The organism is Blautia acetigignens (assembly GCF_025566865.1).
Classification (GTDB): domain Bacteria; phylum Bacillota; class Clostridia; order Lachnospirales; family Lachnospiraceae; genus Blautia_A; species Blautia_A acetigignens.
Map to the genome: position 1 here is coordinate 1 of NZ_JAOQJM010000002.1, position 57,671 is coordinate 57,671.

Annotated in this window: 46 protein-coding genes, 5 tRNA genes and 3 pseudogenes (1 of these 54 running past the window's edge); 12 read left to right on the top strand and 42 right to left on the bottom strand. The window is 46.9% G+C overall.

Translation table 11 applies throughout. The features are described 5' to 3' along the window. Positions 1-206: 206 nt before the first annotated feature. The 6 genes and pseudogenes from OCV70_RS02825 to OCV70_RS20295 form a co-directional block, all read right to left on the bottom strand. A tRNA-Ser gene (locus tag OCV70_RS02825) sits at positions 207-296 on the bottom strand. Positions 297-426: 130 nt separating this feature from the next. After that, positions 427-512: transfer RNA gene (locus tag OCV70_RS02830), tRNA-Ser, on the bottom strand. Between the two features lie 138 nt (positions 513-650). Next, on the bottom strand, positions 651-1,346 hold the full coding sequence (gene ispD / locus OCV70_RS02835) for a 2-C-methyl-D-erythritol 4-phosphate cytidylyltransferase (RefSeq protein WP_117852656.1): 696 nt from the start codon (positions 1,344-1,346) through the stop codon (positions 651-653). Next, positions 1,346-2,365: a tRNA (adenosine(37)-N6)-threonylcarbamoyltransferase complex transferase subunit TsaD gene (gene tsaD / locus OCV70_RS02840; RefSeq protein ID WP_021925664.1), complete on the bottom strand. Its 1,020-nt coding sequence runs from the start codon at positions 2,363-2,365 to the stop codon at positions 1,346-1,348. Before tsaD ends, ispD begins: the two co-directional genes overlap by 1 nt. A 3-nt stretch (positions 2,366-2,368) precedes the next feature. Then, positions 2,369-3,280 carry a ribonuclease Z gene (locus tag OCV70_RS02845; RefSeq protein WP_021925663.1) on the bottom strand — a complete coding sequence of 304 codons (912 nt, stop codon included), beginning with the start codon at positions 3,278-3,280 and terminating at the stop codon, positions 2,369-2,371. A gap of 207 nt (positions 3,281-3,487) precedes the next feature. Next, positions 3,488-3,604 (bottom strand): annotated as a pseudogene (locus tag OCV70_RS20295) (DUF6783 domain-containing protein); the annotation flags it as partial. Between OCV70_RS20295 and OCV70_RS20300 the strand changes: the two are divergent. Then, positions 3,581-3,631: pseudogene (locus tag OCV70_RS20300) on the top strand (hypothetical protein); the annotation flags it as partial. The pseudogenes OCV70_RS20295 and OCV70_RS20300 sit on opposite strands and share 24 nt — an antisense overlap. 64 nt (positions 3,632-3,695) lie before the next feature. Further along, entirely contained in the window at positions 3,696-6,257 is a 2,562-nt protein-coding gene (locus OCV70_RS02850) for a YfhO family protein (RefSeq protein WP_173767638.1), read from the top strand. Here OCV70_RS02850 and rimI read toward each other — a convergent pair. The 3 genes from rimI to tsaE form a co-directional block, all read right to left on the bottom strand. After that, positions 6,216-6,668 (bottom strand): ribosomal protein S18-alanine N-acetyltransferase, encoded by a 453-nt coding sequence (gene rimI / locus OCV70_RS02855; RefSeq protein WP_021925661.1) that lies wholly within the window; start codon positions 6,666-6,668, stop codon positions 6,216-6,218. The two genes, OCV70_RS02850 and rimI, sit on opposite strands and share 42 nt — an antisense overlap. Next, positions 6,665-7,411: a tRNA (adenosine(37)-N6)-threonylcarbamoyltransferase complex dimerization subunit type 1 TsaB gene (gene tsaB, locus OCV70_RS02860; protein WP_021925660.1), complete on the bottom strand. Its 747-nt coding sequence runs from the start codon at positions 7,409-7,411 to the stop codon at positions 6,665-6,667. The genes rimI and tsaB overlap by 4 nt, the downstream gene beginning before the upstream one ends. A gap of 66 nt (positions 7,412-7,477) precedes the next feature. Next, complete coding sequence (tsaE, locus tag OCV70_RS02865; protein ID WP_021925659.1) at positions 7,478-7,909, bottom strand: tRNA (adenosine(37)-N6)-threonylcarbamoyltransferase complex ATPase subunit type 1 TsaE; 432 nt, start codon at positions 7,907-7,909, stop codon at positions 7,478-7,480. A gap of 109 nt (positions 7,910-8,018) precedes the next feature. Here tsaE and OCV70_RS02870 point away from each other — a divergent pair, with 109 nt between their 5' ends. Further along, the gene (locus tag OCV70_RS02870) at positions 8,019-8,537 is read left to right on the top strand and encodes a peptidylprolyl isomerase (protein ID WP_173767640.1); all 519 of its coding nucleotides are present in this window, start codon (positions 8,019-8,021) and stop codon (positions 8,535-8,537) included. Positions 8,538-8,612: 75 nt separating this feature from the next. On the opposite strand, the gene OCV70_RS02875 is transcribed toward OCV70_RS02870, so the two are convergent. Next, positions 8,613-9,269, bottom strand: coding sequence for a YigZ family protein (locus OCV70_RS02875; protein ID WP_262579333.1), 657 nt, complete (start codon positions 9,267-9,269; stop codon positions 8,613-8,615). 286 nt (positions 9,270-9,555) lie between these two features. Between OCV70_RS02875 and OCV70_RS02880 the strand changes: the two genes are divergently transcribed. Next, the gene (locus OCV70_RS02880) at positions 9,556-12,123 is read left to right on the top strand and encodes a transglycosylase domain-containing protein (RefSeq protein ID WP_173767642.1); all 2,568 of its coding nucleotides are present in this window, start codon (positions 9,556-9,558) and stop codon (positions 12,121-12,123) included. A gap of 167 nt (positions 12,124-12,290) precedes the next feature. On the opposite strand, the gene OCV70_RS02885 is transcribed toward OCV70_RS02880, so the two are convergent. The 4 genes from OCV70_RS02885 to ftsH all read right to left on the bottom strand — a co-directional run bounded on the left by OCV70_RS02885 (position 12,291) and on the right by ftsH (position 18,448). Beyond that, the gene (locus OCV70_RS02885) at positions 12,291-13,232 is read right to left on the bottom strand and encodes an ROK family glucokinase (RefSeq protein WP_021925654.1); all 942 of its coding nucleotides are present in this window, start codon (positions 13,230-13,232) and stop codon (positions 12,291-12,293) included. A 103-nt stretch (positions 13,233-13,335) separates the two neighbouring features. Next, positions 13,336-14,268 carry an HPr(Ser) kinase/phosphatase gene (hprK, locus tag OCV70_RS02890; protein ID WP_021925653.1) on the bottom strand — a complete coding sequence of 311 codons (933 nt, stop codon included), beginning with the start codon at positions 14,266-14,268 and terminating at the stop codon, positions 13,336-13,338. Between the two features lie 77 nt (positions 14,269-14,345). Continuing rightward, positions 14,346-16,199, bottom strand: a complete 1,854-nt coding sequence (uvrC, locus tag OCV70_RS02895; RefSeq protein ID WP_021925652.1) for an excinuclease ABC subunit UvrC — start codon at positions 16,197-16,199, stop codon at positions 14,346-14,348. Between the two features lie 86 nt (positions 16,200-16,285). Further along, positions 16,286-18,448, bottom strand: a complete 2,163-nt coding sequence (gene ftsH, locus OCV70_RS02900) for an ATP-dependent zinc metalloprotease FtsH (protein WP_173767644.1) — start codon at positions 18,446-18,448, stop codon at positions 16,286-16,288. Between the two features lie 277 nt (positions 18,449-18,725). Here ftsH and OCV70_RS02905 point away from each other — a divergent pair, with 277 nt between their 5' ends. Next, positions 18,726-20,207 (top strand): DUF1846 domain-containing protein, encoded by a 1,482-nt coding sequence (locus tag OCV70_RS02905; protein WP_173767646.1) that lies wholly within the window; start codon positions 18,726-18,728, stop codon positions 20,205-20,207. A gap of 141 nt (positions 20,208-20,348) precedes the next feature. Here the strand turns inward: OCV70_RS02905 and aroE are convergent, their stop codons facing one another. From aroE to rhaD, 24 genes are all read right to left on the bottom strand, one after another. Then, positions 20,349-21,194, bottom strand: a complete 846-nt coding sequence (gene aroE / locus OCV70_RS02910; protein WP_173767648.1) for a shikimate dehydrogenase — start codon at positions 21,192-21,194, stop codon at positions 20,349-20,351. 119 nt (positions 21,195-21,313) lie between these two features. Next, on the bottom strand, positions 21,314-23,014 hold the full coding sequence (locus OCV70_RS02915) for an ABC1 kinase family protein (RefSeq protein WP_262579185.1): 1,701 nt from the start codon (positions 23,012-23,014) through the stop codon (positions 21,314-21,316). 100 nt (positions 23,015-23,114) lie between these two features. Beyond that, positions 23,115-23,504 (bottom strand): phasin family protein, encoded by a 390-nt coding sequence (locus tag OCV70_RS02920; RefSeq protein WP_021925647.1) that lies wholly within the window; start codon positions 23,502-23,504, stop codon positions 23,115-23,117. A gap of 96 nt (positions 23,505-23,600) precedes the next feature. After that, the gene (locus OCV70_RS02925) at positions 23,601-23,981 is read right to left on the bottom strand and encodes a diacylglycerol kinase family protein (protein ID WP_021925646.1); all 381 of its coding nucleotides are present in this window, start codon (positions 23,979-23,981) and stop codon (positions 23,601-23,603) included. A 68-nt stretch (positions 23,982-24,049) separates the two neighbouring features. Next, positions 24,050-25,837: an ASKHA domain-containing protein gene (locus tag OCV70_RS02930; protein ID WP_021925645.1), complete on the bottom strand. Its 1,788-nt coding sequence runs from the start codon at positions 25,835-25,837 to the stop codon at positions 24,050-24,052. A 131-nt stretch (positions 25,838-25,968) separates the two neighbouring features. Then, positions 25,969-28,371: a leucine--tRNA ligase gene (leuS, locus tag OCV70_RS02935; protein WP_117852629.1), complete on the bottom strand. Its 2,403-nt coding sequence runs from the start codon at positions 28,369-28,371 to the stop codon at positions 25,969-25,971. Positions 28,372-28,426: 55 nt separating this feature from the next. Beyond that, entirely contained in the window at positions 28,427-29,611 is a 1,185-nt protein-coding gene (locus OCV70_RS02940) for a S41 family peptidase (RefSeq protein WP_173767652.1), read from the bottom strand. A gap of 187 nt (positions 29,612-29,798) precedes the next feature. Further along, positions 29,799-30,707 carry a permease-like cell division protein FtsX gene (ftsX, locus tag OCV70_RS02945; protein ID WP_021924287.1) on the bottom strand — a complete coding sequence of 303 codons (909 nt, stop codon included), beginning with the start codon at positions 30,705-30,707 and terminating at the stop codon, positions 29,799-29,801. Further along, on the bottom strand, positions 30,697-31,380 hold the full coding sequence (gene ftsE / locus OCV70_RS02950; RefSeq protein ID WP_021924288.1) for a cell division ATP-binding protein FtsE: 684 nt from the start codon (positions 31,378-31,380) through the stop codon (positions 30,697-30,699). The genes ftsX and ftsE overlap by 11 nt, the downstream gene beginning before the upstream one ends. Positions 31,381-31,999: 619 nt before the next feature. Further along, on the bottom strand, positions 32,000-33,088 hold the full coding sequence (locus tag OCV70_RS02955) for a PucR family transcriptional regulator (RefSeq protein ID WP_117852624.1): 1,089 nt from the start codon (positions 33,086-33,088) through the stop codon (positions 32,000-32,002). Positions 33,089-33,273: 185 nt separating this feature from the next. Then, complete coding sequence (locus OCV70_RS02960) at positions 33,274-34,143, bottom strand: YitT family protein (RefSeq protein WP_021924816.1); 870 nt, start codon at positions 34,141-34,143, stop codon at positions 33,274-33,276. Between the two features lie 52 nt (positions 34,144-34,195). Beyond that, positions 34,196-36,169 (bottom strand): vWA domain-containing protein, encoded by a 1,974-nt coding sequence (locus OCV70_RS02965; RefSeq protein WP_243280722.1) that lies wholly within the window; start codon positions 36,167-36,169, stop codon positions 34,196-34,198. Beyond that, complete coding sequence (locus OCV70_RS02970) at positions 36,159-37,079, bottom strand: AAA family ATPase (protein WP_021924814.1); 921 nt, start codon at positions 37,077-37,079, stop codon at positions 36,159-36,161. The genes OCV70_RS02965 and OCV70_RS02970 overlap by 11 nt, the downstream gene beginning before the upstream one ends. 82 nt (positions 37,080-37,161) lie before the next feature. Beyond that, positions 37,162-39,276, bottom strand: a complete 2,115-nt coding sequence (locus OCV70_RS02975) for a glutamine synthetase III family protein (protein ID WP_173767654.1) — start codon at positions 39,274-39,276, stop codon at positions 37,162-37,164. A gap of 88 nt (positions 39,277-39,364) precedes the next feature. Next, complete coding sequence (locus OCV70_RS02980) at positions 39,365-40,264, bottom strand: diacylglycerol/lipid kinase family protein (RefSeq protein WP_470255506.1); 900 nt, start codon at positions 40,262-40,264, stop codon at positions 39,365-39,367. A gap of 154 nt (positions 40,265-40,418) precedes the next feature. Beyond that, positions 40,419-41,198 carry a tryptophan synthase subunit alpha gene (gene trpA, locus OCV70_RS02985; protein ID WP_021924811.1) on the bottom strand — a complete coding sequence of 260 codons (780 nt, stop codon included), beginning with the start codon at positions 41,196-41,198 and terminating at the stop codon, positions 40,419-40,421. Then, positions 41,191-42,375: a tryptophan synthase subunit beta gene (trpB, locus tag OCV70_RS02990; RefSeq protein ID WP_021924810.1), complete on the bottom strand. Its 1,185-nt coding sequence runs from the start codon at positions 42,373-42,375 to the stop codon at positions 41,191-41,193. Before trpB ends, trpA begins: the two co-directional genes overlap by 8 nt. Positions 42,376-42,399: 24 nt before the next feature. Continuing rightward, complete coding sequence (locus tag OCV70_RS02995) at positions 42,400-43,047, bottom strand: phosphoribosylanthranilate isomerase (protein WP_021924809.1); 648 nt, start codon at positions 43,045-43,047, stop codon at positions 42,400-42,402. Between the two features lie 23 nt (positions 43,048-43,070). Further along, positions 43,071-43,868 (bottom strand): indole-3-glycerol phosphate synthase TrpC, encoded by a 798-nt coding sequence (gene trpC / locus OCV70_RS03000; protein WP_021924808.1) that lies wholly within the window; start codon positions 43,866-43,868, stop codon positions 43,071-43,073. Positions 43,869-43,927: 59 nt separating this feature from the next. After that, complete coding sequence (gene trpD / locus OCV70_RS03005) at positions 43,928-44,941, bottom strand: anthranilate phosphoribosyltransferase (protein WP_262579186.1); 1,014 nt, start codon at positions 44,939-44,941, stop codon at positions 43,928-43,930. Next, positions 44,938-45,513, bottom strand: coding sequence for an anthranilate synthase component II (locus OCV70_RS03010; RefSeq protein WP_021924806.1), 576 nt, complete (start codon positions 45,511-45,513; stop codon positions 44,938-44,940). The genes trpD and OCV70_RS03010 overlap by 4 nt, the downstream gene beginning before the upstream one ends. Next, entirely contained in the window at positions 45,510-47,021 is a 1,512-nt protein-coding gene (gene trpE / locus OCV70_RS03015; protein WP_262579187.1) for an anthranilate synthase component I, read from the bottom strand. Before trpE ends, OCV70_RS03010 begins: the two co-directional genes overlap by 4 nt. A gap of 191 nt (positions 47,022-47,212) precedes the next feature. After that, entirely contained in the window at positions 47,213-47,368 is a 156-nt protein-coding gene (locus OCV70_RS03020; RefSeq protein WP_021924804.1) for a hypothetical protein, read from the bottom strand. Between the two features lie 165 nt (positions 47,369-47,533). After that, complete coding sequence (gene rhaD, locus OCV70_RS03025; protein ID WP_262579188.1) at positions 47,534-48,367, bottom strand: rhamnulose-1-phosphate aldolase; 834 nt, start codon at positions 48,365-48,367, stop codon at positions 47,534-47,536. 337 nt (positions 48,368-48,704) lie between these two features. On the opposite strand from rhaD, the gene OCV70_RS03030 reads away from it, so the two are divergent. The 4 genes from OCV70_RS03030 (at position 48,705) to OCV70_RS03045 (ending at position 49,818) form a co-directional block, all read left to right on the top strand. Beyond that, a tRNA-Val gene (locus OCV70_RS03030) sits at positions 48,705-48,777 on the top strand. An 18-nt stretch (positions 48,778-48,795) separates the two neighbouring features. After that, a tRNA-Met gene (locus tag OCV70_RS03035) sits at positions 48,796-48,869 on the top strand. A 59-nt stretch (positions 48,870-48,928) separates the two neighbouring features. After that, a tRNA-Met gene (locus OCV70_RS03040) sits at positions 48,929-49,002 on the top strand. A gap of 123 nt (positions 49,003-49,125) precedes the next feature. Then, the gene (locus OCV70_RS03045; protein ID WP_262579189.1) at positions 49,126-49,818 is read left to right on the top strand and encodes a hypothetical protein; all 693 of its coding nucleotides are present in this window, start codon (positions 49,126-49,128) and stop codon (positions 49,816-49,818) included. Between the two features lie 69 nt (positions 49,819-49,887). Here OCV70_RS03045 and OCV70_RS03050 read toward each other — a convergent pair whose 3' ends face one another. The 3 genes and pseudogenes from OCV70_RS03050 to OCV70_RS19575 form a co-directional block, all read right to left on the bottom strand. Next, positions 49,888-51,000, bottom strand: coding sequence for a hypothetical protein (locus tag OCV70_RS03050; RefSeq protein ID WP_262579191.1), 1,113 nt, complete (start codon positions 50,998-51,000; stop codon positions 49,888-49,890). Continuing rightward, positions 50,993-51,502 carry an RNA polymerase sigma factor gene (locus OCV70_RS03055; protein WP_021924471.1) on the bottom strand — a complete coding sequence of 170 codons (510 nt, stop codon included), beginning with the start codon at positions 51,500-51,502 and terminating at the stop codon, positions 50,993-50,995. The genes OCV70_RS03050 and OCV70_RS03055 overlap by 8 nt, the downstream gene beginning before the upstream one ends. 557 nt (positions 51,503-52,059) lie before the next feature. Next, a pseudogene (locus tag OCV70_RS19575) lies at positions 52,060-52,167 on the bottom strand (DUF6783 domain-containing protein); the annotation flags it as partial. Here OCV70_RS19575 and OCV70_RS19580 point away from each other — a divergent pair. Beyond that, positions 52,135-52,221, top strand: coding sequence for a hypothetical protein (locus OCV70_RS19580; RefSeq protein WP_317259447.1), 87 nt, complete (start codon positions 52,135-52,137; stop codon positions 52,219-52,221). The pseudogene OCV70_RS19575 and the gene OCV70_RS19580 overlap by 33 nt on opposite strands. Positions 52,222-52,467: 246 nt before the next feature. Here the strand turns inward: OCV70_RS19580 and OCV70_RS03060 are convergent, their stop codons facing one another. Then, positions 52,468-56,265: a phosphoribosylformylglycinamidine synthase gene (locus tag OCV70_RS03060; protein WP_173767663.1), complete on the bottom strand. Its 3,798-nt coding sequence runs from the start codon at positions 56,263-56,265 to the stop codon at positions 52,468-52,470. Positions 56,266-56,469: 204 nt separating this feature from the next. Here OCV70_RS03060 and OCV70_RS03065 point away from each other — a divergent pair, with 204 nt between their 5' ends. Together OCV70_RS03065 and OCV70_RS03070 are read left to right on the top strand one after the other, a co-directional pair. Further along, on the top strand, positions 56,470-57,366 hold the full coding sequence (locus OCV70_RS03065) for a LysR family transcriptional regulator (RefSeq protein WP_117852592.1): 897 nt from the start codon (positions 56,470-56,472) through the stop codon (positions 57,364-57,366). Between the two features lie 164 nt (positions 57,367-57,530). Continuing rightward, positions 57,531-57,671, top strand: partial view of a class II aldolase/adducin family protein gene (locus OCV70_RS03070; RefSeq protein ID WP_262579193.1) — the 5' portion only. 948 nt of this gene lie beyond the right edge of the window; the window shows 141 of its 1,089 coding nt (coding positions 1-141); its start codon is at positions 57,531-57,533; the stop codon falls past the right edge of the window.

Below are 57,671 nucleotides of genomic sequence, written 5' to 3' on the forward strand. Positions count from 1 at the left end.
CTTAGTTATCTCTCGTCATTACTGTTCTAAAAAGTTCATTCTCTTCGAATGATGTTTGTAAAAGAAATTTTCGAGAATCGTATGTGTTTCACTGTTTAGTTATCAAGGTTATTTGCTGTTGTTTTCAAAACAGCTTGTTCATATTATCATATGTTCAAATGTTTGTCAACAACTTTTTTAAATTTCTTTTTCAAAGAAATTTAAAGCGGAGAAGGAGGGATTTGAACCCTCGCGCCGCTATTAACGACCTACTCCCTTTCCAGGGGAGCCCCTTCGGCCAGCTTGGGTACTTCTCCAAATTGTCCTACTTACTAAGTAGTTCTCTGTGTTGTTGTTTGCTCTCTTACGAAAGCTTGTTTAGTATAACCGATGTTTCTTAATTTGTCAAGAACTTTTTTTAATTATTTTTTCAAAGTTCTTAACAAGCGGAGAGAGTGGGATTCGAACCCACGCGCCCTTGCGGACAAACGGTTTTCAAGACCGCCTCGTTATGACCACTTCGATATCTCTCCATAAATGATCAAATAAAACCGTTTCGCACATCAGGAGTTGTCCTTCACTCAAGAGGTTGTCTCTGTCAGTGCAAAACGTATTTTATCATCAAATCCTTTTGGTGTCAACAAGATTTTTTATTTTTTTCAAAAATTCGTTCAATATCGCAAAAAAGCCTCCGCAACCGCCAGATCTTCCGGGGTTGTGATCTTAATATTCTGATAAGATCCCTCCACCAGAAGGATCTTCGTTCCCGTCTCCTGCTCTACTACCATGGCGTCATCTGTCACATTACTCATGTCTTTCTTACGGATGCTTTCATAGGCTCCGCGAATCAGATCATAAGAAAATATCTGAGGAGTCTGAATATTCCATACAATTTTGCGGTCCGGGGTCTCTTTAATATAGCCTGACGGATCTGCAAGCTTCACGGTATCCTTGGATGGCATGCCCATAACGCACGCATTTGTCCTTTTCACAGCCTCATAGCCTCTCTGGATCATCTCCTCTGTGACAAAGGGTCTGGCTCCATCATGAATATACACATAATCGGTATCCTGACAGCACAAAAGTCCCGCATACACGGAATCATAGCGCTCTTTTCCGCCTGCAGTCACTTTGCAAACCTTGGTAAAGCCATATTTCTCCACAATTTCACTCTGGCAATAGGAAATCATATCTTCTCCCGTCACCAGAATTATATCCTGGATCAGCGGGCTCTTCTGAAAACACTCCATAGAATAATACAGAATGGGTTTCCCTCCTATTTCCAGAAACTGTTTCTGTATTTTGCTGTGCATTCTTTTGCCCTGTCCTGCTGCCAGAACAATGGCTGTACATCTGCCCTGCTCCATTATCTTTCTCCCAGCTTCAGATTTGGAACCGCATTCAGATCCCAGCCGTGACGGGTTCCTTTTATATACTCATAGTAAGCCGCAACGCCGATCATTGCCGCATTGTCTGTACAGAAGATCGGGGACGGACGGTAGAATTTGTATCCTCTTTTTTCACATGCTCTGGTCATAGCCTCACGAAGGGCACCGTTGGATGCAACGCCGCCTGCAATGGCAATTTTATCCATATGATAGTCCTTGGCTGCAAGCATGGTATGCTCCACCAGTACGTCTACCACAGATTTCTGGAAGGAAGCGGCAAGATCTGCGCGGTTGATCTCCTCCCCTTTCATCTGGGCATTGTTGATATAGTTCAAAACTGCAGACTTCACGCCGCTGAAGCTGAAATCGTATGGGCAGTCCCCCAGCTTTCCTTTTGGGAAAACAATGGCATCCGGATTTCCCTCACGGGCCAGTTTATCCACCTTAGGTCCTCCCGGATAACCAAGTCCAATGGCACGGGCAACCTTGTCAAAGGCCTCTCCCGCTGCATCATCCCTGGTGCGTCCCAGAATCTCAAACTCGCCGTAGTCCTTTACGATTACAAGATGGGTATGTCCGCCAGATACGATCAGGCACAGAAACGGCGGTTCCAGGTCAGGATGCTCAATATAGTTGGCGGAAACGTGTCCCTCGATGTGATGAACGCCTACAAGGGGAAGCTTCTTTGCATATGCAATTGCCTTGGCCTCTGCTACGCCTACAAGAAGGGCACCTACAAGTCCGGGACCGTAGGTAACACCGATTGCATCCAGATCATCCAGGGTGACACCCGCCTCTTTCAGTGCCTCCTTGATCACCTGGTTTATTTTCTCAATATGCTTGCGTGACGCGATTTCCGGCACAACGCCTCCATATAAGGTATGAAGTGCGATCTGGGAAGAGATCACGTTTGATAAAATGGTCCTGCCGTTTTTTACTACGGAAGCTGCAGTTTCGTCACAGGAGCTCTCTATTGCAAGAATTAATGTATCTTTCATTCTTTAATCCTCTTCAAAATTTAATTCCATTGTTTTTCCATCTTTGCCTGGATAAGCATTGGGGAAAATTCCTCTTACCATATCCATATATTCATCCGGGCGGATCAGTGACGGGCTGTAATGGGTCAGCCACATTTCCTTCACTCCGGCGTCTCTTGCAAGGGCGGCAGCCTCGCGGAAGGTCATATGCTTATAACCCTTTGCCTTCTCCAGCTTGTCATCCTCCCCGTACATTCCCTCGCAGATAAAAAGATCAGAACCCGGGGCATGCTTCACAATGGATTCTGTTGGGCGGGTATCTGTGGTGTAAGTAACCTTCAGGCCTTTTCTAGCAGGTCCTAACACCATATCCGGTGTGTATGTCACGCCGTCTGCCTCGATTACATTTCCCTTCTGCAGCGGATTCCAGTATTCCAGAGGAATTCCCTGCTCACGGGCACGCTCCGGGGAAAATTTCCCCTGACGAAGAATCTCCAGAGTATATCCGTAGCAAAGTACATTGTGGTTTACGCGAAATGCCGTGATCCGGTAGCCATTAATCTCAAAAACCTGTTCCGGACCGTTGATCTCAATAAATTTCAGTTCAAAAGGAAGCTCAGGCGCGATCACCCGAAGAGCATTTACCACTCTCTCAAGGCCTTTCGGGCCAATCAAAGTCAATGGCTCTGTGCGCTCCGCATTTCCCATTGTAAGAAGAAGTCCCGGAAGGCCGCTGATGTGGTCGCCGTGAAAATGGGTGAAGCAGATCACGTCAATGGGCTTGAAGCTCCAGCCTTTTTCCTTAATGGCAACCTGGGTTCCCTCACCGCAGTCAATGAGAAGACTGCTTCCTTTATACCGGGTCATCAGGGCAGTCAGCCACCTTCTTGGAAGTGGCATCATTCCTCCGGTTCCAACCAGACAAACATCTAACATATATTAAAATATCCTCTTTTCATTTAACATTCTCTGGGAAAGTTTAACACAAGCGGTTTGCTAAAACAAGTGGCTGGACTTGTGAATCGGGAAAATATTCAGAAATTCTTCAGATTTTCCCGCCTTTTCTCTTAAGCTTTTCCCTGTAAAATCAGGCACTGTAACTTGACAAACGGCATACAATGTGTTTTGATATCAAAATTACAGTTAACAACCTGCCACAACAGCTTTAGAGCGTATTTGAAAAAGGCTTTCTGCAAGATGTGCGTCACAATTTGTGGGAGATTTTGCCCGGATGAGGGCGTCGTAGCGGGCTACGTAGGCCGAATTCGGGTGAAATATACCGCAAAGTGGGGCGTGCAGATTGCAGGAATGATTTTTCAAACACGCTCTAGGACTCAAGAAAGGACTTACTATGATTTTCTGCAGCAGACCTCAAAAATTCACCCGGAGAAATTTTGTTATTTTATTGCTTCTTCTATCTGCGGGAAGCTTTCTCATCTGGAGACTGATTCCGGAGGGATCCTGGTTTGGTTCCCAGACAGACTGGTACTCCCAGCATATGACCATTGCGGATTATATGAGAAAAAATTTCTATGCTACCGGACAGCTTTTTCCAGATTTCACAGGGCTCGGCGGAGGAACCAACTTCTTTTCCCTGTCCTATTACGGTTTCATGCGGCCGGATGTGCTGATTTCCTACCTTTTCCCAGGTATTGCAATGGCCTATTTCATTCAGGGATACGCCATACTGGAAATTCTTTTGGGCGGAGGACTTATTTATTACTGGCTTCACAGAAAGGGATTTTCTGATTTTACCAGCTTTGCATGCGGATTTTTTTATCTCACTGCAAACTGCTTTTTCCAGGCGCACAGACAGATCATGTTTGTAAATTATATGCCATTTCTGATCCTGGCCTTTTTGTTTCTGGATCAGATCCTGGATGTGCGAAAAGCCGCAAAATACCGTTTTCGTCCCCATGTAGGGCTGGTGATTTCCCTGTTTTTCTGCATTTTGCACAGCTTTTATTTTTTCCCGTCCTGCTTTACGGCGTGCATTCTTTACATATTTCATCTGCTGCCGGATTTCCTCCAGAATGCAGAGGAAACCATCCGTAAAAAAATAAAGCATAAAATCTGGTGGAACTATATTCTCGACGTGTCCATTGCGGTATCCATGAACATGTTTCTCCTTCTGCCAACCGGACTTGCTATTTTGGGGAACAAAAAAGACACTGGAAACAGCACCTCCCTTTTAAAGATCCTGGGTGTGAACCCAACCCTTGACAGCATCCTTTACAGTCCTTACGGCTGCGGCCTTACGGTAATCTGCCTCTATGCCCTGTTTCTCTGTATCCGGGAAAAAAGGACCCGCAAGCTTGCCATTGCTATTTTTGCACTGCTGTTTTTTGACATTTTTTACTGGATCTTAAATGCAACTTTATACGTGCGGCCCAAAAGCCTGATTCCTTTCCTTCCCCTGATCCTGTATCTCACAGCCCAGGCGCTGGAAGGCCTTCATTTGAAAAAAATACGCCACAGCCTGCCCCTGACGCTGCTTTGTGCCATTCCGGTGATCGTGCAGCTTGTTTTCCTGCTTCGCAATGACCAGGTGCGTCACCTTACTATGGCTGACCTGATTTTGCTTCTTTTGGTGGTGACGATTTCCCTTTTCCTGGAAAAGAAGGAGTTTTCTCTTCCATGCAGGCCGCTTTTTGCAAACATCTGCGGACTGGTTCTTCTTTGCGCGGTCCCGGCTATGCTTTATCTTGCCAAGGGTCAGGAAGAACGGTACGCCTCCCGCTCTGATGAATCCAGGGATTATTTTTCCCAGGAGGATCTGGAAGGTTACTGTGAAAATACGCAGTCACGTTTTGACATTATTGAGCATCCTTCCAACAATACCAATTATGTGATCACCGGAGATCAGAACAAGAGTACCCTGTATTCTTCTATTACCAACAGTACCTACAACAATCTGATTTATGACATTCTGAAAATGCCCATCAGCATCCGCAACCGTGTGGCAATGACTGCCGATGAAAATCCTTTCCAGGAATACCTGATGGGCGTGCGCTACATTCAGACCAAGGCAGATAAGGTTCCTGCCGGATACACGGTGCTTCAGGAAAAAGCGGGACATGTGCTTGCGGAAAATGAAAATGTTCTGCCCTTTGCCTATGGAAGCACGGCGCTGATGACAGAGGACGATTACGACCAGCTTTCCTACCCGGAAAACCTGGATACCCTTGCAAACCGTACGATTGTTTCTGGTGCCAGTGATGATACGGCATTAAAATCCACGCCCTATGTTTCCCAGATGAAGAACTACACGCTTCCCGGAGATTTCTTCTCCAGGGAAACTTCCAAAAAGAACATCACAGTGGAGAAAAAGCTGCCCGAAACGCTGACAGCTTCCACTATTTTGCTGATTTCCTTTGATGTAGAATACGACGGGGAACGGGACGTTTCTATTATTATTGATGGCGTCCGCAACCGGCTTTCCGGTTCCCTGGCTCCTTATCCAAACAACAATCATACCTTCAGATATATGTTATCCAGTGACCAGGATCGGGATTCCCTGGAAATCACATTTTCCAAGGGGGATTATGAAATAAAAAATGTTTCCGCTTACACCATTCCTTTGTCTGCCCTTTCCCATCCGGGAGTGGTAACGGTTCAGGAACATGACACCGCCGGAAAACAGATTGTAAACAGCACCATTACCATGCCGGAGGATGGCTATTTCGTTACCTCCTATACCTATTCTAATGGCTATAAAGCTTATGTGGACGGCACTGAAGTGACCCCGGTTCAGGTTAACAAAGCCTTCGTTGGATTTCCTTTACAAAAAGGGGCACATGAAATCGTACTTGAATTCCATGCGCCCGGTAAGTCCCTTGGTCTTATATTCAGCTGTCTTGCAGCCTTGTTCTTAATTTTGTGGAACCTTCTGTGCCTGCCTCGTCATAAGTAAAGCATCTTCCACGGGATCCGTATAATATTTTTTGCGGATCCCGTCTCTTGTAAATCCTATTCTTTCGTAAAGACGGATTGCCGTCCTGTTTCCAACACGAACCTCAAGATGGATGGTGGTAATCCCCTGCTGTTCCGCAAGGCGGATCAGGCTGTCCATGAGAAAATGCCCAATTCCCTCTCTCTGTCTGTCCGGACGCACTGCCACATTGGTAATGTCCCCTTCATCCAGAACCATAAGAAGCCCGCAGTAAGCCAGGATTTCCCCTTTCTCTTCCACAACCAGGAACATGGCGTCCTTACGTGTGAGATAGGTAAAAAATCCCTCCTTGGTCCAGGGCGGTGAAAAAAGCTCTATCTCGATCTTCATTACCTGTTCCAGGTCATCCACCAGCATTTCCCGAAGGATCATGGCTGCACCTCGTTCTTTGCAGCCTCGCCTGCTGCTTCCTGCTCCTTCAGCTTCTGCGCACGTTCCCGTTCAGCCTGGGAAACCCTTAAATATTCCGGCACATGCTCCATGGCCGTTACCACCTTGCCCTCTTTCGCGTAGAGTGCGCCAAGAGCTGCGACTGCTGCGGCTCTCTGCTTGTTCACATGTGCAGGTGCGAAGGAATAGGGCACCTTCAGATTCTCCTGGATCATTTTCGCAAAAACAGGAACACCGTCTCCAAGGAAGATTACCTCTTCCCCTCTCTCATTCAGCTTGTCGATCATTTCCATCATAGGCACTGCCATCTGTGCTTCCACCGTCACCAGCTTATGGTCCTCAAAACGGTAGATTCCCGTATAAACCTGGCTTCTTCTTGCATCCATGATCGGGCAGATCAAAGCCTTCGCATCATATAAATTGTACGCCAGAGCGTCCACTGTGGGGATCTCCACAAGAGGCTTCTTCAACGCAAGACCAAGTCCCTTGGCTGTGGCAGATCCGATACGAAGTCCGGTGAAGGAGCCCGGTCCTGCTGCCACTGCGATAGCATCAATGGTGTCCATGTCCAGTTCTGTCATCTTCGCCAGCTCATCCAGCATGGGAAGAAGTGTCTGGGAATGTGTCTTTTTGTAATTCACTGTATATTCGGCGATCAGGTTGTCCTCCTCCACTATGGCTACGGAAGCGACGATTCCTGAGCTGTCTAATCCTAAAATCTTCATATTTTCTCCTTGTCTGCCCCGCTTTTGGCTTTTTTCTCTGAAGCCGGAAGTCTTGTCCGGGGACTTTTATTCCGGAAGTCCGGTTACCGTGATCTTACGGTAGTCGAAACCTCTCTCCAGATTTTTCTCAATGGTGATCTCAATGATGTGTTCCGGCAGGATCTCCTCGATCAGGTTCGCCCACTCGATGAGGCAGATTCCGTTTCCGTAGAAGTAATCATCGTAGCCGATTTCCTCCATCTCTTCAATGTCCCCGATCCGGTATACATCAAAGTGGTAAAAGGGCATGCGCCCTGTCTCATATTCCTGAATAATGGTAAAGGTAGGACTGTTCACAGGCTCTGTGATGCCAAGCCCTGCTGCCACTCCCTGGGTGAAAACCGTCTTGCCTACCCCTAAATCTCCAACCAGGGTATATACCTGACCGGGAAGGGCATTTTCCCCGATCCATTTTCCAAATGAAAAGGTCTCCTCGGGGCTGAATGTTTCTTTTATCATAGCTTTGTAAAGCTCCTTTTTAACCGTTTTTCCTTGCAGAATTGTTCTTTGCATATTATAATAGAACGAATAACGAAATACAATACTTTTTGAAAAAGGAGATTAAACTATGGCAAATCCAGTTGTTACCATCACCATGGAGAATGGCGATGTGATGAAAGCAGAATTATATCCGGAAATCGCACCGAATACTGTAAATAACTTTATCAGCCTTGTGAAGAGGGGCTTTTATGACGGACTGATCTTCCACCGCGTTATCTGCGGATTTATGATCCAGGGTGGATGCCCGGACGGAACCGGAATGGGCGGCCCGGGATACAGCATTAAGGGTGAGTTCGCACAGAACGGCGTGAAGAATGACTTAAGACATACTGAGGGCGTTCTTTCCATGGCAAGAGCCATGCATCCGGATTCAGCAGGAAGCCAGTTCTTCATCATGCACAAGAATGCTCCGCATCTTGACGGCGCATACGCTGCTTTCGGCAAAGTGATCGAGGGAATGGATGTTGTGAACAAGATTGCCGAGACCGATACCGACTACAGCGACAGACCTCTTGACGAACAGAAGATCAAATCCATGACAGTGGATACCTTCGACGTAGATTATCCGGAACCAGAGAAATGCTGATCATAAATCACATATGAGTGCACAAATGCTCAGGGAAATTCGCAGCTGCCGAATATTCCCTGAGCATTTTTATTTTTAATGGTCAAATACTATAATCTCGCCGTCCACATCCGCAAAATACAGCTCTTTTTCCTTCTCCATCTTCACTCTTCCGCTGGTGGCTTCTGTGATGGTTTTCTCAATTCTTCCTGCCTGGTCATTTGGCACAAGAAGGTGCATAATCACTCTGTCCGTATATTCTGTGTCAAGAATGGGCAGCTGATTTTCCCCGGCAATGTACTGCAGCTTGCCGATGGCTGTATAATCCGCTGTAAGCGCCAGGGAAATGCCGTGATGCTTCTCAATTACCTTGCTTGCCCCAAGGCCTGCCTGCACGGCTCCGGAATAAGCCCTCACAAGGCCGCCTGTGCCAAGAAGCACGTCTCCGAAGTATCTGGTGACAACCACGGCTACATTGTAGATGTCCTCTCCGAGAATCACATCCAGCATAGGCCTGCCTGCAGTTCCTGAGGGCTCGCCGTCATCGCTACATCTTGTAAATTCCCGGTGTTCCCCGATGGAATAGGCGTAACAGTTATGTCTGGCGTCCCAGTATTTCTTCTTCATTTCTTCTATAAAAGCAAGAGCGTCCTCTTCTTTTTCTACCAGACGGACAGTGGCAATAAAACGGGATTTCTTCTCTGTGATCTCTCCCTCACCGCTAGCATAGATGGTCTTATAATTTTCCAGCATACCGGAACCTCCAAGCTTGTTTCTCCACAGATGTCCATTTCCTGCCTGGACATCCATTTTCCTATAGTTTAACATGAATTCTCCCTGGTTTCCACCCCAGGAAAATGCATTTTTCGAAAGAGCAGCCCACCATCTGCTATAATAAAGCATAGAAATTCTTTTTTCTGGAAAAAATGCCTTAAGATGGGAACGGATTTGGTAAAGAGTTCACAGAAATATTCGATTTTAGGGTTTATTTACGAATTGAGATTTGATATAATAGAACGGATTATAAAGGAGGTTTATCATGAACTACGGAAAAAAATCGGCCTCTAAGAAGCGGAATTCTCTTATTTCCCGCTCGTCCATGATGGGGAAAAGAGCTCATGTTTCGTTTATCAGAGTCCTTTTCATCGGTCTGATTGCCCTTTGCGTCGGGGTATCCAGTCTTGGAATCGGTTCCATCCGCGGAATCCTTGCCAATACACCGGATGTAGATGAAGTGGACATCATGCCCCTTGGCTATGCTACTTTCCTCTACGACTGCAATGGAAACCAGATCCGTAAGCTGGCAGCACCTAATGCCAACCGTCTTCCGGTATCCATCGACCAGATTCCCGAGGATCTGCAGCATGCAGTCGTTGCCATTGAGGATGAGCGTTTTTACGAGCATAACGGAATCGATGTGAGAGGTATTCTCCGTGCCGGTGTGAAAGCACTTACCAGCGGAGGCTTTTCAGAGGGTGCAAGTACCATTACCCAGCAGCTTCTGAAGAACAATGTCTTCACCAACTGGACCAACGAGTCCACCCAAGTTGAAAGATTTACGCGTAAGCTTCAGGAGCAGTACCTTGCCATTGAGATTGAGAAGAAGATCAATGATAAAAATGTAATCCTTGAGAATTACCTGAATACCATCAACCTTGGTGCAGGCGCTTACGGTGTGCAGGCAGCAGCCCGCCAGTATTTCAATAAGGATGTATGGGATCTGAACCTTTCTGAGTGTGCTACCATCGCAGGTATCACCCAGGCTCCTACCAAATACAATCCCATTGAGAACCCGAAAGAGAATGCCAAGAGACGTAAGGAAGTTCTGGATCACATGCTGGATCAGGGATATATCACCCAGGAGCAGTATGACGAAGCCATTAATGATGATGTCTATACCCGCATTCAGGAAGCACAGGCTTACAATACACAGTCTCAAAGCAAGACTTACTCCTATTTCGAGGATGAGCTTACCCAGCAGGTTGTCAATGACCTGATGAATATCAAGGGATATACCAAGACCCAGGCACAGAACCTTCTGTACAGCGGCGGTCTGAAGATCATGACCACCCAGGATCCTGACATTCAGAATATTCTGGATGAAGAATACGCAGATCCGTCCAACTATCCGGATTATGTGCAGTATTCCCTGGAATATGCCCTTACTGTGAAGAAGCCTGACGGCACAGAGGTCAACTACAGCAAGGAAATGCTGAAGCTCTACTTCCAGAACGAGGATTCATCCTTTGACCTTTTGTTTGACTCTCAGGATGAGGCACAGACCTATGTAGACCGTTACAAAGCGGATATCCTTTCTGACGGAAGCACAGTTGTGGCAGAGCGTGTGAATTTCATACCTCAGCCGCAGTCAGCAATGACTGTCATTGACCAGCATACCGGATATGTGAAAGCGATCATCGGAGGACGCGGTGAGAAGACAGCCAGCCTGACGCTGAACCGTGCTACAGACAGTACCCGTCAGCCTGGATCTACTTTCAAGATCGTATCCACTTATGCACCTGCTCTGAATGAGAAGGGCATGACTCTGGCTACCACTTATGAGGATGAGCCTATCACTTATGAAAATGGCGCTCCGGTCAACAACGCCAGCGGTTCCTTCAATGGTACCACTACCATTCGCACCGCGATCCGTAATTCTGTCAATACCGTTGCAGTCCAGTGTTTCGAGGATGTTACCCCGGAGCTTGGTCTGAAATATCTGGATAACTTTGGTTTCACCACTCTTGCCCATGGCACAGAGGCTGACACAGATGCCAACGGCAATGTGTTTACAGATGCCAACCTTCCTACAGCACTTGGCGGTCTGACCTACGGTGTTACCAACGTAGAGCTTTGTGCAGCATATGCAGCCATTGCAAATAACGGCAATTATATCAAGCCGGTTTACTACACCAAGATCCTTGACCACAATGGAAACGTACTCATTGAGAACAATTCAGCAGGACGTTCCGTAATCAAGGAGACCACTGCTTATCTTCTTACCAGTGCTATGGAGGACGTTGTACAGAACGGTACCGGTACTGCATGCCAGCTTGACAATATGGCAATTGCAGGTAAGACAGGTACTACAGAGGATTACAATGACCTTTGGTTCGTAGGCTACACCCCATATTACACCTGTGCAGTATGGTCCGGTTACGACGGCAACCAGAAGATGCCGGAAGGTGATGCCCGCAACTTCCACAAGACCCTGTGGCGCAAGGTTATGAACCGTATCCATCAGGGAATGGAATACAAGGAATTCGAACAGCCAGCCGGTATTGAGCAGATCAGCATCTGTTCTGAGACAGGACTTCTTCCAAGAGCCGGCTGCCCGGTTACAGAGGAATATTTCGATGTGGGAACCATGCCAACCGATTACTGTGATCAGCACTTCTATGATTATGATGAAGATGAAGAAGAAATGGAGATTTTTGACGAACAGCTCACTCCAACTCCTGATCCGGAGAACCCGGACGGTACCACTGAGAATCCGGATGACGGAGTAATCGATGTTCCGGATGACGGAAGCGGCGACGGCGGTGATAACGGCGGTGAAGATGCCGGAGCTGATAACGGTGATGATAATATTTACTATTACGATTAAGCAGAATGTCAGATCAAAACTTTTATATTTGAAATCTTAAATGCAAAATAAAATGCCCAGCGAGGAAATGTTCAGATGAACAGATCTTCGCCGGGCGTTTTTTATGTATTACATGTACAGTTAAAAGTGAGCAGCCAAATGCTTCGCACCTGCTGATTTTTGGAGCATCAGTCCTTGATCACCATACGTGCTGCACCGTAGATACCAGCATCATTTCCAAGGCTTGCAAGAATGATCGGTGTGCTCTTGCAGGACGGGAATGCATATTTCTGATAGTATTTCTGGATGCAGTCTGTAAGAGCTTTACCAGCCTTGGATACACCGCCGCCGATTACGATGGCCTCCGGGTCCGTTACGCAGGCAAACATAGCAAGTGTGCTTCCCAGAATATCTCCAACCTTCTCCATTGTCTTAACAGCCAGTGCATCTCCTTCTTTGTAGAAGTCAAGCACGTTCTTTGCGGAAAGCTTCTCCACATGACGCATTTTGCTGTCTTCCTGGCTCTCCTCCAGAATGTCATTGGCTACGCGTACAATACCGGTAGCGGACGCATACTGCTCCAGACATCCGTGATTGCCGCAGTTGCATGGACGAACCTCGTTATGATTTACACATGCATGTCCAATCTCACCGCCGGCACCATGATGGCCTGCAATAATCTTGCTGTCAATGATGATACCGCCTCCAACACCGGTTCCAAGAGTTACCATGATCACATTCTTAGAGCCTTCTGCAGCACCCTTCCATGCCTCTCCAAGAGCTGCAATATTAGCGTCATTAGCTGCCTTTGCAGGAAGTCCTGTCAGTGCGCTTAATTCGCTTGCAACGGCCTTAAAGCCCCAGTGAAGGTTTACTGCCATAGGAACCTCTCCATTCTCATTGACAGGTCCTGGAATGCCGATACCTACACCATCTACATTATCCTTGGTAATTCCTCGCTCATCCAGCTTTACCTTAATTGCGTCTGCAACATCCGGAAGAATCGAAGAACCGTTATTCTCCAATCTGGTAGGGATCTCCCACTGCTCAACCAGAGTTCCATTGGTCAGGAATAATCCGCATTTTACGGAAGTTCCGCCCACATCAATTCCAAAACAATACATACCCATTGTAAATTTCCATCCTTTCTAACTCTATGCAATTAACTGCCCGAAAAAAGCGCCGCAGGCTTCCTGGTTCCCTCTCCCTGCCGGGAAAGTCCCTGTATAAAGCTTACTCCTCACGCTTTCTGGCAATATTTGCCTGAACACGCTTGTACAGCTCCTCAGCTGCATTGTAGCCCATCTTCTTCTGTCTGTGGTTGACTGCCGCAGACTCAACGATAACCGCCAGATTACGTCCCGGACGAATAGGAAGGGAATGACACACGATCTTATTTCCAAGATACTCTGTATATTCCTCGTGAAGTCCCAGACGGTCATATTCCTTGTCGCGGTCCCACTCCTCAAGCTTGATGACCAGGTCAACAGACTGGGTATCCTTAACGCTCTCAACACCGAACAGGGTCTTCACATCAATGATGCCGATACCGCGAAGCTCAATAAAATGACGAGTGATATCCGGTGCGGAACCAACCAGTGTTACATCGCTTACCTTGCGCAGCTCTACCACGTCATCACTTACAAGACGGTGACCACGCTTGATCAGCTCAAGGGCTGCCTCGCTCTTGCCGATTCCGCTCTCGCCTGTAATAAGGACACCCTCACCATAAACATCCACAAGCACACCGTGAATGGAAATGCAGGGAGCCAGCTGAACGCCAAGCCAACGGATGATCTCCGCCATAAGGCTGGATGTGGTTCTCTCTGTAACGAAGGTCGGTACATTGTACTTATAGGCAAGATCGATCATATCCTGGGACGGTCTTGTCATGGTGCTGAAGATTACGCAGGGAATCTTGCTGGAGATAAAACGCTCGTACTTAAATGCCCGCTCCTCATCACTTAACTGCATCAGATAAGTATACTCTACATATCCGATGATCTGAACACGCTCGTTTGCAAAATGCTCCAGGTATCCTGTAAGCTGCAAAGCCGGACGATTTATTTCTGCTGTCTTCACATAAATTTCTGTAAGGTCAATATCAGGCGTCAGGTTGGTCAGATTCAGTTCCTGCGCCAGCTTGGTAAGCTGTACACCTTTCATGCTTTTATCTCCTTTTTATTTGATGTTTTGACGGAAAACCGCACTCTTTTTTATTATACACAATTCTTCTTATAACTTCAATGTTGAATCTTGTGAAAAAATGTATATACAGATTCTGCACTTTGCATATTCATGGATTCTGTCTGGCTTAATTCTTCCACGGAAGCATCCCGGATATTCTCAATAGAGCGGAACCTGCGCATCAGGGCCTTGCGCCTTGTTTCCCCGATTCCAGGGATATCATCCAGAACAGAGTGCACCTGCTCCTTGCTTCTGAGGGAGCGGTGATATTCGATGGCAAAACGATGAGCTTCATCCTGAATCCTTGTGACCAGATGAAAGCCCTCACTGGATGTGTCGATGGGAATCTCCACATTGTTGAAATACACCCCTCTTGTGCGGTGGTTGTCATCCTTTACCATGCCGCATACCGGAATGTCAATTCCAAGCTCGCCAAGAACCTTCAGGGCAATGTTTACCTGGCCCCGGCCTCCATCCATCAGGATCAGGTCCGGAAATCTGGAAAAGCTGTCGAATTCCCCCTTGGATTCATGGGTAAAACGCCTTGTAAGCACCTCTTCCATGCTTGCGTAATCATTTGGTCCCTGCACCCATTTGATCTTGAATTTGCGGTAATCACTGCGCTTGGGCTTGCCTTTTTCATAAACCACCATGGAGCCTACTGATTCAAATCCGCTGATATTGGAAATGTCGTAGGCTTCCATACGCACAAGGTTCTTCAGTCCAAGCCATCCCTCAATTTCCTTAACTGCACCGATGGTACGGCCTTCCTCTCTTTTGATCCGCTCTCTGTCCTTGGAAAGAACCATCCAGGCATTTTCTTTGGCCAGCTCTACCAGCTTCTCCTTGGTGCCTTTCTTTGGCACCCGGATATGAACACGCTGCTTTCTTCGGGAGGACAGCCAGTCCTCAATAATATCCGCATCTTCGATTTCTTTCTGCAGCATGATTTCCGCAGGAATAAATGGGGTACCCGCATAAAACTGCTTCAGGAAACTGGACAGCACCTGTTCCTTGGTATCTCCTCTTGCAACCCGCAAAAAGAAATGGTCTCTTCCGATCAGCTTGCCGCCGCGCATGAAAAATACCTGCACCACTGCGTCCTGCTCCCGCAGATCCTCGCTTTCGTCCATGGCCACTGCAATAATGTCCCTGTCCTCTTCCCCGTAGGTGGTGATCTTCTGCCGCTCTCCAATCCGTTTGATGCTGTTGATCAGGTCACGGTATCCAGCTGCGTCCTCAAAGCGCATATCCTCTGAGGCTGCCATCATTTTCTCCGTCAGCTGGTCAATGGTTTCCTGGAAATTTCCGTTGAGAAAGTGGAGCACCTGAGCAATGTTTTTCTTATATTCTTCCTCGCTTACATTTCCCTGGCAGGGGGCTGTGCACTGCTTCATGTGATAATACAGGCAGGGGCGGTCTTTGCCGCAGTCTCTTGGCAGCGTGCGGTTGCAGGAACGGACCATGTAAATCTTCCGCACCAGCTCAATGACATCTTTGACTGCGGTGGAACTTGTGTAGGGACCGAAATATTTCGCCTTGTCCTTTTTCATAGTTCTGGAAAAAAGAACTCTGGGGTAGGGTTCATTTACAGTTACTTTGATAAAGGGGTAGGTTTTGTCATCCTTTAGCATGGTATTGTATTTTGGACGGTGCTCCTTGATCAGGTTGCACTCCAGCACCAGTGCTTCTAACTCGGAATCGGTGACAATATATTCAAACCTTGTGATGTGGGTGACCATCTGCTCAATTTTGGCACCTTTGTTGCGGCTGCTCTGGAAATACTGGCGGACGCGGTTCTTCAGGCTGACAGCCTTGCCTACATAAATAATCTCGTCCTTCTCCCCGTGCATAATGTAAACTCCCGGCTTACCGGGAAGCTTTTTTAATTCTTCTTCGATCAGGAACATACTATTTCTCCTTCTGAAAAGAACCGGGAATGCTCCCGGTTCTTATTCTGTCCTATATTGTCATCTGTATGTGAAAATTCTGAAATTTACAGATTCTGGGGGTCGGCTGAGTCTGCCGGGTTCTCGGAAGAAGCTGTAGCTTCCGCTGTATCCACTGTGGCAGCAGTCTCAGAAACAGCTTTTGCTTCATTGCTCTCTGACTCTGCACTGCCTTTCTGCTCCGCCTGACCGTCTTCGCCAGACATCTTTGCATCTGTATTGTTTTCAGCCTGCTCTTTTTTCTCTGTCAGTGCCTTCACAGCCTCATCCAGAGCCTTCAGCCCTTCTTTATCCAGCTCGTCAGAAACCTCCAGACCATGTTCTACAGCGCGGAAAATGATCATAAACTCTTTGCCGGTGATGGTCTCCTTGCGGATCAGATATGCAGCGATCTTGTCAAGAGCTTCTCTGTGGCTGCTAATCAGGCGCTTGGCTTCCTCATAAGAAACCCGAAGCAGTTCCATTACCTCATGGTCAACCTCTGTGGCTGTATCGTCGCCGCAGTTCAGCACTGCGCGGCCATTGAGGTACTGGTTCTCCTGAGTGGCAAGTCCCATAAGGCCGAATTTCTTGGACATACCATACTGGGTGATCATGGCACGGGCAACCTTGGTCGCCTGCTCAATATCATTGGACGCACCTGTGGTCACACTGTCGAATACGATTTCCTCTGCAGCGCGGCCGCCCAGATAGCCTACCAGCATGGCTTCCAGCTCCTTCTGGGTATTCAGGTACTTCTCTTCCTCCGGAACCTGCATTACGTAGCCAAGTGCGCCCATAGTACGGGGCACAATGGTAATCTTCTGAACCGGCTCTGCGTCCTTCTGAAGAGCGCTTACTAACGCATGTCCAACCTCATGATAAGAAACAATGCGGCGCTCCTGTGCGCTCAGAATGCGGTCTTTCTTCTCTTTACCAACAAGCACCACCTCTACAGACTCCTGCAGGTCCTTCTGGGAAACTGCATGCCTGCCATTCTTAACTGCCAGGATGGCTGCTTCATTAACCATATTTGCAAGGTCAGAACCAACAGCACCGGATGTGGCAAGGGCAATGGCCTCGAAATCAACGGTATCGTCAAGACGCACGTTCTTGGCGTGAACCTTCAGAATATCAATACGGCCTCTCAGATCCGGACGGTCAACGATCACACGGCGGTCAAAACGGCCTGGACGAAGAAGTGCCGGGTCCAGAACCTCCGGACGGTTGGTTGCAGCCAGGATCAGAAGACCCTTGGAAGTATCAAATCCATCCATCTCTGCAAGCAGCTGGTTCAGAGTCTGCTCACGCTCATCATTCCCGCCGCCGTAATGAGAATCACGGCTTTTACCGATGGCATCAATCTCGTCAATAAACACAATACAAGGAGCATTCTTCTTGGCTTCCTCGAAAAGATCACGGACACGGGATGCACCTACACCTACGAACATCTCCACAAATTCAGATCCTGAAAGGGAGAAGAACGGGACATGTGCTTCCCCTGCAACTGCCTTGGCAAGAAGGGTCTTACCGGTACCTGGAGGTCCTACAAGCAGAGCTCCCTTGGGAAGCTTGGCTCCGATTTCCACGTATTTGCCTGGATTATGGAGAAACTCCACAACCTCCTGCAGGGATTCCTTGGCCTCGTCCTGACCTGCCACATCCTTGAATGTGATTCCGGTCTCCTTCTGGACATAAGCCTTGGCGCGGCTTTTCCCAACGCCCATGACGCCACCGCCGCCTTTGTTCATGCGGCGCATGAAGAACATCAGAAGCACAAACAGCAGCACAGACGGCAGAAGCACGCTGAGCATCATTGCCATAAATTCGCCGAATGCATCCGGCGGCTCGGATTTGAAAATGATTCCGGTACCTTCCAGACGCTTGGTAAGTGCAGTCTCATCTTCTGTCAGATTGGTGTAATAGCTGATCTCCTGATAAGGGCTTACCTGCTTCTTCGGCACGATGGTCAGGGTATCAGACTGAAGTGTAACGGATTTCACTTCATCATTGTTCACCATGTCAATAAACTTATCATACGTAATCTCACTGGAATTATCCTGCAGCATATTGGTAAACAGGCTGAAACACACCAGAGTAACCAAAAGACATATCAGAAAAGCCAGAATGGACTGATGATTTTTCTTATTGCGGTTCGGATCCTGATTTCTTCTCGGATCCCCTTTATCAGGGCGGCGTCCGCCTTGATTGTTATCCAGATTATTATCCATTTCGTTCCTCCTTATTATCCTTTTTATTATAAAGAGAAAACCCGGATAAATCAACTGCGATATTGTGAAAACCCTCTGAATTTTTGAGAAAAAAGATGCAAAAAAATTTACATTTCCAAATCAAATAGATACTTTTTTTAACGGGAAAACTGTAGTATACTAGGAACGTGGTTTTTTTGACTTATATCACACCGCAAACTGTCTGCTTTTTGCAGGCATCATTTTATTTTAAATACAATGGATGAGGAACCAGAGAAAGAGAGAGAGGAAAAGCAGAATGAAAAAAATTGGATTCGATAATGACAAGTATCTGAAAATGCAGTCCGAACACATTCGTGAGCGTATCAGCAAATTTGACAACAAACTTTATCTGGAATTCGGAGGCAAATTATTTGACGACTATCACGCATCCCGTGTTCTTCCGGGATTTGAGCCGGACAGCAAACTGCGTATGCTTATGCAGCTTTCCGACCAGGCAGAGATCGTAATCGTCATCAGTGCGCCTGATATTGAGAAAAATAAGGTCCGCGGCGATCTTGGCATCACCTATGATGAGGATGTGCTCCGCCTGATGCATGAATTTACCAGCAGAGGCCTTTATGTAGGAAGCGTATGCATCACACGCTATTCCGGACAGGAAGGGGCAGATGCATTTAAGAAGCGTCTGGAGAAGCTTGGCATTAAGGTTTATGTTCTTTATAATATTCCGGGATATCCAAGCAATACTTCCCTGATCGTAAGCGATGAAGGATACGGAAAGAACGACTATATCGAAACCACCCGCCCCCTCGTTGTGATCACAGCACCAGGACCTGGAAGCGGAAAAATGGCCACCTGTCTTTCCCAGCTTTATCATGAATATAAGAGAGGCGTCAGCGCAGGCTACGCCAAATTCGAGACTTTCCCAATCTGGAATATCCCGCTGAAGCATCCGGTGAACCTTGCTTATGAGGCTGCTACAGCTGACTTAAATGACGTAAATATGATCGATCCTTTCCATCTGGATGCCTATGGCGTTACCACAGTTAACTATAACCGTGATGTTGAGATTTTCCCGGTTGTACAGGCTATGTTTGAGAAAATTATGGGTGAGTGCCCGTACAAATCACCTACAGATATGGGTGTAAATATGGCAGGAAACTGCATTATAGACGATGAAGTCTGCCAGGAGGCATCCCGTCAGGAAATTATCCGCAGATATTACAAAGGCATGGATGCTCTGATTGCAGGCACCGGCACTGAGGAGGAGGTTTACAAGATTGAGCTTCTTCTGAAGCAGGCTCATGCTGCATTGGAAGACCGCAAGGTTGTTCCGGCTTCGCTTGAACTGGAGAAGGCTGCTGGTGCTCCGGCTGCTGCTATGGAGCTTGATGACGGAAGAGTGATCACAGGAAAGACTTCTGATCTTCTTGGCGCATCTTCTGCTCTTCTTCTGAATGTTCTGAAGGAGCTTGCAGGAATCGACCATGCAGTGCATGTAATCTCTCCGGATGCCATTCATCCGATCCAGGAGCTGAAGACAAACTACCTTGGAAGCAAGAACCCTAGACTGCATATGGATGAGACTATGATCGCCCTTTCCATCAGCGCAGCTACCAACCCGGATGCCCGCCTTGCCCTCGAGCAGATTCCGAAGCTGAAAGGCTGCCAGGCACATACCTCCGTTATGCTTTCCTCCGTGGATATCCTCTCCTTCCGCAAGCTTGGCATCGAACTCACCTGCGAACCGAAATTCGAGCAGGGGAAGAAACTGCAGTAAGGCAGAGCCGCTGGCTGAGTGTAATATAGAATCAGCTTTAGAATTTTTCTTATAGAATAGTTCGTAAAAATAGAACCAGGAAACAACAGTTTTGGACTGTCATTTTCTGGTTCTATTTTTGATCGCCTTTTTATAATCTTCTCAAAATTCTTTCCTCAGCGCCTCTTCCATAACTTCCACCGGAGCTTCCTCTCCGGTCCAGAGGGTGAAGTTGAGGGCGGCTTGCTGCACCAGCATGCCAAGGCCGTTTACGGTTTTGGCGCCGTTCTTTTGGGCTGCCTTAAGGAACAGGGTATCACATGGGTTGAAAATTACATCGCATACGCACATGTTGGGGCGAATGGATGTATAATCAACATCTGGTTTCTCGGTTACATTCGGTGAAAAACCGATGGAAGTACCATTGATTAAAATGTCCGTATCTTCCGGGATTACTATATTTCTGGTCCAGGGAATATAGGCGGAATCACTTTTGGTTCTGCTCCTGATCAGGGCGGCAAGCTCCATTCCTTTTTCCTGGCTTCTGTTGATAATATGAATCTGTCTTGCCCCATTTAACGCACACTCTACCGCAATTGCTCTGGCTGCGCCTCCGGCTCCCAGTATGGTGACCGTCTTATTCTCAAGCGTTTCTCCGAATGCTTTGAGTGCTGTTACAAAACCCTTGCCGTCTGTATTTTCTCCATATAATCTGCCGTCCTTCTGAATGACAGTATTTACAGCACCAATAATCTCAGCTGCGGGACTCAGCTCGTCCAGATAGGGAATCACCTTAATCTTGTGAGGCATTGTAAGGTTAATTCCTCTCATATCAAAAATACGGACACTGTTCATTGCCGTCTCAAGGTCTTCCGGCCGCACCTTAATAGTCAGATATCTGTAATTCAGGTTCTTTGCCGCAAAAGCAGCTTCTTCCACTACGCCAGTTGGGTTGTCATCCACAGGATCACCAAATACGCCAGTCAGTTCCGCTCTGTAATTTTTCATTTTCCCAATCCCTCGATTCTTTTGAACTTTCCCGTATACTATGATGTTAGGGTCAAAAATTCTTTTGCCCCTAACATGATATCCACGAATTGCTCCGCTGCAAAGCAGCTCCCGCAATTCTACTTCTTCATAAAATGTTTGATAAACAAATACATCAAAATCACAAGTGCTCCAAAATATCCCAACACGCCCAGCGCCGGAATTCCAAACATCTTCGGCATCATATCCGTAGTACAGATAATACTGGAACTGATCAGCAGCGCCATAACCCAAAGCCCCAGCACAATATTCCGGATCAGCCGGCGCATCAGCCATGCCAGATCATCGGAGGCATGCAGATCCAGATTGATCTTCGTCTCCCCCTTCATACAGCCCTGGAGAAAATCTGCCGCAAGTGTGGGAATATCAATCGCCCGAAGCACAGAACGATACAGCTTCTTGCCAGTCCCCTTCAGCTGCTTCTTCCAGTTTTCTTTCTCCAGAAGATTTCCTTTCATACGCGCAGCTGCAATCTGCACCATATTGATCTCAGGACTGATGTCGGCAAGTACACCCTCCATATGAGTCAGTCCCCTGGCAAGCATGGTAAGACCGTGGGGCATAACAATTTTGTTTTCCTTCATCACATCCATTAGGTCTGTAAAAATTTCCACAATGTCAATCTGACCCAGATCAGCGGTACCGTATTTTGCCATAAGATCCCGGATATCCGTGTAAAGACGGCTCTGATCCGGCTTGCCCTTAAACTCCCCAAGCGCCAGCACTGCATCCTGGATTTTCCCGATGTCATTCAGCGCCACGCCTTCAATTGCCTCCCCGATCAGTTCCCGGTCGCGGTCACTCAGCCGTCCCATCATTCCCATATCGATCCACACAATCTTGCCGCCCTGGATCATCACATTTCCAGGATGGGGATCTGCATGGAAAAATCCATCGTCCATTACCTGCTTAATAAAATTATCAACAAATTTGCTTCCGATCTCGTCCAGATCATAGCCTCCTGCCAGCAAAGTCTCCTTGTCGTCAATGGGAATGCCGTCAATGTATTCCATCACAAGCACGCTGGCAGTGGTGTATTCCCGATAAAGGATAGGCGTTTTCACAAATGCAACGTTCTTGTTTTTCCTGGAAAATTCCTCCATGTTGGCAGCTTCGGTAAGGAAATTCATCTCCTCCTGGGTAACCCGCCACAGCTCTTCCAGAACCAGATTCAGATCCACGGCCTCCTTAATACTCACTGGCGGCAGCAGCTTCACCGCCTTTTTCATAAGACCGATATCACGGGCCATGACCTCATAGATGCCCTTTCGCTGAACCTTCACCACCACTTCTTCCCCTGTTTTCAGGACGGCGCGGTGCACCTGGGCGATGGAGGCTGAGCCAAGGGGCTTCCTCTGGATTTCCTGAAATTCTTCCTGCCACGGACAGCCGAAAGCTTCCTGCAGCACTTCTTCCACCTCGGAAAAAGGCATGGGCTCTACATCTGAGCACAGCTTCATCAGTTCGTCGCAGTAGCGTTTGGGCAAAATATCAGAACGCATGGACATGACCTGTCCCAACTTGATAAACGTAGGGCCAAGATCTGTAAGGATCAGACGCAGTTTCTCCGGGGAAACGCCTCTTGTGATGGCATGCTTGTGAAGAACCGCTGTAATCTCTTTCAGCCGTTCCTTGTAGCCGTTTTTGTCTTTGTCTGATGAATTTTTTCCAGATTCAAGAACAATTTTCTCTTTCGGGGCAGTCCCGGCTTCTTTTCCGGTATTTTCTTTGTTGTGTGTCAGCTTCTCATTGGCTGTGTTTTTTGCCTCTGTCGGTTCCATATCTGTCCACCTGCTTCAAGGGCAGGACTTGGAAGATGCTGCACCGCTTTCCAACGGGCTGCAGCAAAACGCCTGGTCCTGCCCTTATTGTTTCCTTTACTTAGTTTTCTTCTGGCTCTTCTGCAGGAGCTTCTTCTGCCTCAGCTTCCTTCGCTTCTTCCGGCTCTTCTTTTGCTCCCTCTGCATCCACGTCCTTCGCCTGCATCTGTGAGATCTGCTCCTTCAGGGCTGCTAGCTGGTCTGGTGTCATTTTATTCAGCACATCTTTCAGTTCATCCGGATTGGATGGCTTCAGAGTAACGTTCACATTTTTCTTAACGCTTTCTTTGATGTTGTGCTTCAGTTCCTGATTCAGGACCTTGCCCTGTTCTACAGTGAGCTCGCCTTTCTTCACAAGTTCGTCCAGAACCTCTTTGGATTTCTCAGCGGTCACTGCTGCTGTACCGATTCCTGCAAGTAATAATTTTTTGATGCCTTCTCCAAGTTCCATAATATATGCTCCTTTCTGCTCTGTGAAAAATGCCGGACAGTTTCCGGTGTTCTGGCATAAAACTCACAGGCATCATTGCCTGTAAATCTGGAATTCTCACAAAATTCCCAGAAATGCCAGTCCTTTGGGAACGAAAATGATCAGACCTGCAATCGCCGCCATAATCGCTGCGATAAGAACTGCCCCTGCTGCCGTATCCTTGGCAATTTTCGCCAGTGGCCTGTACTCACTGGTCACAAGATCCACCACTGATTCTACCGCTGTATTCACCAGTTCCAGCGCCATCACCAGCCCGAAAAGAGCCAGACAGATACACCATTCAATGGGGGAAAGTCCCAGGATCAGTCCTGCAATCACCACAAGCACAGCCATCACGCAGTGAATCTTCATGTTCCGCTCCCTGCGGATACAGGTAAAAATTCCCTCAAATGCATAGCCAAAGCTTTTGGTAATAGGCGGTTTCTTAGGTTCTGTCATTGCGTCCACTTCCTGTCCTTTTATTTGGCACAAGTATAGCAGATTTTGTTATTAATTACTATATTTTTCTAATAATTTATAATTTTTTTAACATTTATGTCATTCTTTATAGAAATCACATTTTCTTTTTTTGCCTGCCGCTCCTGTATTTTCTTCATAACAGTGGGATAGCGCTGGAAATCCGTATGAGGCAATGCCTGTGCAGCTACCATCAGCTCCAGGAAATCTTCCACCTCCGCAAACTGGATATACACCATTTCTTCCAGAATCTGGTCAATATCTTTAAGAAGTGCCCGGTTCAAAAGCAGCTTTGCCGCTCCTTCCAGGGAAGAGTTTCCTGCATTTATAATGTGGTCCCGGTCCATATCCGGATACATGCCGATGGTAATGGCAGACTCCTTGGATACATGCTTTCCAAAAGCCCCTGCCACATAGAACCGTTCTGCCTGGTCAAGTTCCAGCCCGGATTCCCGAAGCATGATTTCCACCATGGTGTGCGCAGCAGATTTGGTACGGATAAATTCGTCAATATCCTTCTGGTAAAAATGCAGGCCAGGCGCATACTCCACGCACCACTGCCCCTCCTTTTTCTGGATCAGCGGACTTTTCTCCGGGGAAAATTTCCCTCGGATGTCAATCCAGCCCTCCAGGAAAAGCTCCGCAATCAAGTCAATAATACCGGACCCGCAGATTCCCTTTGCCTCTATTTGCAGAGGTTTTCCGCCATTCTTTAATGCCTCTTGCTTATCAGATTTATTGCCAGAATCCATTTTCTGAAATTCCCCGTCTTCATTTCCAATCACATGCACCAGGATTTTTCCGTCCCGTATTTTTACCTCATCTACAGCGCCTGTGTCTGCCCGCATTCCGGTGCTCACCACGCCGCCCTCCAGTGCAGGACCTGCTGCCCCCGCGCCGCAGAGAAGGAACTCCTTATTTCCGATTACCAGCTCTCCGTTGGTGCCGATATCAAAGAAAACGCTGATTTCCTCCTTCTTGTACAGTTCGGTATCGATCATGCCGCTGATAATATCACCGCCAAGGTAATTGGATTTGGATGGATAGCAATAGACGTACCCCTTTATCGGAATTCCCAAATCCTTCGCAGGCTGGAAGCCAGGCCTGTCCCCATGAACTGCATGAGGAGTGTAAAATACGCAGAAAGCATCCATTCCAAGGAGAAAATGAATCATGGTAGTGTTTCCCGCAACTACCATCGAAACGCAGCTGCGAGTAATACTCTCGGCATCAGAATCTTCTCGGCACGAAGCACCGCCTCGCCTGGCTCCATCCACTTCTGTATTATCGCATTCTTCTGTCTTTCTTTGTACTTTTCTATCTGCTTCTTTTGCCCTGCATTCATCCAACCACTGCGCGTCTAGCTTATCCATGCATTCCACAATGGAGTCCACCGTAGCCTGCCGCACTTCTTCCAGCTTTCTGGGATTATCCTTACAGTAAAAAATCCTGGAAAGGATATCCGTTCCCCACTGGATCTGGCGGTTAAAGCAGCTGACTTCCTTCACCACCCTGCCGGAAACACAGTCCAGAAGTCTTGCCACCACGGTAGTGCTTCCAAGATCTACCGCCAGTCCATAATGATGCCCGGTCTGATTTCCAGCCTCTATGTCTAGTATTTCCCAGTTTTCCCCATTCCAGCCAAGAGATACTGTGATTTTCCACTTTGCATTTTCAACCAGTGGGTATATCATTCGCAAAATGTGGACAGGCATATGAACCTGCTCCTCTATCCCTTCCGCACTCAATGCTTCCAGAATGCGCTGCTGGTCAGAACGGGAATCCTCTTCCGTCGGCGCGGATAACTCAAGATATATTTTTTTGCTGAGACCTTCCATATAAATTTCTCTCCTAAAAACAAACAATACAATGACAAACACGCTCTAACTGTGAAAATCCCCACCAGTTCATTCTGATGGGGATTTTTCTGCACTACTTATATAACAGCTTTTATAACTTGGCAGCGTGATTATTTCGCAACAAAGTTTACAATCTTATTCGGTACATAAATCTCTTTTACAAGAGTTTTGCCCTCTAAGAAGGAAGCAACTCTCTCATCCTTCTTAGCCAGCTCAAGAGCTTCCTCTTTGGCGCATCCGTTCGGGATTACGATGGTTCCGCGGACTTTACCGTTAACCTGTACACCAATCTCTACGGAAGCCTCTACAGTCTTGCTCTCCTCGTACTCCGGCCACTGGGAAAGGGAAAGCAATCCTTCTCCGCCGATGGTCTCCCAGATTTCCTCGCAAAGGTGAGGTGCAAATGGGCAAAGAAGCTTGATGAAGATTACAAGGTCATCTCTGCTGATCTTGCCAACTGCATAGATCTCGTTAATCAGAGTCATGAGGCACGCAATTGCAGTATTGAACTTCATAGCCTCGATATCGGAAGATACCTTCTTGATTGCCTTGTGGATCTTAACCTCCATATCCTTGGAAGCAGGCTCATCAGTCATAATATCGGTAAGTCCAGCAACTCTCTCAAGGAAACGCTTGCAGCCTCTTACAGAGCTGTCATTCCACGGAGCAGCAGCGCCGTAATCCCCCATGAACAGTACATAGGTACGAAGTGCGTCTGCACCATACTCGTCTACAATATCCAGCGGGTCTACTACGTTGCCCTTGGATTTACTCATCTTATCTCCGTCAGAACCAAGGATCATACCCTGTGCAGAACGCTTCGCATATGGCTCAGGAGTATTGACGATTCCCATGTCATACAGGAAATGATGCCAGAATCTGGAGTAGATCATATGTCTGGTTACGTGCTCCATACCGCCGTTGTACCAGTCAACCGGCATCCAGTATTCCATCTTCTTGCGGTCTGCAAGAGCTTCTGTATTGTGCGGATCCACATAGCGAAGGAAATACCAGGAAGATCCAGCCCACTGAGGCATGGTATCAGTCTCTCTCTTGGCATCGCCGCCGCACTTCGGGCATTTGCAGTTTACAAAGGATTCAATTCTTGCAAGAGGTGACTGTCCGTCCTCTCCTGGCTGGAAGTCCTCAATCTTCGGCAGACGAAGCGGAAGCTCCTCATATGGAACCGCTACATCACCGCATTTCGGGCAGTGAACGATCGGGATTGGCTCGCCCCAGTATCTCTGGCGGTTGAATGCCCAGTCCTTCATCTTGTACTGAACACCAGCCTTGCCGATGCCCTTCTTCTCCAGTTCCTCAAGCATACGCTCGATGGAGTCCTTCTTATTGGTATATCCGTTCAGGAAATCAGAGTTGATCATCTCGCCGTCGCCTGTGTAGGCTTCCTTCTCGATGTCGCCGCCCTTGATAACCTGGATAATGTCAATGCCAAATTTCTTTGCAAAATCATAGTCTCTCTGGTCATGTGCCGGTACTGCCATAATAGCTCCGGTACCATATCCCATCATTACATAGTCTGCAATGTAAATCGGGATCTTCTTGCCGTTTACAGGGTTTACGCCCTCAAGACCCTGGATGCATACACCAGTTTTTTCTTTTACAAGCTGGGTTCTCTCGAACTCTGTCTTCTTGGCGCACTCTTCACGATATGCCTTGATCTCATCCATGTTTGTGATGCGGTCAGCATATTTGTCGATCAGAGGATGCTCCGGTGCGATAACCATAAAGGTTACACCGAACAGGGTATCCGGTCTGGTGGTATAAATCTGAAGTGTCTCATCAATTCCGTCAACTGCGAAGTTCACGAAAGCACCTGTAGATTTACCGATCCAGTTCACCTGCTGCTGCTTGATGTTTGCAGGATAATCTACATCCTTCAGGCCCTCAAGAAGCTTGTCTGCATACTGGGTAATGCGCAGATACCATACGTCCTTGGATTTCTGGATAACATCACTGTGGCAGATATCGCATTTGCCTCCCTGGCTGTCCTCGTTGGAAAGAACGACCTTACAGGACGGGCAGTAGTTAACCAGTGTCTTATCACGGAAAACAAGTCCGTTCTCAAACATTTTCAGGAAGATCCACTGTGTCCATTTGTAGAAATCCTCCTGTGTGGTATCGATCACACGGCTCCAATCAAAGGAGAATCCAACGCTCTTCAGCTGATTGGTGAATTTCTCAATGTTCTGGTCTGTGATCACACGGGGATGTGTGTTTGTCTTGATCGCATAGTTCTCAGTCGGAAGTCCGAAAGCATCGAATCCAATTGGGAACAGTACATTGTATCCCTGCATTCTTCTCTTTCTGGAAAGTACCTCGATACTGGAGTATGCTTTGATATGGCCAACGTGCATTCCGGCACCGCTTGGGTACGGGAACTCTACAAGGCCGTAAAATTTCGGTTTATCACTTCCGTCAACAGCTTTAAAAGCCTGCTGCTCTTCCCATTTTTTCTGCCATTTCGGCTCGATTTTTTTAAAATTGTGTTTCATCTATGGTTCCTCCACATTAAATCTTTTATCATTCTAATCCAACACAGTCCTTTTGTCAACGAGAAACCGCCTGTATTGCCGCCTGAAGCTGATTATCTTCCTCATGGCTAATCTCTGTCTTATTCAAAAGGCTGGCATCCAGCTTCACTTCCACATCCGGCGTGATTCCCACCTTATGGATGTCATTGCCCTTTGGAGTAAAATATTTGGCTGTGGTCAGCTTCACCGCACTTCCGTCTGACAGCTGGCGGATACTCTGGACGATTCCTTTTCCATAGGTGGTTGTTCCCACAATGGTGCCGATTTCGTAATCCTTCACCGCTCCTGCAAAAATCTCGGAAGCACTGGCGCTATTCTCATTTACCAGCACGGCAAGAGGAATGTCGATTGGCGTATCCCCGTCACACTTCATCTCATTTCTTTCCCCGTATTTGTCCTCTGTATACACGATCAGTCCCTCGGGCAAAATCTGGCGGAGCACATCGCACACAGAAGAAAGCACACCGCCCGGATTGTCGCGGAGATCCACAATCAGCTTCTCCATGCCTTTTGCCTGAAGATCCTGGTAGGCATCCTCAAACTGCTTGGGCGTCACAAGGGTAAACTCCGTAATGCGAAGATATCCGATAGAGTCCTCCAGCATCTCATAAGAAACCGTGGGAAGCTCCACATTGCTGATGGTAACCGTAATCTCTTCCGGCTCATCTGCTTCCTGGTGATAAACCGTCAGCACAGAGGTTCCGTCCTCTTTGTTTCGGATCATTTCGGAAACCTCTGAAGGAGTCATTTCTGTCACATCTGTTCCATCCACTGCTGTAATTACGTCATTTACCTTAATTCCCGCAAGATCAGCCGGACCGCCCTCATAACAGTCCACTACCAGAATTCCGCCTTCCGAATTCTGGGTGATGCTCACGCCGATTCCGGAGTAAGAGCCTTCCGTATCGCGCATTTCCTCCTCATATTCTTCCCCTGTGTAATACCGGGAATAGGGATCTCCAATGCCATACAGAAGACCTGTATAGAGTCCCTCCTTCAGGGAATCCTCATCTACCTCATCCAGATAATTCTGATCAATGATATCCTCCAGGTATTTGATTTTCTGGGGCACTGCCACATCGGACAAAACCGTGCTTCCCGCACGCCCTGCTTTCTGCAGACCCACGTAGCCGCCTCCCAGCGCTAAAGATGCACACAGCACACCGGTTATGGCTCCCTTTATAAATTGTTTATCTGCCATTTATCGTTCTCCTCATTTTCGCTATCTAAGTTCTATTCATATACTATCATTTGCCTAAATGTATCCACCCCGAGCACACACTCTTTTTTATACAAAAAGGCTGCCGGATTTCTCCAGCAGCCCCCATATCTTTTCTCATATTCTCTGGCGGAATGCGAATAACCGCCTTTATTGTAAAACAGATTTCTCACACCTTCAAGTGTTTTCTTGTCGTAATAAAACTTCCCACAAGACCGATTCCAAGTCCTAATGCCAGCGCAATGGGAACCAGTGTCTGGTAGATCTGTCCTACCGGAATGAAATCCACAACGCCCATCAGCACGCTGAACTTGGTGTACACATAAGTTACCACACTGTTGTAGCAGAAATACAGGATCACCAGCGGAATGCCTGCACCAATCAGGCCAAGCACCATACCTTCCAGAAGAAACGGCGCACGGACAAATCCATCTGTAGCACCTATGTATTTCATGATTCCAATCTCTTCCTTACGAACTGTAATACCAACAGAAATGGTATTGCTAATCAGAAAAATGGAAATGATCAGCAGGATCACAATAACTGCCACAGATACATAAGAAACAATACGGTTGATCGAGCCAAGGGTTTTGGCCGCCTGCTCAGACTGATTGACCTCACGGACATTGTCCAGGGTCTTAATGTATGCAACCAACTCAGACTGTTTCTCAATATTGTTCATGTATACACGGTAGTTGGAAGAGTTTGCAAGAGGATTGTCATCCTTAAATCCATCTGCTGCCTCCGCATCGTCTCCGAAGTATTCCTTCTTCATCTTCTCCCATGCTTCATCCGCAGACTCGAACTCAATCTTGGACACCTCAGGGCGCGCCTTGATCAGCTCGCCTACCGCATCCATCTGTTCCTGGGTAGTTCCCTCGTTAAAAAGCACGGTAATGGGCACATCTTCCTCAACCTTGTGTGCCAGGGTATTTACATTATTTACAATGGAAAAGAAAATTCCAAACAGAAAAATACATGCTGCCATGGTAATAACAGAAGCAATGGAAAACATGAAATTCCTCTTAATGTTCTTGACCCCCTGCTTCAGGGTATACCAGATCGTACTAGGCCTCATAATATTCTCCCTCTTTCTCGTCGCTGATGATTACTCCATTATGCATGGTCAGTACACGCTTTTTCATGGAATTGACAATCTCTTTGTTGTGGGTTACTACCAGAACGGTGGTACCGCGCTCATTGATCTCCTCAAGCAGCTTCATGATTTCCTCTGAGGTCTTCGGATCCAGGTTGCCGGTAGGCTCATCTGCCAGCAGAATATCCGGGCGGTTTACAATGGCTCTGGCAAGGGCAACTCTCTGCTGCTCGCCTCCGGAGAGCTCATCCGGGTATGCCTTATATTTGCCTGCAAGTCCAACCTCCTGCAAAACCTCAGGAACACGCTTGCGGATCACTCTTGTCGGGCGGTTCACCACACGCTGTGCAAATGCCACATTCTCATAGACATCCCGGTCCTTCAGAAGACGGAAATCCTGGAATACAACCCCCAGCTTACGGCGGTACTTGGCAACACGGCGGTGCTTCATTCCCTCAAGCTTCTCACCGCTTACGATCGTAGTACCGGATGTGGAATCCAGTTCCTTGAGAAGAAGCTTGATCAAAGTGGATTTGCCGGAACCGCTGCTTCCTACTATAAACACGAATTCCCCTTTATCTACATGGAGATTGGCGTGATTCACTGCCGGCAGGCCCTGTCCATAGGACTTGCTCACATCTATCAGATCAATCATGATATCCTCCTTCATTTTTCTTCAAATAAGCATTTTGTTATTTTCTTAATTTTTATGTAACAATATTGTAATATATATCAGGTGAAAATGCAACCTTATTTTTTCACCTGCCTGTAAGCAGTAATTTATTAGTTACTATTCACTGGTAATGTTCCGCGAGGTGTTTTTTGTGAACAAAGTTCACAGAAAACCTGAGAATTAAGTTTTCGCAGCAAACGCTACTTCTTGTGCAATGCACAAGAAGGTTCGTCTTTCTGGGCATCGCGAAGCGTGTTACTAGTGTGCCGACAAGTTGATTCTTGTAACAATCTTGCAGGATAAATTTTTTATTTCAAGGCGGAGGAAGGAGGCGTAGCGGTGGCTACGGCGACCGACGACAACGCAGAAATAAGAAATTTAGACGCAAGATTGTTCTGGAAATCAACTTGTCGGTACACTAGGCACGGAGTGAACAGTAACATTTATTATACCAAAGAATAAGGAGAACGCAAGGGATTTCACAAAGGAAACACATAAAAAATGCCTGCCGCTTTCTTCAAACGACAGGCACATAAAATACTGTTGTAAAAACCAGATGCAGTCATCAAAATGCCCTGGCTGTGCATTTGGAATCCGTCTCTTAGTATTCCAGAGTCTCCATATATTTCATATAGCGTACAACCATCAGCGCAATCTTAAATGTGATGGCATCCTCGAATACGCGAAGATCCAGTCCGGTACTCTTCTGGAGTTTATCCAGACGATATACCAGAGTATTACGATGAATATAAAGCTGTCTGGATGTCTCGGATACATTCAGGCTGTTCTCAAAGAACTTGTCAATTGTGACCAGAGTCTCCTCATCAAAGTCATCCGGGGACTTGCCGCCGAAAATCTCCTTGATAAACATCTTGCACAGCGGGATCGGAAGCTGATAGATCAGACGGCCGATTCCAAGAGAACTGTAAGCGATCACATCCTTCTCCGGTGAGAAGATCTTGCCTACATCAAGAGCCATTCTGGCTTCCTTATAGGAACGGGAAACCTCCTTCAGCTCACTGACAATGGTTCCATATGCAATATGGGTATCATTCTCCCTGTCAAGTCCAAGAGTATCCAGAATGGTCTGGGCCAGCTTGTCCATCTCTTCATAGCCCTCATTCTCCTCAAGCTCCTTGACAATAATAATGCTCTTCTCGTCAACTGCTGTGATAAAGTCCTTGCTCTTGCCTCCGAACAGGCTCTTCACGCTCTCCATAGAGCTGTGCTCTCTCTCCTGCTCAAGCTCCAGGATCATAACCACGCGGCGCACATCTGCCTCAATATGAAGCTTCTTCGCACGATTATAAATATCTACCAGAAGCAGATTGTCAAGCAGCAGGTTCTTAATAAAGCTGTCCTTGTCAAAACGCTCTTTATATGCCACGATCAGGCTCTGGATCTGGAAAGCAGCAAGCTTTCCTACCATATAAGTATCTTCATCTTCTCCGTGGGCAACCAGAATGTATTCCAACTGATAATCATCACAGACCTTGAAATACTGGTAACCTTTCACAAGCTGGCTGGCAGCCTGGGATTCTACAAATGCCTGGACATCTTGCGGCTGAATCTCAAAATCACTGTAGGTGGACGCCAGTGTCTTGCCATCTGTATCAATAATGCAAAACTCCGTCCTGGATATCTCCTTGAGCCCCTCAAGTGTATTCTGCAGTACCTGATTCGATATCATTACCCTTCCATCCCTTCTTGTAAAATATATGTGTGCCGGATAAACCAGCCTAAACGGACATGCCGCATTGCGGCAATATCACCATGAATAAAAGTCATTCCGATATTCATGGAACTATTTTAATACAAATTCACCAAAAAAGAAAGAGGAAATCAGAAAAAATTTACAAATTTTTGATGTATTTTCTATTTTCTTTCTATAAAGCCTTCTCCAAGAACTTCTCTGACATCCGATACGATCACAAAAGCATCCGGATCAATGGAATCCACCAATTCCTTTAATGCAACGATCTCCTTGCGGCCAACTACACAGTAAAGCAGCAGCTTGTCCTGATCAGAATACATTCCTTTTCCATGGATTCCGGTAACGCCGCGATCCAGCTTTTCCATGATCTCACTGGAAATCTCCTGGGGCTTGCTGGTAATGATATACGCCTGCTTGGAAAATTTCAGACCCTCGATCATACTGTCCGATACCTTGGTCACGAGAAATACAGCGATGATAGCGTACAATGCCTTTTGCACGCCAAACACGTACATACCAACAAGGACAATGGCGCCGTCAATAAACTGCATGATCTGCGCGATGGAATAATGTCTTAATTTTCTCTGAAGCAGTGCCGCCATCATATCGGTACCGCCTGTGGTTCCTCTTCCCAGAAATACAAGGCCGATTCCGATTCCCTGGATCACGCCGCCGTATACGGCTGCCAGCAGCAGGTCATTTCCTGCAAGATCAAAAGCAGGCAGCACAGCCAGCCAGAAGGACAGACAGACCTCTCCCACCAGGGCTTTTTTTACAAACTGAAATCCGCCGATTTTCATTCCGATCAAAAACAGGGGAATATTCAGACTCATATTGGTGATCCACAGCGGTATTCCTCCCGGGATCACGCCCTGGGTCCACTCCTTTACCAGAATGGCGATACCGGAAAATCCTCCGGTTACCATTCCGGACATATCGAAAACACTGTTTATGGCAACTGCCATCAGCGCAGTTCCCACAATGATCATCAGATAATCCAGATACGCTGCTCTTTTGTTGTTCTGAAACATAGTCACACTCCTTCTTTTATAGTGATTTCCTCCCGCAGGAGGGTCTATCCGTTTATTCGTCATCCTCCAGCTGTTTGGTCAGATAACGTCCTACGATCTTGGAAAAGCCTGTAATATTGCGGATGTATGCAAAATCCTTTCCAAAAATCTTCTTCTCCGTTGCAAGATCCTTCTCCTCCCCTGCAAAAACACCCAGAACGCTTACGCCCTGGCTTCGCAGCTTCCGGATCTGGGCTGCAGTATCCGTGATGGCATATTTTCCATGGTAAGGCTGGGGATTTCTGGCATTTGGACGGTTTACCACCACATCATAAGGGCGTCCGTCACTTAAAATAATCAGGATCTTTTTCTCCTCTTCCCGCATCAGAAGTCCATAGCCAGCTGCCCGGATGGCAAGTCCGTCCCGGTTGTTGGAAGAGGTCACATAATTAAAGATATTTTCATTAGCACTTCTTGGATCGTCATATTCCCGGAAACGATGGAGAATGGTGTAATCCCAGAAGGTGCAGTAGCTCATCACCCTGTGGGGAAGTCCTGCGTTGCTTAAGGATTCGCTGATGATATAGGCCTGCAGCGCCACCTCGCCCTGACGGCTCATCTGGGAACCGCTGGCATCGATCAGCACATCCACCACGAAATCTGAGGAATCTCCTTTTAATTCCCGCTTGAAAACCTTTGCATCGCCGCTTCTTCCAAGACGCCACAGTCTGGACGGCACAATGGTTCCACGGTCCGAAAGGATCTCCTGGCTTTCACTTTTGATCACCAGAGACTTCTTCAGCATTTCTGTGAGAAGGGCAATATTTCGCTTCACGATCCGGTGTTTGTCATGGTACAGCCAGATATTCTTATTTTTCAGCCTTTTTGCATATTCATACTGGTAATTTCGCCTTACCGGATTTTTCAGGATTCCTTCCGTAAAATACAGGCTGCAGTCACCATGGATATCACGGCACATCAGCTGGTTCATCCGCTTCTCTTCCATCTCATTCAGATAGGTTTTGCCAAAATTCAGTTCTACATAAGTATGGGCTTTTTCCAGTGCTTCCGGCGGCACCACCTTAATCTTGTGCTTTGTCTGCCGTTCTTCCTCCATCTCCTGGGTCACATTGGCATTCTCCATGCCTGCCGCGTTGGAGGTCAGCTGCTCCATGTAGCTTTCCAGAGCATCCTCGTACATTTCCTCGGAAAGATAATCCCGCCAGTCAAATTCTGTCAGATCCTCTACGGTGACAGCAAGAACCTGCTCAAGAGTTGTCTTTTGGGAAAAATCAGGATCCGCCACTTCATTATATACGGTATCGATCATGCGGATTAAGGACATGGTGTCCTTTACATCAGCCGCACCAGCTATCATATTTATATAATGATAGATTCCTTTGGAACGGTCTGAAGCGCTTAAGGAAGCACTGTCTTCTGCAGCTTTTTTCGAAACAGCAGCACCTTGTTTTCCTCTGTCAATCCTTCTTCGCAGCATATTCACCCTCAGGTATCCAAGCTTGTCTGCTGCCGACGGCATCCGCTCATATTCCTGGTCCAGAATATCCTCACAGGCTCTTCTTTGCATTTCCCAGATTCCAGGGCGCTCCTGGCAGATTCGGTCTCCAATGGCTTCCTCAATACAAAGCTGGGAGACAAAGGTAAGAGCCGTCTCATCTGCACCCATAAAAATCTTCTTCACCAGATACATTCCCAGGAAATCCTTATCAAAAAACTTCGCCAGTGCTCCCTGCTTGATCCCGTCGTAAAGGGCAATGTCCTTAGAGCGCAGAAAAAGAGAAACATCTGGCTTCATCTGCTGGGTATAGTCCCCGCTGATGGTCCACAGAAGATTTCGGATCCGGTTTTCCAGTTCTAACTGATAATCCTGAATTCTAAGTTCTTCCTTGTCATTCCACTTGGCCTGAGATTCTTCTGCATCCTCAAGATCAACTACTTTTGCCAAAAGCTTCTCAGACTCACCATCTGCCCTTTTTCCTGTGGAAGGCTTCATTTCCAGGGAAACTTTTTTCGCCTTATCTTCCATAAACATCTTCCCATGTCCAGCTTAGAGGAATTCTGGTTCTCACCACATCCTCCACGATTTCCTTTTCAAACACATCGAATGTCTTATTCACAATTCCCATGCGCACAGCCTGCCATGGGGAAAGTCCGGTGCGCACGATCTTCATGGCTGCCAGAAGTCCGCGAAGGTCCAGAGGCTTTGTGGAAATCTCACTGTTCATGGATTTTTGCTGCAGGTCCATAAACACGCCGATAAACTGCTCTACAGCTTCCTTCTTTGCATCCGGGAACATCCTGTGAAAAATAAATCCAAGGGTCTCCTCGTTCTGTGCAGGCATATCGATTACCAGGAAACGAGACACCAGCGCCTCATTCAACTCCTTGGTTCCTGCATATCCATAGTTCATAGTTCCGATAAACCTTGCCGCAGGGTGCAGGTCGATCTTATCGTATCCCGGCACATCAATGGAACGGCGGTAGTCCAATGTGGCATGAAGCACGGAAACTGCATCATTTTTCGCCATATTGATCTCATCCAGAATTCCAAATCCGCCTTCCTGGGCGCACTGGTATATGCTTCCCTTGCGAAGCTTCACCTGATTGTCCTCAAAGGTATCGGTCCCGATCAGGTCTCCGCTGTTGGTATTGACATGGAAAGATACGTTATACACCGGACGTCCGAAAATAAATGCCAGATTCTCTGCCAGCACATTTTTCCCAGTTGCCTTGGGGCCGGCAAGAAGAAGATTCTCCCCTTCCAGTATAGCAGCCATTCCCATTTCCAGGGTTTCCTTTCCATAAAATGGAAGGGACGGTTTCATAAGACGGTGCTTCGCCTCTTCTGAAACACCATACTCTTTCCGGTAGTCTGCTGCTGCCTGAATCAGCCCTTCTGCAACACCCTGTTCCTCTAAAAAATCAAACTCATTCATATATTCTGAAATCTCCTGTTACTTTTGACACTTTATCCCTTTAATAGAAAAGAGGACTGTCTGTACAGTCCTCCTAAAAAACTTACGGCTCGAAAACAAGATCTCCGTAAGATGGCATCGGCCACATTTCCTTGTCAACCAGCATCTCCAGCTCGTCAACCGGCTGTCTTAATTTTTCCATTGCAGGTACCAGCTTCTCTCTGCAGAACACTGCTCTTTCACGTCCTTCCGGATGAGCCTCCACCTGATCTACCAGCTTGCTTAACTTATTCATGGCACTGTTCACTTCCTTCAGAAGCTTGCTTGCCTTTTTCAGAAGATCCATCTGTACGCTTACATCAATGGGTCCAACTGCTTTCACCTGATTGATGGATTCTGCAAGGACCGTTGTGTACTTGATCACTGCCGGAATGATCTGTTTGGTAGCCATGTCGATCATGGTCTTGGCTTCAATATTGATTGCTTTCGCATAAATCTCATACTGGATCTCCGCTCTGGATTCCAGCTCTGTTTTTGTAAATACGCCGAATTCTCCGAAAAGCTCCACTGCCTTATCGGTAGTCAGTGCCGGGATGGCATCTACCATAGACGGCAGAATTGGAAGTCCGCGGCGGCGTGCTTCTTTTTCCCACTCTGGTGCGTAGCCGTTGCCGTTAAATACGATTCTCTGATGCTCTGTTGCATATTTCTTGATCAGGTCATGGACAGCCAGATCGAAGTCCTCGGCTTTCTCCAGAATGTCGCAGACTTCCTTGAATGCTTCCGCTGTAATGGTGTTCAGCACTACATTGCATGCGGAAATGGAATCCTTGGAGCCAACCATACGGAACTCGAATTTGTTTCCGGTAAAAGCAAATGGGGAAGTACGGTTGCGATCTGTGGCATCCTTCATAAAATCCGGAAGGGTCTTAACGCCTGTAGCAAGCTTCTCGCCAGTCTTGCTTCTTGTTGCGGTTCCGGTGCTGATCAGCTGCTCCAGCACGTCCTCAAGCTGTTCTCCAAGGAATACAGAGATAACAGCCGGCGGAGCCTCATGTCCTCCAAGACGCTGGTCGTTTCCAACATCTGCTGCGGACTCACGAAGAAGATCTGCATGCTTGTCAACTGCCTTTAAGATACAGGTAAGCACCAGAAGGAACTGGATATTCTCGTGAGGTGTCTTGCCAGGCTCCAGAAGATTGATTCCATCGTCTGTAGTAAGGGACCAGTTGTTGTGCTTGCCGGATCCGTTCAGTCCTGCAAATGGTTTCTCATGAAGAAGGCAGCGCATTCCATGACGGCTTGCTACTTTCTTCAGAATGCGCATCATGATCTGGTTGTGGTCTGCTGCGATGTTAACCGGAGCGTAGATTGGAGCCAGCTCATGCTGTGCAGGTGCTACTTCATTATGCTGTGTCTTGGCTGTCACGCCTAACTTCCAGCACTCTTCATTTACTTCTTTCATGTATGCAGAAACTCTCTGACGGATAGTTCCGAAATAATGGTCATCCATCTCCTGTCCCTTCGGCGGCATTGCGCCAAAAAGAGTACGTCCGGTGTAAACCAGATCCTTTCTCTGCATATATTTTTCTTTATCTACAAGGAAATATTCCTGCTCTGCGCCAACAGAAGGAGTTACTCTTCTGGAGGTTGTATTTCCGAAAAGTCTGAGAAGGCGTAATGCCTGTGTGTTGATTGCTTCCATAGAACGAAGAAGCGGGGTTTTCTGATCCAGCGCCTCTCCTGTGTAGGAACAGAATGCAGTAGGGATACATAAGGTTCCGCCAGCTGCGTCATGTCTTACAAATGCCGGTGAGGTACAATCCCATGTTGTATAGCCTCTCGCCTCAAAGGTTGCACGAAGCCCGCCGGATGGAAAAGATGAAGCATCTGGCTCACCTTTGATCAGCTCTTTGCCGGAAAAGCTCTGAAGAACCTTTCCATTCTCCATAGGTGCGGTGATAAATGCGTCATGCTTCTCTGCAGTTACGCCTGTAAGGGGCTGGAACCAGTGGCTGTAATGAGTAGCGCCTTTCTCAATGGCCCATTCCTTCATCTCATGGGCAACCACATCTGCGACCTCCATGGAAAGCTCCTTGCCTTCCTCAATGGTCTTCTTCAGTTCCTTGTAAACTTTCTTCGGCAAACGTTCCTGCATGACGGAATCATTGAATACATCACATCCGAATAATTCCTTCACATTAACATAATCTCCCATTGTTCCTCTCCTCTCATTCATCACACATTACTGGTTTTATTTTATCTTGGGCAGCTTGCTGACCTTTCGCGCAGGTATTTTCCCTACTCTACTGTGCACTTCTCAGGCGAAGATTCAAAGCCTGCTTCAGATTCTCAATCTCCACAACCTCAGGGCTTCCGCCGTACTCACCGTCCAGGGTCCACGCAACCGCCTCATCCGCTTCAATGGTAAGCTTCCTTGCCTTGAAGGAATAGATCAGGTCAGAATTGTCTTCCATGCTAAGAAGATTCCGGATAATTTCCTGCATTTCCAAAGGATTCTTCGGCTGTACGATCAGGGTGACCTCAAAAAGGCCGTCATTCATAACCACATCCTTGGTCAGGTTCTTAAAACCGCCTACGGATCTGGAATTGGTGACCATGCCGTAGATGAAATTATCCTCGATCACGCCGCTCTCTGTCACTACTTTCATATGGTAGGATTTGATATCCAGAAGTCTCTTGGCACCCTCCAGAACATAGGCCAGATGGCCAAGAATATTCTTCAGATCCTGGCTGGTCTCGTAGGACACATCTGTAAAAAGGCCAAAGGCAGCCACATATGCAAAGGTCTGATGATTGAATCTTCCAACATCACACTTATAGATCTCCCCGTCCATGATCATAGATGCAGCATCCAGCATATTCTTGGGCATAAAAAGACTGTTGGCAAAATCATTGGTGCTTCCGGCAGGAATGTAGCCGATCGGCACATTGCTTCCCACCTCGGTGATTCCGGTTACCACTTCATCCAGGGTACCGTCACCGCCGCTGCAGACGATCAGATCTACCTGGTCTGCATATTTTTTCACCTGTTCGTAGGCATCTCTGGGGGCCTGAGTGGCACGGATGATCACTTCATAGCCGCCTTTGTTGAAGATATCTACAATCTCCATCAGAGATGTTTTGATTTTTCCTTTCCCTGCTTTGGGATTAAAAATAAATACCAGTTTTTTCTCCAACTTCATTCCTCTTTTTCATTACCTTATTTTACACATAAAATTTGATTCACATATGATACTATAAAAAAAAGAGGGCAAATTGTCAACGCTTTTGCCCTCTTTTATACTCTTTTTAGAATATTGATGCACAAAAAAATTTTTATTTGCACTTCTTATTTTTTTAGGCTTCTCTGACTGCATCCTTCATGGATTTCACATATTCCTTTACATAAGGAACACAGTTTTCTCCGTGGGCTGCGCACAGCTTCACAATAGCAGATCCTACAATAGCACCGTCAGACTGGGCTGCCATCTTCTTTGCCTGCTCCGGGGTGGAAATTCCAAAGCCCACTGCACATGGAATATCTTTGGCTGCTTTTACCAGCTTCACCATAGCGCCGATATCGGTTGTAATCTGGGTTCTGGTTCCGGTTACACCAAGGGAAGATACGCAGTATACAAAGCCGTTTGCCTCTTTTGCAATCTGGGTAATGCGCTCATGGGAGGTTGGAGCGATCAGGGAGATCAGATCCAGACCATACTGTTTGCATACGGTATCGAACTCTTCTTTTTCCTCAAAAGGTACATCTGGAAGGATCAGTCCATCCATTCCCACTTCTGCTGCTTTCTTTATGAAGCGCTCTGTTCCATAGGAAAAAACAACATTGGCATAGGTCATGAACACCATAGGGATGGCTGTTTTCTGACGGATCTTTGCTACCATGTCAAAAACCTTATCTGTGGTTACGCCGCCGCTTAACGCGCGGACATTGGCTTCCTGGATCACAGGACCTTCTGCTGTGGGATCGGAAAATGGAATTCCAAGCTCGATCAGGTCTGCCCCTGCCTCTTCCATTGCGTATACAAGCTGCTCTGTGATTTCCAGTGACGGATCTCCGCAGGTAATAAACGGAATAAATGCTTTTCCTTTTGCAAACGCTTCTGTGATTTTGTTACTCATGGATATCCTCCCCTCTGTATCTTGCAATTGCCACGCAGTCTTTGTCGCCACGGCCGGAAATGGTGATGACAACGCTCTGGTCTTTTCTCATCTTTGGTACGATTTTTCTTGCATAGGCAACTGCATGGGCGCTTTCGATTGCCGGAATGATACCTTCTGTTCTGGAAAGATATTCAAACGCTTCTACCGCTTCTTCGTCAGTTACCGACACATACTGGGCGCGTCCGGTATCATAAAGATGGGCATGCTCCGGTCCGATTCCCGGGTAATCCAGGCCTGCGGAAATAGAGTATACTGGAGCGATCTGGCCGTACTCGTCCTGACAGAAATAGGATTTCATTCCGTGGAAAATGCCAAGCTTGCCTGTGGCGATGGTGGCTGCTGTTTCTGCTGTATTGACGCCTCTTCCTGCTGCCTCGCAGCCGATGAGCTGTACGTCTTTGTCTTCAATGAAATGATAGAATGTTCCGATGGCATTGGAGCCGCCGCCTACGCATGCAAGGACTGCATCCGGGAGCTTGCCTTCTTTTTCCAGCATCTGCTCTTTGATTTCTTTGGAGATAACTGCCTGGAAATCACGGACAATAGTTGGGAAAGGATGGGGGCCCATAACAGAACCAAGTACGTAGTGGGTGTCAGCAATTCGGTTGGTCCACTCGCGCATGGTTTCGGATACGGCATCCTTCAGGGTTGCAGTTCCAGAGGTCACAGGATGGACTTTGGCACCAAGGAGACGCATTTTGTATACGTTTAAGGCCTGACGTTCGGTGTCCTCTTTTCCCATGAAAACTTCACATTCCATTCCCATGAGGGCTGCCGCGGTAGCGGTTGCTACGCCGTGCTGGCCGGCTCCGGTTTCTGCGATCACACGGGTTTTTCCCATCTTTTTGGCAAGGAGAACCTGGCCTAAGACGTTGTTGATTTTGTGGGCGCCTGTGTGGTTTAAGTCTTCTCTTTTGAGGTATACTTTGGCTCCGCCTAAGTCTTCGGTCATGTGGGCTGCGTAGTAGAGGCGGGAAGGACGGCCGGCATATTCATTTAAAAGTTCGGTAAGTTCCCGGTTGAATTCTGGGTCGTCTTTGTAGTGATTGTAGGCTTCTTCTAGTTCAATTACGGCGTTCATCAGGGTTTCGGGAATGTACTGACCGCCGTGAATTCCAAATCTTCCTTTTGACATGGTGTTGTTCCTTTCCTTTATACTTTAGTAATCTGCCTCGCGCTCTTTTTTGTAAGCTTCCAGAGTGTTGATCTGTTTCAGCATTTTAGAGAGCCGGCAGATTTTGGCTGGGTCTTTTTTGCCATCGGTTTCAAGGCTGCTGCTGATGTCTACCGCCCAGGGATGCAGCTTTGCAATGGCAGTTCGAAGGTTTTCGGGGGCGAGGCCGCCTGCCAGGAAAAAGGGACGCTTTACAGGGGGAACCAGATCCCAGTCAAAGGTTTCTCCGGTTCCGCCGGCTCCCTGATCCAGAAGGATATAGTCGGCAGGACTTCGAAGGGCACGCTTTACGTCCTCTGGAGTTTTGATGGAAAATGCCTTGATCACGGGCTTTCCGGTCATGTTCTGGATCTTTTCAATATAGTCTTCGTCCTCGTTTCCGTGAAGCTGTGCTGCCCACAGGGTTCCATCTCTTAGTAATGAGATGGGCAGTTCCGGCGGCGCATCTACGAACACGCCTATCGGAAGGGTCTCTTCATTCAGTCCCTTAACCAGGACTTTCACCTGTTCTGGTGTAACGCTCCGGCGTCTTCCCGGTACCTCTATTACGAATCCTGCGAAGTCTGGCTTTACCTTATTTACTGCTGCAACATCTGCCTCACATGTCAGTCCGCAGATTTTTAATTTTGCCATATTGTTCTATTCCTTTTCACTTTTTAAACAATGTCTTTATTCAGTTCCTCAAGCGCTGCCTTCTTATCCGGGCTTCGCATAAGGTTTTCGCCGATGAGTACGGCGTCCACTCTATTCTGGTACAAAATACGAATATCCTTAGATGTTTTAATTCCGCTTTCTGAGACAAATACTGTATTCTCCGGTGCCATCTTTCGAAGCCGCACGCTGTTTTCCATATCTACGGTAAAATCATGAAGATTCCGGTTATTGACTCCCACGATCTTCGCCTCAAGATTCAGCGCCCTGTCTACTTCCCACTCATCATGGGCTTCCACCAGGGCATCCAGTCCCAGATCCTGCGCCAGTTCTCCAAAAGCTTTCAGCTGTACATTATCCAGAATGGCACAGATCAGAAGCACAGCTGAAGCACCAAAAGCCTTGGCCTGGTAGATCATATACTCATCTACCGTAAAGTCCTTGCGAAGCACCGGAATGTTCACATTCCCTGCAATCTCCTGCAGATACCTGTCAGATCCCTGAAAATAAAAGGGTTCTGTAAGGCAGGAAATTGCGGAAGCACCTGCTGCCTCATACTCTTTTGCAATATTCAGATAAGGAAAATCCGGCGCGATCAGCCCTTTGGAGGGGGACGCCTTTTTCACCTCGCAGATATAAGACATTCCCGGCTTTCTTAAAGCATCCAGAAAACTCTGCTTCTCCATTGCATGCTTCGCCAGTTCCGAATCCAGCTGTGACATCAGGACCCTTGTTGGAACCTTAAATTTCTCTTCTTCAATCCGTCCCCTGGTTCGTGCTGCTATTTCCGTTAAAATACTCATGATATCTCCTACTGCTGTTTTATTTTATCATTTTTGTTATAAAATCTTTCTCTATTATGTTATTCCATATTGCTCATTTCAATAAACTCTTCCAGCTTCTTCAAGGCTGCGCCGCTGTCGATCAGCTCTTCTGCCAGCTTCACTCCGGAAGCAAGATCATCTGCCTTTCCTGCAATATAAAGTGCTGCACCAGCATTCAGGCAGACTGCCTGGCGTTTTGCCCCAGTCTCCTGGCCTTCCAGAATTGCTCTTGTGATTGCGGCGTTTTCCTGTGGGGTTCCTCCCTGAAGTTCTTCTTTTTGGCAGCGCTTATACCCGAACTGCTCTGGAGTCAATACATAGGAAGTAAATTTTCCATCCTTAATTTCGCATACAGAAGTAGGTGCGCTCATAGAGATCTCATCTAAGCTGTCCTGTCCAAATACGACCATTCCTCTTGTCACGCCTAAGTTTGCCATAACCTGTGCCAGCGGCTGTACAAGAGCCTCATCATAAACACCCATCAGCTCCATATTGGCGCCAGCCGGGTTGCTGAGAGGTCCAAGAATATTAAATACGGTGCGGATTCCCAGCTCTTTACGGATCGGTGCTACATACTTCATTGCAATGTGGTAATTCTGGGCAAACAGGAAACAGATCCCGATTTTTTCCAGAAGTTCCTGGCTTTTTTCCGGCGGAATGGTGATCTTTACACCAAGTGCTTCTAACACATCCGCAGCACCGGATTTGGAGGAAGCGGCACGGTTTCCGTGTTTTGCTACCGGTACGCCGCCTGCTGAGATCACCAGGGAAGCAGTTGTGGAAATATTAAAAGAATTGGATCCGTCTCCGCCTGTTCCCACGATTTCCAGCACATCCATGTCATGGAGCAGCTTAATGCAGTGTGCTCTCATGCCTGCTGCGGATGCTGTAATCTCGTCGATGGTCTCACCTTTTAATGCTAATGCAGTCAGATAAGCGGACATCTGAACCGGAGTTGCTTTTCCGCTCATAATCTCATCCATAACCTCTTCTGCTTCCTGATATGTTAAGTCCTGTTTTTTGGATAATTTGATAATGCTTTCTCTGATCATTTTTCTGCTCCTTTCAAGAAATTCTCTATCATCTTTTTTCCGTCCGGGGTCATAACAGATTCCGGATGGAATTGCACGCCGTATACCGGATAATCTTTATGTTCTACTGCCATGATTTCTCCATCCTCTGACTTGGCAGTCACGATCAGTTCCTTTGGAAGGGTTTCTTCCCTTGCCGCAAGGGAGTGATATCTGGCTGCCTGGAACCGTTCTGGCAGTCCATTTAGAAGGACACTGTCACAAGTACGGATCATCTCATCCTGCTTGCCGTGCTTTAATTCCTTTGCGTAAGAGACAACGCCGCCAAATGCTTCGCAGATGCTCTGATGGCCAAGGCACACGCCCAGAATTGGGATTTTGCCTGCAAACTCTTTTATTACAGGAATACAGATTCCTGCATCCTCCGGTCTTCCCGGTCCCGGGGAAAGCACGATGGCTTCCGGTGCCATCTTTTCAATCTCCTCAAGGGAAACCGCATCGTTTCTTACCACCTGCACATCTGGATTTACAGATCCGATCAGCTGATACAGGTTATAGGAAAAGCTGTCGTAATTATCAATTAGTAAAATCATTCCAATCCCTCCTCTGCCTGGCTGATGGCCCTTACCACTGCTCTTGCCTTATTCTGGCACTCTTCAAATTCTTTTTCCGGTACGCTGTCTGCTACGATTCCGGCGCCGGAACGGATACAGATCTCATCCTTCTTTTTATAAACCAGACGAATCGCAATGCACACATCCAGGTTTCCTGTGAAATCCACGTATCCAATGGCTCCGCCGTAAATTCCTCGTTTGCTTTGCTCTAATTCCTGTATGATCTGGCAGGCACGGAACTTTGGCGCTCCTGAAAGGGTTCCTGCCGGTAAAACAGCATCCACTGCATCAATGGCATCTTTTCCTTCTTTGATAACGCCTGTTACGGTAGAACCAAGATGCATCACACAGGAATATCGTTCCACGGTCAGGTATTTTTCCACCTTCACGCTGCCAAGCTTACTGATCTTTCCAATGTCATTTCTTCCAAGATCCACCAGCATATTGTGCTCTGCCAGCTCTTTTTCATCCTGAAGGAGGTCTGCCTCAAGGGCCCTATCCTCTTCTGCATTTTTTCCGCGGGGTCTTGTTCCAGCAAGAGGGAAGGTGCTTAAGTTTCCATATTCCAGCTTCACCAGTGTCTCCGGGGAAGCTCCGGCGATCTCAATATCATCGCTGGAAAAATAGAACATATAGGGGGATGGATTGGTTGCACGCAGCACTCTGTAGGTGTCAAATAAGCTTCCTTCTGCTTTCGCTCTCATAGGATTGGAAAGAACTACCTGGAAGATATCCCCCTCATGGATATAATGCCTGGCTTTTTCCACCATGTCACAGTACTTTTCCTTTGGGAACTGGGGCTTTATTTCGGACTTCAGCTGAATAGGCGGGAAAACCTTCTTTTTTCCTTTTTGGATCAGGCGGGTCATCTCTTCTAACTTGTCAGCTGCTTTTTGGTAGGATTCTTCCAGATTATCGGTCATAACGCCTGTGATCAGAAGCACCTTCTGGCGATAATGGTCAAAAGCAATGACATCGTTGAAAAGCATCAGATCCAGGTCCCGGAAGTCCTGCTGTTCTTCGTCCTTTAAGTTCAGCTTTGGCTCGCTGTATTTAATGTAGTCGTAGGAAAAATATCCTACCAGGCCGCCCGTGAATGCCGGCATATTTTCCATGACCGGGCTTTTGTATTTTTCGATGATCTCACGGATGGCATCGCCTGGATGAGTGACCTGCCGGATTTCCTCCACAGAACTGTCTGTTCCGTTTTCCCCGGCTTCCATTGCTTCTTTTGTTCTGCGGATTCTTAAGGTACCGTCTGTGCAGGTAATTTCCATGGAAGGATCATATCCCAGAAAGGAATATCTGCCCCATACCTCATTCTGGCTGGCACTTTCCAGCAGATAGCAGTGATGACTGGCTTTGTGAAGGATCCGCATCATCTCCACCGGGGTGTAGCTGTCTGCGTACAACTCTTTGCAGACCGGAATTCTTTTGTAGGTTCCTGCTGCTGCCATTTCTCTGATCTCGTCAAATGTTGGATACATCTTTTAACACCTCCGTATATACTAATGTGACAATAGAAAAGACCCGTCCTTGACAGAACTTCTAAGTCTGTCAAGGACGGGTCCCATAATATACTCACCCGCGGTGCCACCTTGATTCACGATCAATCAATCGTGCTCTTAACGGAATACTATCATACTCCTGACAACTGACGTATGTCTTACGTCGCACGCTACTTGGCATCTGATGCAAAACTCTCTTGGCCATTTCTAAGTCTGCCCTGTTCTGCTTCCTGTCCGCCTTTCAATGCGCCCTCAGCGGCCCATTTGATAAACTGCATTACCATCCGGCTCTCAGCCTCCCGGACTCTCTGTGGGTGCACGATCATCTTTATCCCCGCTTCAACGGTTTAGTCTGCTAAATTGAATTTTTATATAAAATAGCACAGAAAAAATTAATTGTCAAGTATTTTTATATCTTTTACAATTTTTTGCAAATAAAAAACCTGTCCAAAGGAGCATTGAAGCTTGCCTCAGACAGGTCTTATATGGATTTACTGCTCTTTTTCGTAAAGGAATTCTTCCGGCAGAGTTACGTGGAAATCTTTTGCTACTGCCCGGAAATCATCTGGTGTGATGGTCTGCAGCTTACGTGGAGCCATGGACATTACCTTTACCAGGATCTCAGCGGACTTCTCTACTGTGTGAAGAAGACCAAAGGTCAGGTCAAAGTCCTCTCCGGAGCAGAACATTCCGTGATGTGCCCAGATGACAACATCATATTTTTTCATCAGCTCTGCAGTCTTTATTGCGATCTCTCTTCCGCCTGGCACCATCCAGCCAACAACGCCTACACCATCTGGGAAAACTACCGGGCACTCTGTCGCAGACTCCCACAGCTCTCTTGTAAATACCTTGTCATCCAGAGGAAGCACAAAGGTAAGCGCAATGGTGTTTGTGGTATGTGCGTGATAAATAACACGATGCTTTCCATTTGTCAGCTTTTTCTTTACTTCGTGGTTCATCAGGTGGGTGGGAAGCTCACTGGTTGGGCGGCCGCCTTCTACAAGGCCCCAGCGGATTCTGTAATTAACGCCCTTGTCGTCCAGCTCGATAATAGCCAGGCATGCTTCCGGGTCTACTGCTATATTTCGGAAATATTTGCCGCTTCCGGTTACCAGGAAAAACTCTCCTGCAAGTCCCGGCACCTCTGTGCCGATTGGCTGCCACTCTCCCGGTGCATTCAGACGGGGGCGGATCATTTCTACTTCCTCATTTTTCAGACGATAGCTTAAGTTTCCGCCGTTTCTCTCGTGCCAGCCCTGCTGGAAACCATCGTCTGCCATTTTAATAAAGCCCTTCATAAATTTGGAATCTAAAATCTTCATACCATCTTCTCCTTTTCTCGTATCGCCAATCTTTCCTTCTTCAGAGCCGGTTTGAAAAAACTCCGGAATCAGAAGGCTGGTCGCAATTATGGTCCCCGGCTTTTTGTTTACAAGCACAGTATAACACTTAACTTGATTTTGAAAAGAACCTAGCTTGCCTTGTTTGCATATTCCCTTTGCAAATAAGGACCCAAAATAAAAGGCTTATTTTGTATTCGAAAAAACTTTCAAAAAAATTTCAACTTTTTTAAAAAAAGCTGTTGACAATTTGCGACAGTTGATAGTATAATAGCAAAGCGAGCTGCGGAAGAGAGATAAATCTTCACAGATTGTATATGGGGTCTTAGCTCAGCTGGGAGAGCATCTGCCTTACAAGCAGAGGGTCATAGGTTCGAGCCCTATAGGCCCCATACTTATGAAATTAATATGGCGAGATAGCTCAGTTGGCTAGAGCACGCGGTTCATACCCGCGGTGTCGAGGGTTCGAATCCCCCTCTCGCTACTTTGCTGATAGTCTTTTATACGCACAGACTTTTCAGCAAATCTTTTTAAACTGAATATGGCGAGATAGCTCAGTTGGCTAGAGCACGCGGTTCATACCCGCGGTGTCGAGGGTTCGAATCCCCCTCTCGCTACTATAGATGTTGCGAATTGCAGCATCTATTTTTTTGCTTTATTATTAGAGCGTGTCTGAAAAAGGCTCTGACTTACAAATTATACCTGTAGTTTATACTTTCAATATATAAAGGAGTATCTGCATGAACATTGATCCATCCATACGTAAACTTCTTGATAATGAAACAACAATCCACGAAGCACAGATTCGTGCTTTGTTCCAGACCCTTGACCGCAAGTTTGGTCTTCGGGGAGCTTCTGTACCCATTCGCTTCGGCTACGATGAAGCTTTACTTGGCTCTTATACACCGGCTTCTGCCCACGAGAAGGAAAGCTTTTATTTTTCCCTGCTGTTCATCGGCTATGCAGTAAAAAAGCCACTCTCTAAAGAAGACCGTCTGGATCTCTACAAACACGAATACGCCCATTATATGCAATACAATATGAAAATCCCTGCACAGTATAACTGGCAGTCCGGCAAGCACGGAAGTGCCTGGAAATACTGCTGTTCACTTGTAGGCGCCGCACCAACCCCTTATTATAAAATCGGAGAAAGCCTGTTAAAGCACGATTATGACAAGGCGCTAAAAAATCCAATTCACGATAAAACAGTTCAGATTCGTGACACTTACCGCCGGGAACAGGCTTACCAGAGTACCAGGCACAGCGAAATCAAATTTCAGGTCAATGATGTGGTAGCACATCCGAAATTTGGCGAAGGCATTGTGGAAGAAGTAATTCAGCTTCCAAATTCCGTCAGACTGCACATTCGTTTTCCTGACAATGAAGTAAGAAAAATTGATCAGAAGTGGCTGCTGCGATCAAAGCATAAATAGGACTGGCCACCTGTCAGCCAGTCCCTTTTTCCTTCTCAAGCACACTCTAATCCACTATCTCACTGCTTTTCAAGACATCTGCAGCATAACCGGCTCATAGGCAATGGAATTTTCGTAATCATATGCCCGGATGCCAATTTCATCCGGCAGATCTGTTTTCTCATACATAATCTTCCATACACCCTCTTTTGTGTTTTGTGTAGTTTCAGCACTACCACCAACACTGGTCATATTCCAGAGGTTTCCATTTGCGTCTGTCACATCCAGTGCGATATTGGAAGCATCCCCCAGCACCATATAATGAATAGCTGCATATTCTCCAATTTCGGATTCTTCCACTTCCACAGACAGGATTTTCATCTTTCCATCAGCCGTAATAATGCCGTCTTCTGCATTTTTCGGCACATAAGTAACCGTTCTTCCCTGGCTCTTATCTTCCAGCTGGAAAGTAATGTTTGTCCGCATCACATCATCCACGCTTTTGGCATCCGGGAGCACAGCTACTCCCACACAGGAAACCGTAAGATTGCTGCTCTGGTTCCCTTTTACTGCGGAAGAATAGATCATCAGAACATCGTCCTCCCGGGAGCAAAAATCACCGGATGCACTGCTGATTCCAAGTTCCTCCCCGAATTCAAAGTGCGCGTTCACCCTTACCACTGTAAGCCCTTTTTCTCCCGCATATTCTTCTATAGTTTGATCACTGTCAATTCCAAGATTGCTTACAGGATCGTCGTAACTGGAATCCTCTCCTACAAGGAAATATTTTCCACGCTCCTTTGCAGCTGCTTCTACCACGATCTGGACACTGTTCTTATCACACAAAGCTTCTTTGACTGTAAAGGTAAGAATGGACTCCCCATCCTCTTGCTGTACCGGTTCATTTTCAATCAGGGCCTGGGCTTCCTTGGACAGCTTGGCACCTCCATTGCTAAAGAAACTGGAAATCCCTATATATTTCTCAGCTGCAAAAACGGTGGCCCCAAATGCCATCACAGCTGCAAAGGAAAGGATCAGGCTGCGCTTCCAGTTTTTCCTGTTGGTTCGTCCCCCTGTGCTTCTTGTTTCTTTCTTTTTATCTTCTGTCCTTTCCAGCGTGTCCAATGTCTCATCAATTCTATCCAGTACACATTTTGGTACAGTTGTCTCTTCTGAAAAAATATCAAACAGTTTATCATCCATGAATGTACCCTCCTTCATACTCTGCGCGAAGCTGCTTTCTTGCACGTGAAAGTCTTGTCAGCACTGTATTCTGACTGATTCCCAGAAGTGCTGCAATCTCCTTTACACTAAGTGCCTTGCTGTAATACAAAAGAATCACTGTCTTGTATTTTTCGTCCAGTGACGCCAGGATTTCCTTCCACTCGCAGTCCAGATACCCTGGTTCCTCAAAGGTTCCCTCTTCCATCTCTACAGCAGGAAATACCCGTCCTTTGTGTCGCAGCATTTCATTGCAGTTATTAATAAGAATCCGGATCATCCAGGTTTTGAAATAGGAATCCTTTTTCAAAGTGGAAAGCTTTTCATAGCAATTTAAAATGGTTTCCGAAATGGCATCTGCCACATCCTCATCATTTTTCAGATAGGCCCAGGCGACCTTGTACATGCTCTGGGTGTTCATCCTGATGAGTTGGGAAAACGCATTCGAATCTCCGGATTTTGCCTTTTTCACCAAATTTTCCATAAGGTTCTTTCGCTCCTTTTTTTGTGTTCTGCAGTACACGAAATTTATTGCTTTTTCCTTTTACATACATTAGATGGAAAAGGGTGGGGGAATATTTCATGGAATTAAATTTTTCGCTAAAGGGGGACTTAGTGAAGCAGTTGTTACCAGGACGTGAGTTCGCAATGTATATTCATCGCAGGTCGTCGCAACACTCCGCCGAGCTAATGTCTAACTGCGACTAAGCCGCTCGGGAGAGCCCTCTCGGCTAAGTCTACGTAAGACATGGATCTCGTCTCCGTTAAGAGCGCTCCTGAAATGACCTGCTCACGAATATACATTGCGAACTCACTGGTTACTGGTAAGGCGAATGTGCTAAAACGATACTTCTTCACTGGCGTTGGGAGGGACTCCTGGCCGATAGACGTACTCTGAAATTCTGCTGTTTCCAAGTGCAAACCCGATGCTTGTTGACCGGCACTAAGGGAATTCCAGCAATACACAGCCTCTGGACACCTGTTACTCCTAGAGCGTGTTTGAAAAAGGCTTTCTGCAAGATGTGCGTCACAATTTGTGGGAGATTTTGTCCGGATGAGGGTGCCGTAGCGAGCTACGGCAACTGAATTCGGGCAAAATATACCGCAAAGTGGGGCGTGCAGATCGCAGGAACAGCTTTCAATAGCCAGCGTTCCCCCAGGTGTGCCGGGACAGACGGTTGGCGAATTTCGGGAATTTGGTGAGTAAGCGACAGGTGGGGATGCACTGTTTGAGCCCGATAGGGCGAGTTTGCTTCCCCACCTGTCAATAGGCGACGGAGCCAAATCCCGAAATTCGTCATTGGCTGCCCCGGCACACCTGGGGGAACGCGTCCGCCTTGATTCACTAAATTCCCCAATCGAATTGAAAGGAGCCGGCACCTGTAATCTACATTACAGCTGCCAGCTCCTTTTCCCTATAACTTATTCATCTTAGAGCGTGTTTGCACATTATTTAAAGTACTCAACACCGGACTCAAAGATCTGAATATCCTGCTGTCCGTAAATATTGATAGCAACACCATTGTCACGACGCTCACTGTGAGCCATCTTACCAAGAACACGTCCATCCGGGCTTGTAATACCCTCGATGTTGTAGGTAGAACCATTGATATTGGACTCTTCAGACTGATCCAGATCTCCATTTGGATTTACATACTGTGTAGCCACCTGACCATTTGCAAGAAGCTTTGCAAGCCACTCATCATTTGCTACAAAACGTCCCTCACCGTGAGAAGCCGGGTTGCAGTATACACCGCCAAGAGCAGCTTTCTGCAGCCATGGTGATTTGTTGCTTACTACCTTGGTGTAAACCATCTTGGAAATATGGCGTCCGATGGTGTTGTAGGTCAGTGTCGGAGAATCCTCCTTCTGTCCGCAGATCTCACCGTACGGAACAAGTCCCAGCTTGATCAGTGCCTGGAATCCGTTACAGATACCAAGTGCAAGACCGTCTCTCTCATTTAACAGCTTCATAACCGCCTCTTTGATCTTTGCATTCTGGAAAGCGGTTGCAAAGAACTTAGCGGATCCATCCGGCTCATCACCGGCAGAGAAGCCGCCTGGGAACATGATCATCTGTGCCTGGTCAATAGACTTCTCAAAGATCTCCACAGAATCGCGGATATCTTCTGCACTTAAATTCTTAAATACCTTAACATCAACCTCAGCGCCTGCTCTCTCAAAAGCACGGGTGCTGTCGTATTCGCAGTTGGTTCCCGGGAATACCGGAATGAATACACGAGGTTTTGCTACTTTATGCTTGCATACGTAGATCTTCTTTGTATTGTAAACACCGTTCTCATAGGTTGCTTCTTCCTCTTCCGGTTTCACCCAAATTGCTTTCGGGCCATCGTTTGTCTCTCCTGAAACAGTCTTAAATACTTTCTCCAGAGTGCCTGTCCATGCATTGTATGCCTCTGCCAAAGTAATCTCCACATTTCCATAGGAGAATTTACCATCAGCTGTTACCTCACCGATTACAGTGTAAGTAATGGAAAGCTCTCCAACCTTTTCAGCCGGAACCTCCAGAACCAGATCACCGAAACCAGGAGCAAAGAAATCTCTCGGATCCAGATTATGCTCGATCTTTACACCCATTGCATTACCGAATGCCATTTTGCCAACAGCTGCTGCAATACCATGACGGTCAAGTGCATAAGCAGAAACAACCTTTCCTGCCTGTATGTCATTATGAAGCTTTTCATACTGATCCATAATACCTGCATAATCCGGTAAATCGTACTGATCCTTTGGTGCACGAAGCCATACCAGTTTGTTACCGGCTTTCTTCAGTTCAGGTGTAATCACATCCTGAAGCTTGGCAACATCCACTGCAAAGGAAACCAGTGTCGGCGGAACATCAATATCATTGAAGGTTCCGGACATACTGTCCTTGCCTCCGATAGATGGAAGGCCAAAGCCCATCTGCGCTGCATAAGCACCAAGAAGTGCTGCAAAAGGCTGGCTCCATCTCTTTGGATCTTCTGTCATACGACGGAAATATTCCTGGAAGGTAAAACGGATTTTCTTATAATCGCCGCCTGCTGCCACAATTCTTGCAACAGATTCCGTCACTGCATAGGCAGCTCCATGGTATGGGCTCCAGGAGGATAAATATGGATCAAAACCATAGCTCATCATGGTTACAGTATTTGTAGTTCCGTTCTGTACAGGTACCTTGGCAACCATTGCCTGAGTCTCTGTAAGCTGGTTTTTACCGCCATAAGGCATAAGCACGCTTCCTGCACCAATAGAACTGTCGAACATCTCTACAAGGCCTTTCTGGGAGCATACATTCAGGTCTGCAAGTGTGGAAAGCCATTTTTCCTTCACATCTGCTACGTCCGGACGCTCCTCAAAAAGGTTGCCCTCTTTATTGGGAATCTCCACCTCTACGGTTGTCTCCTGATGGGCACCGTTGGTGTCAAGGAATGCACGGGAAATATTGACAACTTCTTTTCCTCTCCAGGAAAGTACCAGTCTTGGCTCTTTGGTTACCACTGCAACCGGAACCGCCTCTAAGTTCTCTTCATTTGCAAAGCCAAGGAATTTGTCTACATCCTCTGGTGCAACCACAACAGCCATACGCTCCTGGGATTCGGAAATAGCGATCTCAGTGCCGTCAAGGCCTGCGTATTTCTTCGGAACCTTATCAAGGTCGATCTGAAGTCCGGGTGCCAGCTCTCCGATTGCTACGGATACACCGCCTGCACCAAAGTCATTACATTTCTTAATGATATGGCTAACTTCCTCACGACGGAACATACGCTGGATCTTACGTTCTGTAGGTGCGTTTCCTTTCTGTACCTCAGCACCGCAGACTTCAATAGAAGCCTCTGTATGTACCTTGGAGGAACCGGTAGCACCACCGATACCGTCACGTCCTGTACGTCCGCCAAGGAGGATGATAATATCTCCCGGATCAGAGTTCTCACGGATAACTGCGCGTCTTGGAGCAGCACCCATAACAGCACCGATTTCCATACGTTTCGCAACGTAGTTCGGATGATAGATTTCTTTTACATAGCCTGTAGCAAGACCGATCTGGTTACCATAGGAGCTGTATCCATGAGCAGCACCGCGAACCAGCTTCTTCTGAGGCAGCTTGCCCTTGAGCGTTTCTTTCACGGAAACAGTAGGATCTGCTGCTCCGGTTACACGCATTGCCTGATATACATAGGTACGTCCTGAAAGCGGATCTCGGATAGCACCGCCAAGACAGGTAGCTGCACCACCAAACGGCTCAATTTCAGTAGGATGGTTATGTGTCTCATTCTTAAAGTTGATCAGCCATTCCTCTTCTTCTCCATTTACATCAACAGGAACTACAATACTGCAGGCGTTGATCTCATCGGACTCTTCCTGATCCTGAAGCTTGCCTTCGGATTTCAGCTTTTTCATGGCCATAAGGGCAAGGTCCATCAGGCACACGAATTTATCGTCCCGTCCTTTATAAAGGACTTCTCTGTCAGCAAGATATTTGTGATAAGTATCCACGATAGGAGCTTTGTAATCGCCCTCGTCAAATTTTACATCTGTAAGTTCTGTAGAGAAAGTGGTGTGACGGCAGTGGTCGGACCAGTAGGTATCCAGCACACGGATCTCTGTCATGGACGGATCACGCTTCTCCTCGTTTTTGAAATAGTTCTGAATGTGAAGGAAATCCTTGAAGGTCATTGCAAGGTTTAGGGAACTGTAAAGCTCTTTTAAAGGAGCCTCCTCCATATCGCGGAAGCCGTCGAAGATCTTCACATCTTCCGGATCCTTGAACTCTGCAACCAGTGTCTCCGGCTTCTCAAGTCCGGTCTCACGGGAATCTACCGGGTTGATGCAGTGGCTCTTGATTGCCTCAAACTCTTCCTCTGTAATGTCACCCTCGATCACGTAGGTGGTAGCAGAGCGGATGATCGGCTGTGCGTTCTCGTCTAAGAACTGGACGCACTGTACCGCAGAATCTGCTCTCTGGTCGAACTGTCCCGGAAGGAACTCTACAGAAAAAATACGGGTGCCGTCTGCTGCCTCAAATTTCTCCAGGTAAAGATCATCTACCGGAGGCTCAGCAAATACTGTATGGCATGCTTTTTCAAATACATCATCGGAAATATTCTCAACATCATAGCGGATCAGTTCCCGCACATTTGTTACAGTCTTAATGCCCAGATAAGAACTGATCTCATGCTTTAGTTCTTTGGCTTTTACGGCAAAGGATGGTTTCTTTTCTACGTATACTCGTCTTACGTTACTCATTGGAAAACTCCTTTCGTGAATATAAAATATCATCAGGTGCCAGAGCCCGTAAAAAATCCGCTCTTGCACATCGTCACTTATTATAGTATCATAGCTTTTATCATAAGTAAAATTAATATATCTTATATTATTTATTAATTTAACTTATTATTTTTCAGTTTGCAAGGTGTACAATACTCTTTAATGGATTCGGAGATTTCATACATGGATGTCAATCTTGAATTATATAAGTGCTTTTACTACGTAGCCACTACATTAAGCTTTTCTGAGGCCTCCCGCCAGCTTTTTATTTCCCAGTCTGCAGTAAGCCAGGGAATCAAGGCTCTGGAAAAAAAACTGGGGCGGGAACTGTTTTACCGAAGTACCAAAAAAGTATCTCTTACTCCGGAAGGCGAAATACTTTTCCAGCACGTAAAGCCGGCTTTGGAAATGATTTCCCAGGGAGAAGCGCAGCTGCTTGCAGAAGATGAGCTTCAGGGACAGCTGAGGATCGGGGCAAGCGATACCATCTGCCGTTATTTTCTGATTGATTACCTGAAACGCTTTCATCAGGATTATCCCGGTGTGCGGATCAAGGTCACAAACAGCACCTCCATCGGCTGCGTGGAGCTTCTGGAAAATCGCCAGGTAGATCTGATTGTATGTAACTTACCTAACTCACGGCTTATCCAGCATATGAAGGTTCAGGTGGTAAAGGAATTTCAGGATATTTTTGTCGCCAATCCGGACTTTTTCCCCCTTGAAGGGAAGGCTCTTGAGCTAAAAAAGCTGATGGAATATCCTCTTCTCACACTTTCATCCAAAAGCACAACAAGCGAATATCTTCATCAGTTTTTCGCAGCACACAAACAGAACCTGATTTCAGAGGTTGAGCTTAACAGCAATGATCTGCTTATTGATCTGGCCCGCATTGGTCTGGGAATCGCCTGTGTTCCCGATTATATGCTGGCTTCTTTACATGGACAGGAGGCTTCCCTGATGCAGGTTACCTTAAAGCAACAGCTGCCGCCCAGACAATTGGCACTGGTATATCACGAAAACCTGCCTTTATCGCAGGCTGCACAGAAGTTTTTCGACTATTTTTCTGCAAAAATGCAATAAATACCGTTTTTTAGCATATTTCGATAGCTAAATACTGCTATATCATGTACAATATAAATATAGTCAGGCAGATGTTCACAATCTGCTTTGCTACTTGCATATAACCAGATAACAGCTTTGCAGTTTTGGTTAAATTATTGCAACAATATGGAGGTATTTAACTTATGGATCTTTCAACTTTAGTAAAAATGTCAAACACTTACGGCAGCAATCCCGCTTATGTTCTTGCAGGAGGCGGAAATACTTCTGTAAAGAATGACACCACCCTTTATGTAAAGGGCTCCGGTACACAGCTTGCCACAATC

Excerpts from the sequence above, each read along its gene's own strand:
- ispD (WP_117852656.1), bottom strand. The coding sequence starts at position 1,346 with ATGGAGCAGGGCAGATGTACAGCCATTGTTCTGGCAGCAGGACAGGGC.
- tsaD (WP_021925664.1), bottom strand. The coding sequence starts at position 2,365 with ATGAAAGATACATTAATTCTTGCAATAGAGAGCTCCTGTGACGAAACT.
- OCV70_RS02845 (WP_021925663.1), bottom strand. The coding sequence starts at position 3,280 with ATGTTAGATGTTTGTCTGGTTGGAACCGGAGGAATGATGCCACTTCCA.
- OCV70_RS02850 (WP_173767638.1), top strand. The coding sequence starts at position 3,696 with ATGATTTTCTGCAGCAGACCTCAAAAATTCACCCGGAGAAATTTTGTT.
- rimI (WP_021925661.1), bottom strand. The coding sequence starts at position 6,668 with ATGATCCTTCGGGAAATGCTGGTGGATGACCTGGAACAGGTAATGAAG.
- tsaB (WP_021925660.1), bottom strand. The coding sequence starts at position 7,411 with ATGAAGATTTTAGGATTAGACAGCTCAGGAATCGTCGCTTCCGTAGCC.
- tsaE (WP_021925659.1), bottom strand. The coding sequence starts at position 7,909 with ATGATAAAAGAAACATTCAGCCCCGAGGAGACCTTTTCATTTGGAAAA.
- OCV70_RS02870 (WP_173767640.1), top strand. The coding sequence starts at position 8,019 with ATGGCAAATCCAGTTGTTACCATCACCATGGAGAATGGCGATGTGATG.
- OCV70_RS02875 (WP_262579333.1), bottom strand. The coding sequence starts at position 9,269 with ATGCTGGAAAATTATAAGACCATCTATGCTAGCGGTGAGGGAGAGATC.
- OCV70_RS02880 (WP_173767642.1), top strand. The coding sequence starts at position 9,556 with ATGAACTACGGAAAAAAATCGGCCTCTAAGAAGCGGAATTCTCTTATT.
- OCV70_RS02885 (WP_021925654.1), bottom strand. The coding sequence starts at position 13,232 with ATGGGTATGTATTGTTTTGGAATTGATGTGGGCGGAACTTCCGTAAAA.
- hprK (WP_021925653.1), bottom strand. The coding sequence starts at position 14,268 with ATGAAAGGTGTACAGCTTACCAAGCTGGCGCAGGAACTGAATCTGACC.
- uvrC (WP_021925652.1), bottom strand. The coding sequence starts at position 16,199 with ATGTTCCTGATCGAAGAAGAATTAAAAAAGCTTCCCGGTAAGCCGGGA.
- ftsH (WP_173767644.1), bottom strand. The coding sequence starts at position 18,448 with ATGGATAATAATCTGGATAACAATCAAGGCGGACGCCGCCCTGATAAA.
- OCV70_RS02905 (WP_173767646.1), top strand. The coding sequence starts at position 18,726 with ATGAAAAAAATTGGATTCGATAATGACAAGTATCTGAAAATGCAGTCC.
- aroE (WP_173767648.1), bottom strand. The coding sequence starts at position 21,194 with ATGAAAAATTACAGAGCGGAACTGACTGGCGTATTTGGTGATCCTGTG.
- OCV70_RS02915 (WP_262579185.1), bottom strand. The coding sequence starts at position 23,014 with ATGGAACCGACAGAGGCAAAAAACACAGCCAATGAGAAGCTGACACAC.
- OCV70_RS02920 (WP_021925647.1), bottom strand. The coding sequence starts at position 23,504 with ATGGAACTTGGAGAAGGCATCAAAAAATTATTACTTGCAGGAATCGGT.
- OCV70_RS02925 (WP_021925646.1), bottom strand. The coding sequence starts at position 23,981 with ATGACAGAACCTAAGAAACCGCCTATTACCAAAAGCTTTGGCTATGCA.
- OCV70_RS02930 (WP_021925645.1), bottom strand. The coding sequence starts at position 25,837 with ATGGAAGGTCTCAGCAAAAAAATATATCTTGAGTTATCCGCGCCGACG.
- leuS (WP_117852629.1), bottom strand. The coding sequence starts at position 28,371 with ATGAAACACAATTTTAAAAAAATCGAGCCGAAATGGCAGAAAAAATGG.
- OCV70_RS02940 (WP_173767652.1), bottom strand. The coding sequence starts at position 29,611 with ATGGCAGATAAACAATTTATAAAGGGAGCCATAACCGGTGTGCTGTGT.
- ftsX (WP_021924287.1), bottom strand. The coding sequence starts at position 30,707 with ATGAGGCCTAGTACGATCTGGTATACCCTGAAGCAGGGGGTCAAGAAC.
- ftsE (WP_021924288.1), bottom strand. The coding sequence starts at position 31,380 with ATGATTGATCTGATAGATGTGAGCAAGTCCTATGGACAGGGCCTGCCG.
- OCV70_RS02955 (WP_117852624.1), bottom strand. The coding sequence starts at position 33,088 with ATGATATCGAATCAGGTACTGCAGAATACACTTGAGGGGCTCAAGGAG.
- OCV70_RS02960 (WP_021924816.1), bottom strand. The coding sequence starts at position 34,143 with ATGTTTCAGAACAACAAAAGAGCAGCGTATCTGGATTATCTGATGATC.
- OCV70_RS02965 (WP_243280722.1), bottom strand. The coding sequence starts at position 36,169 with ATGGAAGATAAGGCGAAAAAAGTTTCCCTGGAAATGAAGCCTTCCACA.
- OCV70_RS02970 (WP_021924814.1), bottom strand. The coding sequence starts at position 37,079 with ATGAATGAGTTTGATTTTTTAGAGGAACAGGGTGTTGCAGAAGGGCTG.
- OCV70_RS02975 (WP_173767654.1), bottom strand. The coding sequence starts at position 39,276 with ATGGGAGATTATGTTAATGTGAAGGAATTATTCGGATGTGATGTATTC.
- OCV70_RS02980 (WP_470255506.1), bottom strand. The coding sequence starts at position 40,264 with ATGAAGTTGGAGAAAAAACTGGTATTTATTTTTAATCCCAAAGCAGGG.
- trpA (WP_021924811.1), bottom strand. The coding sequence starts at position 41,198 with ATGAGTAACAAAATCACAGAAGCGTTTGCAAAAGGAAAAGCATTTATT.
- trpB (WP_021924810.1), bottom strand. The coding sequence starts at position 42,375 with ATGTCAAAAGGAAGATTTGGAATTCACGGCGGTCAGTACATTCCCGAA.
- OCV70_RS02995 (WP_021924809.1), bottom strand. The coding sequence starts at position 43,047 with ATGGCAAAATTAAAAATCTGCGGACTGACATGTGAGGCAGATGTTGCA.
- trpC (WP_021924808.1), bottom strand. The coding sequence starts at position 43,868 with ATGAGTATTTTAACGGAAATAGCAGCACGAACCAGGGGACGGATTGAA.
- trpD (WP_262579186.1), bottom strand. The coding sequence starts at position 44,941 with ATGATCAGAGAAAGCATTATCAAATTATCCAAAAAACAGGACTTAACA.
- OCV70_RS03010 (WP_021924806.1), bottom strand. The coding sequence starts at position 45,513 with ATGATTTTACTAATTGATAATTACGACAGCTTTTCCTATAACCTGTAT.
- trpE (WP_262579187.1), bottom strand. The coding sequence starts at position 47,021 with ATGTATCCAACATTTGACGAGATCAGAGAAATGGCAGCAGCAGGAACC.
- OCV70_RS03020 (WP_021924804.1), bottom strand. The coding sequence starts at position 47,368 with ATGATCGTGCACCCACAGAGAGTCCGGGAGGCTGAGAGCCGGATGGTA.
- rhaD (WP_262579188.1), bottom strand. The coding sequence starts at position 48,367 with ATGAAGATTTTAGATTCCAAATTTATGAAGGGCTTTATTAAAATGGCA.
- OCV70_RS03045 (WP_262579189.1), top strand. The coding sequence starts at position 49,126 with ATGAACATTGATCCATCCATACGTAAACTTCTTGATAATGAAACAACA.
- OCV70_RS03050 (WP_262579191.1), bottom strand. The coding sequence starts at position 51,000 with ATGGATGATAAACTGTTTGATATTTTTTCAGAAGAGACAACTGTACCA.
- OCV70_RS03055 (WP_021924471.1), bottom strand. The coding sequence starts at position 51,502 with ATGGAAAATTTGGTGAAAAAGGCAAAATCCGGAGATTCGAATGCGTTT.
- OCV70_RS03060 (WP_173767663.1), bottom strand. The coding sequence starts at position 56,265 with ATGAGTAACGTAAGACGAGTATACGTAGAAAAGAAACCATCCTTTGCC.
- OCV70_RS03065 (WP_117852592.1), top strand. The coding sequence starts at position 56,470 with ATGGATGTCAATCTTGAATTATATAAGTGCTTTTACTACGTAGCCACT.